Origin of the sequence: Streptomyces sp. SID3343 (assembly GCF_009865215.1) — a bacterium.
Lineage (GTDB): Bacteria > Actinomycetota > Actinomycetes > Streptomycetales > Streptomycetaceae > Embleya.
On sequence record NZ_WWJX01001371.1, the window covers coordinates 1 to 40,536 of the forward strand.

Sequence of the window (40,536 nt, forward strand, 5' to 3'; positions counted from 1 at the left end):
GGCGGCGACGAGGGTGGGCGTACGCCGTGAACGGGCCTGCCGGCGCGGGCTGTCGGCCGGGGCGGCGGAAGCGGTGGCGGCTTCGACGGTGAGGCGGGCGGATCGACGCGGTGCGCGGTGCGGCACGGGTCACCTTGTTCCCTCAATGGCGGTGTGGTGGCGATGTGACGCGCCGTCAGGACATCTGGTTCCCGCGCGTGCGCGCGGTCGGACCTCCGGGCCTGGTATGTGGTGACGGTCCCGGGCCGGCCGGCTGCCGCCCGTTCGCCTTGCCGGTAGGGCGTGATCGCCTCCACCCCGCTGCCCGAATCCCGCAGCCACCGCCGCGAACGTCACGGGTGGTGCGAGTGGGAACAAACCCGCCCGCCAACGGCGGAACCGCAACGCCCCGCCCATCGCCGTGTCCACCGGCACCGCGGATCCGCGGCACGCACACGGCCGCGGAAGTTCACGAACGCGCACCCGCCTGGACCGTCAGCCCCCGGGCCAACTCGGCGGCGTCCCGGTCGGACAACGGGTGATGCTCCAGCAGAAACCGGTACCACAGCACCCCGTAGGCCTGGTCCACCAGCAGATCCAGGTCCGCGTCCGGCGCGAACTCGTCGCCATGGCGCGCGAACAGCTCGCGCAGCGCCTCGCGCCGGGCCGCCGTGAACGTGCGGACGAGGCCGGCCGCGTGCGGATCGCGGGCCGCCTCGCGAACCAGCGAGCGCAGTACGGCCGCGGTGGACGCCCTGCCCGTGCCGCGGAAGGTGGCGGTCAGGAAGGCGGCCAGGTCGTCGTACAGCGTCTCGCCCGCAGGGGCCGACACGACGTCGCCCGCCAAACCGGTGAGGGCGTCGAGAAGTACCGCGCCCTTGGAGGGCCACCACCGGTAGATGGTCTGCTTCCCGACGCCGGCCGCGCGCGCGATCGTGTCGATGGTCACCGGTGCGCCGCCCGAGTCGCCGAGCAGGACGAGCACTGCATCGAGAATCGCGGTACGAGCGTCCTCGTTGCGGCGGCGGCCGGTGTGCGGGCGGCGAGGAGCGGTGGAGTCGGTCATGGGTTCACTCTAGCGGCTTGACGAGACTCGCAGTCTCGGTAATGCTTGTCGAGACCTAAAGTCTCGGCAAGTCGAAAGTCAGGCACCCATGGCCCAGTCCAGCGCGTCGTCGACCGATACCCGATCCACCACCACCGCCGGCACCGGCACCGGCACCACCGCTGCCCGCCCCCGTTCCCGCTCGCTCGACGGCCGGCACGTCGTGGTGATGGGCGGCAGCTCCGGGATCGGCGAGGCGACGGCGAGCGTGCTCGCGGCAGACGGTGCGGAGGTCGTCGTCACCGGCCGCGACCAGGCCCGGCTGGACGCCGCGGTGGGACGGATCGGCGGCACAACCACCGGTCGCCGCGTCGACGGCGCCGACCCCGCCCGGGTGGCCGAGTTCTTCGCGGCCTCGACCCGACCGATCGACCACCTCGTCCTCGCGCTCAGCGGTGCGTCCGGCAGCGGGCCGATCGCCGGTCTCGACCTCGAACAGCTCGCCGCCGGGTTCGACGGCAAGTTCTGGCCGTTCCTGCGCATCCTCCAAGCCGCGCTTCCCCACCTCGCGCCCGACGCCTCGGTGACGTTCGTGACCGCCGCCTCCGCTCGCGCGGCGTTTCCCGGTACGGCCGGACTCGCCGCGATCAACGGCGCGTTGGAGGCGATGGTCCCGCCGTTGGCCGTCGAACTGGCCCCGATCCGGGTCAACGCCGTCTCGCCCGGCGTGGTCGACACCCCGTGGTGGAACAACGTGCCGGCGGAGCAGCGCACCGAACTCTTCGCCGGCATCAGCGCCACGACCCCGGTCGGCCGGGTGGGCCGCGCGGAGGACGTGGCCGACGTGATCCGGCTCCTGGTCGGCAACGGCTTCATGAGCGGCACGGTCGTCGAGTGCACCGGCGGCGCGAACCTGGCGACGGGGCGCTGAGCGGAGGCGGTACGAACCCGGCGACGGGCGCCGGACGGAGGCGGCGCGAACCCGGCGACGGGGCGCTGGACGAAGACGGCGCGAACCCGGCGACCGGGCGGCGAGCAGGTCCGTGCGGCCGACTCCGACCGGGTGACCTTCGTCGACGACCGTGCCGCCGCCGGTGTTCGGGCCCTACGAGCCTTCGGACGCGACGACCGGCCACGGCAGTTCCAGCGGCTGCCGGCGCCACCACCAGCCGCGCGTCCGCAGCGCTTCGCCGGGCAGCGCGAGGGCGGCGCTCAGCGCGTTCCCGGCGTCGTCGCACGTCAGGGCGGTGAAGGCCCCGTCGATCTCGCGCACCGCGTCGGCCGCCGACGCGTCCGCGAGGTGTTCCAAGATGTCGCGTGCCCGTAGGTCGTCCGCGTAGAAGTCGGCCGGATACCACGCGAACGGCGGCCATCCGGCGCCCATCCGCACCGTCATCGACTCCCACGCGCGCAGCGCCGACCGCTGCGTGGCCACCGCGAGCCCGGCCGCGGCGACGCATGCGCTGCTCACCGGTGTCGCCATCTCGTGGTCGCGAATCAGCTCCGGCAGCGGCCCGACCGACACGAAGCGCAGTTCCGGGACCGGGAATTGGAGCCGGTCGATGGTGAAACCGGGAGTGGCCAGGTCGTCCACCGGCGTCTCGTCGTACACCCGAGCCCGCACCGACGTGCCCGCCGGCGTGGCCGCCCAGTACGCGCTGGGTCGGACCGTACCCGCGGAGAACAGCACCACGACCTTCAGTCGAGCGGCCAACGCGAGTGCCACGTCGTGTTCCGACGTCGGCGCGAGGCCGGCGGCGCCGCGGGCCCGGATGTCGAGGACGGCCGTGATGTCGCCGCGTGCGGCCGTGTACGAGCAGAAGACGTCGGCGGACCCGTCGCGTCTCGCCGTCGCGGACGAGGCATCGCCGCCGACGATGTCCACGCGTTCCGTCCGCACCCCGAACACGTCGGCGAGCGGGGGGCCGAGCCGGGCCGGTTCGAACGGTCCGGCCAGCAGCAGGTCGTAACTGGTTCCGCTGGTCACGGTCGATCGTTCTCCTCGTTGGTGCGCTCGGCCCGGTCGCTCGCGGTGGGATCGCCGACGAACTCGGGATCGCCGCCGATCCGCCGCCTGCGGCGACGACGTGCCGCGGGTGTGACGGCGGAAGTTCGTCCGGTGGCCCGGTCGAACCCGGGTGGGTTCGCGCGTGTCCACCCTCGCGAACCATCAGGACTACACGCCGACGACCGACGACGGCAACCGCCAACGGGGTAAAGGACTTTCGATGCGCGAACCTGCATCAATCACAGCAAATCGGTATGTTCATCGGCTATTACGTGAGCTTGGCATTCGACGTCAATCATGCGATATCTTCCCGACGTCCACGGGGGATGCCAAAACCGTGCGTGTCGCACATGGGTTCGCCGATCCCACCCGCCGGTGTCGAGGGATAAACCGATGTCACTTTCGCCGATCGTGATGCCCGCGGCCCCGCCGCGCGGCGCGAGCGCCCGATGGGTGGGCCGGGCGCCCGCCCCGGTGCGGCCCTATCTCGAACTCATGCGTCTGGACCGCCCCGTCGGTGCCTGGCTGATGATCCTGCCCGGCTGGGTGAGCGCGACGCTCGCTTCGGACTTCCCGCCCGACCTGCGGCTGGCGTTCGTCCTGTTCGTCACCGGCGTGCTCACTCGCAGTGCCGGCTGCACGATCAACGACATCGTCGACCGTCGCTTCGATGCCCAAGTGCCACGGACCGAGGGCCGGCCGCTCGCCGCCGGCCGCATTCCCGTCCACCGTGCCTGGCTCTTCTTCGCCGGGCAACTCGCCGCGACCCTTCTCGTCCCGCTCACCCTCGGCGTCGAGTTCTTCGGGTGGATGGCGCTCGGCTGGATCCTCATCCTGGCCTATCCGTTGATGAAGCGGATCACCGACTGGCCACACGTGTGGTTGGGGCCGACCATGACGTGGTTCGTGCCCGTCACGTGGATCGGCGTCACCGGAACGCTCGACGCCACGGGGCTGCTCCTGTACACGGGCCTGGGCTCGTGGGCGATCGCCTACGACATCGTCTACGCCCACCAGGACCGCGAGGCCGACGCGCTGATCGGCGTCCGGTCGGCGGCGGTTCGACTCGGGCGCCGATCGGTGCCGGTGATCGTCGGACTGTACGCGGTCACCTTCGGTTGCCTGCTCGTGGTCGGCGCGACGGCGGGACTTGGACCGCTCTACTGGCCGGCGATCGCCGTCGCCGGGGCACAACTGCGTTGGCAGGTGCGCACGTTGGACATCGACGACCCCGCCGCGTGTCAGCGCGTGTTCCTGTCGAACGTGCCGTTCGCGGCGCTCGTCCTGCTCGCCGCCGTCGCCGGCAAGGCACTCTGATGACGCTGCGCGTCGCCGTCGTCGGCGGCGGCATCGCCGGCCTGGCCTTCGCCGCCGCCGCACAGCGCCTCGGACTCGACGCGAGCGTTCGCGTGTACGAGAAGGACGGCCCGCCGCGCGAGAGCGAAGCCGGACTCCAACTCGGACCCAACGCGACACGCATTCTGCAACGCCTGGGCGCCGGACCGGCGTTGCGCGCGGTGTCCGCGCGACCGGACACGTTGGACTTCGTGCACGGCAGGGACGGCTCGCCGCTGCTGACGGTACCCGTCCGACCGGCCTACGCCGAACGCTTCCGGGCCGAGCACCACACCCTTCTCCGGGCCGACCTGCGCCACACGCTCACAGGTCTGCTGTCCGCCGACACCGTGCACCGCGAGCGGCGTTGCGCCTCGGTGACGGAAGAACTCGGCGGCGCTCGCCTACGGTTCACCGACGGCACGAGCGAGCGAGCGGACGTCGTGGTCGGCGCGGACGGCATGCGCTCGATCGTCCGGGCCCGAGACCGACCCGAACCTCCGCTGGTGCACTCGGGGATGGCCGCGTGCCGAGCCGTCGTCCCGATCGAGGCGCTCGATCGCCGACCCCAGGCATCGGTGCGGATCTGGGTCGGCGTCGGGAGGCACTTCCTGTGCTATCCCGTGGCCTCGGGACGCCGGCTCAACGTCGTGGCGATCGTGCCCGACGACCACGCGTACACCCACACCGACACCGACACCCGTGCCCAAGCCCACGCCGACCGAACGCCGGGCGCGACACCGGTCGTCGCCGAGGACTTGGCCCGCGAGTTCGCCGACTGGGACCCCGCCGTGGCCGCACTCGTGCGCGCGGCCCCCGCGATCCATCGAGTGCCGTTGCTGGATCGGGAGCCGTTCGCGGAATGGAGCACGGCCCACACCACGCTGATCGGCGACGCGGCCCACCCGATGCTCCCGCACCAGGCCCAGGGCGCCTGCCAGGCGATCGAGGACGCCGTAACGCTCGCCACGATGCTGCGCGCCGCCGACCGGCGGGGAGTGCCCGAGGCGCTACGCCGCTACGCCGCCCTGCGGGCGCCGTACACCGCGCGAGTCCAACGCGGATCCCGCGAACACGGCGCGTTGATGCACTCGGCCGACGGTGTGGCCCTGCTCGCCCGCTCGCGACCCGAGGACGTGCTCGACCTCGTCGCGGACACCTACGGCCACGACGCCGAACAACAGGCCCTGGCGGCGTCCGCCGGCTGACCCGGCCCCCGCGCCGACCCGCCCTCTCGGCGTCTCCCCGCTCCGGAAAGGTATTCACCCACCCATGTCCACCGGCGTCTTCGAACCGCCTGCCGCGGGCAGGTCCGCGAACGGCTCCGCATCGCCCGCCGCACCCGTGCCGACCGCTGCCGCCGAACCGACCACCGCACCCACCTCCGCCGACCTCGTGGGCCCACCCACCCCGCCGATGACGCCCGACCACCTGATGCGGTTGGGCCTCGGCTTCACCGCCGCGAAGGTACTGCTCGGCGCGGTCGAGGTGGGCGTGTTCACCGAACTGTCCGCCCGCGGCCCCCTGGACGCGGGCGCGTTGGGTTCCGCCCTGGGGTTGCACGCGCGCTCGGCCCGCGACTTCTTCGACACCCTCGTAGCCCTCGACCTGCTCGACCGAGCCGACGGGCGCTACGTCAACACCCCGACCACCGAGTACTTCCTCGACCGGGACAAGCCGACCTACATCGGCGACGCGCTGACCATGCTCGACGCGCGCCTGTACGGGTTCTGGGCCAACCTCACCGAGGCCCTGCGCACAGGCAGTCCGCAGAACGAGGCCGCGGCGGGCGGCGATCCGTACGCGGGCATCTACGCCGACCCCGCTCGGCGCGCCCTGTTCCAACGCGCGATGGGCCAGTTGTCCCGGCCGAGCATCGAGGCGCTCGCGGACCGCTTCGGGTGGGAGGGGTACGGCAGTGTCGCCGACATCGGAGCGGGGGACGGCGCCCTCGTGTGCCATCTGGCGAAGCGTCACCCGCATCTGACCGGCGCCGCGTTCGACCTGCCCGAGGCCGCGGCGGCCGTGGACGCCTACGTCCGCGCCGCAGGTCTGCGGGACCGAATCCGGTTTTGGCCGGGCGACTTCCACGACCCGGCGCAGGCGTTGCCGAGTGCCGACGTACTCGTCCTGGGGCACGTTCTGCACGACTGGGACCTCGCCGCCAAACGTGCGTTGCTCGCCAAGGCGTGGGCGGCGCTGCCGGTCGGCGGCGCGCTCGTGGCTTTCGAAGCGTTCCCGGACGACGAACGCCGGGCGAACCCGATCGCGCTGCTGCTGGGCCTGAACGTCCTGATCGAGACGCCCGCCGGGGCGGCGTGCACCATCGCCCAGTGCCGCGAACTCGTGGCCGAGGCGGGCTTTCGACACATCCGCGCCGAACCGCTGGCCGGCCCCGAGTCGATGGTGATCGGCGTCAAGTGACTGCGCGGGGCCGCTCGGCGAACCGCGCCGACGCCGAGCGCGCGCACCGCGACGCCGAATCCGCCGACCCGGCCGCCGGGGATGTCCGTACGCGTTCGCCGGGCGTGTCGGATCACCGGCTCGGAAAATGATTGTGAAACAACTCACGGTAGCCAGACGACTACTGTTCCTGCGACCATGCCACGAACGAGCTGCGGCGAGTCGCGCGAGGAGGTATCGCCACATCCACACCCATCGCCACTCGACGGCCGTCGGGCCGATCGAGATCTTGGCCGGCAATCCCGCCGAACCCGTCACGGCATAGGCTCCGCAGACGCACACTTCGGTGACGCGCAGCCGCTGTGGACGGCCGTGACAGGAGATCTCGCTTGAGTACTGCCCAAGCTCGATTCGTGCACGATGTGCCCATGACGCTCGACATGCCCACGGTGTGCGACGCGACGGCCGCGCACGTCGGGTCCGGCCCACGCCAAGTCGACGTCCCCCCGGAGGTGTTCGCGCCGCACCGCGTGGCCGCGGTACGGGCGACCGGGCTGCTCGACACCGCGCCGGAGGACGGGTTCGACGACCTGGCCCGGCTCGCCGTCGTGGTCGGGGGCGGGCAGCGGGCGTTCATCACCCTTGTCGACGACCACCGTTCGTTCTGGAAGAGCGCGGTCGGCCCCGGCGGACCGGCGGCCGATTGCATACGCCAGAACGCCGTGCCCGATTGCCCGTGCCAGATACTCGTCGCCACCGACCGCCCGTTGATCGTGGACGACGCGCTCGCCCCCGAGTCGCCGATCCGGCGACTGAAGGCGGTCGACGCGCTCGGCATCGGGGCGTGGGTGGGCTTTCCGATCCACGGCCCGGGCGGCGAGGTGCTCGGCGGCCTGAGCGTCATCGACGAACGCCCGCACACGTGGACCGCGGACGAGGTCCAGGGCCTCGCGACGCTGTCCCGGTCGGTGAGTACCGAGATCGGGCTGCGCCAAGCGCTCAGCCAGGCCACCGCGCGCGTGCGCACGCTCCAGGACTCGCTGCTGCCACCGGGGTTGCCCGCCGTGCCGGGCATCGAGGCCGCCGCCGCCTACCTCCCCGCCGGCGGCGCGGACGTACTCGGCGACTTCTACGACCTGTTCCGCCTGCGCGGCGAGCACTGGGCCGCCGTGCTGGGCGACGTGTGCGGCAAGGGCGTGGAGGCGGCCACGGTGACCGCGCTCGCGCGCTACACGCTGCGCGCCGAGGCGGCCCGATCACTGTCGCCGGCCGCCGTGTTGAAGCGCCTGCATCTCGCCCTGCTGGACCGCCAGGACAGCGAGGAGCAACGGTTCCTCACCGCCATCCACGCCACCTTCCGCCCCACCGCGACCGGCCTGGCCGGTCGCCTGTGTACGGCCGGGCACCCGCCCGCGCTGATCCGCCGCGCGGACGGGCGTACCCAAGAGGTCGGCGTGGCCGGGACGTTGCTCGGTGCGATCGCCGATGTGCGGTTGACCGAGGCCCGGTTCCGGCTCAACGCCGGTGACACGCTGCTGATGTACACCGACGGCATCATCGAGGCGCACAGCCACACCCCCGGCCGCGGCCCACGCGGACCGCTGTTCGGTGAGCGGCGCCTGCACGAGGTGCTCGCGGCGTGCCACGGCCTCGACGCCCAGGCCACCATCGACCGGGTGGCCGCGGCCACCCTCGCCCACACCGGCGGCCCCGCCGGCGACGACACCGCCCTACTCGCGCTCCGCGTCCCACCCCGGGCCGCAACGGTCACCCCAACTCCGCTGTCCTGAACGGGCCTTCGCGGACTCACCACATGAATCGCCGGAGCGACGCGAACCCGAGACCCCGGCGATCACGCAAGCGTCCGACAACCACCGATCCACCTCGCCGGTCGCCCGCTGCCTTCTAAGCTGACGCGGACGCAGCTCACGTACGACCACTTCCACGGGGGAACCGAATGCCCGAGCCAAGCAAGAACAAGATCACCAGCGCACTCCACCCCACGGACGATCCCCCACCGCCACAGCCTCCCGACCTGGGGCCGGACTGGGAGACGTGGCTGTTCCCACAAACACGGCAGATGGACGCCAGGCGCGAGAAAGTCGTTGTGGAGGCTGACAAGTTACGCAGGTCCGGCCGAGCAATGCACGATACGGCCGGCGAACTCGACCGGGAGGCACGGCCGGCGATCGCCGCCATTGACCTATTGGCCTCGTCCACCGGAGGCTGGGAATTCGGTAAGGCACTCGTGCACCTTCGGGATCGTTGGACCGGGCGAGTCGCCGCGATGACCGGCGACATGCACAACCAGGCAGCAAAGCTCGACCAGACGGCGGCGTTCTGGGAACAGGTCGAGGAGCAGACTTCGGGCCGGTTCCGGCTGCCGACGGATCCCGTGCCACCGCATGTGGAGGAACCGCAATGGTGACCACCGATCAGCTCCGCGAACTCCGGACCGAGGCATTGCTCGCTTTGGCGGACAACTGGGATCGCCTGCAACGGGCTCTCGACGGAGATCGGGATCGGGCTCGCCAAGAGGTGCTTGCCCCACTGGACAGCGCCAGTTGGGAGGGGCGGGACGCCAAACGGGCGATCGCCGCCCTCCAAGGCAACATCGAACAGCTCGAAGCCGCCCGAATCGAGGCCGGCGCCGTCGCTTCGGTGATTCGCGACGCGGCACAGGACTTACGCGTGGCCCAGGATGTTCTCGTGCGCGCCGAGGAAGAGGCCCGGGCGAACGGAATCCGCGTCATGCCGGACGGCGCGCTGTCTTGGGAGGCGAGCACCGACGTCGTGCACGAGGTGGTGCAGCGCGTCGCGCAAGACGTGGGGCCGCGAATCGCCGAGGCCCTGCGCTCGGCCGCAGACGCGGACAGTCGGGCTGCTTGGGCATTACGGGCCGACGTGGACTTCGCCGGCGAGAAGGTTTTCAACTCCCATGCCACGGGCGCGGGTCCGGCCGCCGACGCGATGCGCGCCGAACAACTCCTCGCCGACGTGGGCACGTTGAACACCGCCCAACTGGCGGAACTGGCCAACTTGCTCCACGCCAACTCGGGTGACCCAGCGTTCACCGAGCCGTTGATGACAGCGGTCGGACCCGAGGGTTTGTTGGCGGGCACCAAGGAGATCGCCGAGACCGCACAGAAGTCGAAACCGGGCGACCCCGCACTCGCAAGCCTGAAGCTATTGCAGGTGGACCTCGGCAAATCCCTGGCGAACGCGAGCCCGAAGCTGGTGGCGAACCCGCAGTGGATGGCCGCACTGCGCGAAGCGAGCCGCGAGCAGATCCCGGTTGCGCAGACCAGTGGATACGTCAACCACGCGAACGTATACGGCTTCCAGATGCTGGGCGTCCTGCTCAACAACGGCACATACGACCCGGCCTTCCTGAAGAGTGTCGCCGAGGACACGCTCGCTTTCGAGCAAAAGAACGGAAAGCCACCGGTCTGGTCCTACACACTCGTGCCGCCGCCCGCTTTCCCACTCAATCTGACAGGCTCACCGGGCGAGGGCTTCGACCCGATGACCGGGATCATGAGCGCGCTCTCGCGTGACCCCGCTACCGCGAACGATTTCTTCTCGTCACACGGCGACAGCCCCGAACGTCAACAACTCGGATTGCCGAACGACTCCGCCCGCGAGCGCTTGGACTACCTGCTCAACGGACGCGAGACATGGGCGGACGCCCGACCGCCGTCGGCTGCGGCACCGAGCGCGTACCTCGACGCGGCGGGTGGCGCACTACAGGTTGCGACCACCGGAGCGACTCCGGGAACGCAGGTTCCGCCTCATACTGAGAAAAATGCCGATTTGATGAACGAGGTCGTTTCGCTGTATGGCTCCGGCAGCCATCGCGCGGACATTCCGCCGGAGTTGCAAGACAGCATCGCCAACTCTCTGACCTCGTACATATCCGATGTGCACAGCACACTCGGTCGCCTGGCCGGTACCGATCCGCTTGCGCCGTTTCCGGGGACGGAAAGCGGTGCGTCGGCAGCGTTCAACAAGCAGGACCTGGCGAATGTGATCTACGGCGTTTCCCATGATCCCAAGGCGGCTGCCCAACTCATGGTTGCCGAACAGGCATATTCGACCGCCGGCCTGGATCGTATGAGCTATCGGGATGATCCGCAGGGAACCGAAGTCGCCTGGCGTGCCACCGCACAAACCATGGGATTCTTCAATGCGGCACAAAATGCAGCGGCTTCGGACCTGTCCGTGGCGGCGGACGCGAGCTACAACCACGACGTGCTGTGGCAGAGCAAGGAGCTCTATCACGGGCCGGGATTTTTCCTGAACCTGCTCCCCGGCGGGTGGGGTGATCTTGCCCAACGCGGGATGAACATGGTCGCTGACTATTGGGGGGAGAGTCAGACGACAGATCATGGTGAAGAGGTGAGAAGTGCGGCGGCCGAACGTAATGGGATATTCGAGAACTACATGGGGAATGCGATGCGCACATGGGCCGAGCGGCAAAACGCCGACGAGCCGGTACCCCAAATCTCGAATGTTCAAAGGGAATCGATCGCCCAAGCGGTCAATACCCAAATCATCACGGGGCGGGACTCCTTGAAGTTCGAGCAGGGTTATCAGTGATCCGGGTTTCCCGGGGTCGTCGCGGTTGGGTTGCCGGGTGGGTGTTGCTTCTTGCGCTCGTGTCCTGTGCCGACCCTGCTCCCGAAAAGAAGGTTCATACGCCCAGAGTTTTCTGTCAGGGTGCGCTGCCGGAGGCGCTTGTCTCGGCCGTTATCGATGTGCCGGTGCAGTATGACGTGCCGGACGACCGAAACTTCTTGCAGCCTGAAAGTACGACGGCTGTGGGCTGCCTGCTGTCCTTCAGACACCCGGGTGCGTCCGATTCGGCCACCGATCTCATACTCAACTTGCATGCCGCCTTCCACCCGGGGCCTCCGCTCGTGGCGTCCGGGTGGGCCGACCGCATCGTCGATCCACCCCGTGAGATTTCACCGGCCTGGGTGGCGGATTTGAAAGAGGGTGGGCAGCTTACGTGGGTGCCCTTGGCGGCTTGTTCGGGCTTTACGCGCCAGCCGCTACCAGGGCCGGAGTCCAAGGTCACCGTGTTCATCTGGGCCAAGGGCGCCATTCCGCGGCCCGATCTGGATGCCGCTCTGGCGCGCTTGGTCACGTTTGCCGCGAATCGCTACCTCCAGGCTGCCGGTTGCCCACCCGCGGGGTTGTCGGGGGCTGCGAACCCGGCCACGTCCTCCGCGTCCGCGAGCCCGTCGGCGGGTTGAGCCGACGCCGAGGCCCCGCCGCTGCGCCTCCGGGGCGGAGGCGGCGGCGGGGATCGGTGTGCGGATTACGCCGCGTCGTCGGCGAAGGTGCCCGCGCGGGCGGCGCGTTCGGGGTCGCGCACGCGCAGGGTCGCGTAGCCGGCGATGCCCACGACCAGGGCTGCGACGAAGACGTACGGGAGCACGTTCAGCGGCGATTCGGGGACCGGCCACAGGTTGCGGTAGAAGACGTAGACCATCGCGCCCGCGCCGATCAGGCCGAGCGCCCACGTGACGGCGAGGGCCCGGGCGCCCGTCTTGCGGACGAACAGCGGCGCGGCCAGGCAGACCAGCACGTAGGAGAGCATGTAGCCGAAGACGCCGATCGTGTCGATGTACGTCGTCGCGTCGAGCCCTTCGGTGCCGGCCGCGATGACCGCGACGGTCGGGACCACCACGAACGGGGTGATCACCAGGATCGCCGCCGACGGCGTCTTGTGCGTCGGGTGTGCCCGGCCCAGACGGGCCGGGACCACGCCCTCGCGGGCCATCCCGAACAGCAGCCGCGCCGCGACCGTCACACACGCCATCACCACCGCCAGGAACGATGCCGCGAAGCCCGCGTGGAGGAAGAACTTCAGGAAGCCCAGGCCCGAAAGCTCGGCCAACTCGTCCATCGGGTCGGCGCTGGCGACCAGTTGGTCCGGACCGCCGAAACCGACCACCTGCGCGTAGGTGGCGAACATGTACAGCAGGCCGGCGAGCAGCGCGCTGCCCATCACCGCGCGCGGGATCGCCTTGTACGGGTCGGTCGCCTCCGCGCCGAGCGAGGCCGCGCCCTCGAACCCGACGAAGCCCAGGATGCCCAGCACCACCGCGAACACCACGCCGTCCAACGTGCTCCCGCTGAGGGTGAGTTGGTCGGCGTCGAACAGCGAGTGGTCGCTCTTGAGGAACACCGCGAGCAGGACGACCACGATCAAGGCGATCGAGACGACCTCCAGGGCTGCGGCGACGCGCGCGGCCACCCGTACGCTCGCGATCGTCAACCGCACCGCGATCGCGGCCAGGAGCACGTCGAGCAGCACCTGACCGGCGATGCCCGTGAACGCGCCCACGCCGATGCCGTCGAGGGCGCGGCCGGTGTAGTAGCCGGCGCCCGCGAGCGAGCCCGACCCGATGCACACCGCGCCGATCAGCAGCGCCCACCCGGTCACGAACGCGCCGGAGGGGCCCAGCGACAGCCGGGTGAACGCGTACAGCGAGCCGGTGCCGGCGCGGCGGCGGGCGAACACACAGATGCAGTACGCGATCGCCAACACCCCGGCCATGGCGAGGAAGAACGAGAACCACGCGCCGTTGCCGGCGGACGCGGCCATGCTCGCGGGAGCGAACGCGATGACCGCGCTGGGCGCGACGTTCGCGACGCTCTGCGCGCCGACCTCGAACGTGGTCACGCTGCGGCGGGCGAGTCCGTCGTCGGGTGCGGTGGTGGAGGGCACAGGTGCTGCCTTTCCGGACTTACCGGCCGAATTGTCTGGGCTGAGAGTAGTCATCGGGTCATCCCTCGCGCTTCGCCGGGTCGTACGTGCCGGCCTCGCCGGCCGCGGGCCGGTAGCCGGTGATCAGGAGCTGACGCAGCGCGTGGCCCCCGTCGAGGTCGGCCAGGGCGGCGCCGGCCTCCTCCAAGGGGCGGCGCGCGGAGATCATCGACTCGACGTCCAGGAAGCCGCCGACCACGAGGTCCACCAGGGTCGGAATGTCGCGCTGCGCGACCACGGAGCCGTAGTTGGAGCCGAGGATGCGCTGATCGGCCTCGGCGAGCGCGAGCGGGTCGAAGCGCGCGGTGCTGCCGGTCGGCGGCAGGCCGACGATGACCGCCGCGCCGCCCTGGCCCAGGGCCGCGATGGCCTGCTCGGTGGTGGCGATCTTGCCGATCGCGTCGAAGACGTAGTCCAGGCCCTCGGGGACGAGCGCGCGCAGGGCGGCGACCGGGTCGGTCGCGCTCGCGTCGACGACGTCGGTGGCGCCCAGTTCGAGCGCGAGGTCGAGCTTGTCCGCGACCACGTCCACGGCGACGATCCGCGACGCGCCGGAGAGCTTGGCGCCCTGGACGCAGGACAGGCCCACCCCGCCGCACCCGATCACCGCGACGGTCGCGCCGGCCTCGACGCCGGCGGTGTTGCGGACGGCGCCCACGCCGGTGGCGATTGCGCAGCCGACCAGGGCGAGCGCGTCGAGCGGGGCGTCCTTGCGCACCTTGATCGCGCCGGAGACCGGGACGACCACGTGGTCCGCGAAGGACGACACGCCGAGGTAGTGGTGCAGGCGCTCACCGTCGGGGGTGCTCAGCCGGCTGGTGCCGTCGTACAGGACGCCCAGCGGCGCGACGACGTCGGCGACCAGTCGGCACGCGGCGGGGCGGCCGGCGAGGCAGTAGCGGCACTCGCCGCACGCGGGCACCCAGGACAGCACGACGTGGTCCCCGACGGCCAGGCCCGAATCGGCGGTGTCGGGGCCGAGCGCGGTCACCACGCCGGAGCCCTCGTGGCCCATCACCACGGGCATCGGCACGTCCCACTCGCCGCGGACCACGTGCAGGTCCGAGTGGCACACGCCGGCCGCGACCACGGCGACCTCGACCTCGCCGGGACCGGGCGGGGCCAGGTCGACCTCGGTGACGGTGAGCGGCGCGCCGGGGGAGTGGAGCACCACGCCTCGGATACGGCGGGCGGATGGTGCGGAAGGGGTGGTGCTCATGGCGACTCCAGGCCGGGACTCAGCGGTGGCGGTCAGCGTTGTGTGGGTGTTCGGGTCGGACCGCTTCGGAAGGTTGTTCCAGGGCGTGCGTTTTGTGGAGCTAAACTTTCGTCAAGGTTTTACAGCACTAAACCCCTCGCGTAAAGACCCTCGATGTGGTGCGGCCACCCCGTCCGAGCCCGGTACCGTGGCGCGCGTGCCAGCACGTACCGGAGACGAAGAACCCAGTCCGCCGCCACGTACCGACGGCGAGGAACCCGGCCCGCCGCGCACCGGAGGCGGGAAAACCGGCCCGCCGCCGCGCACCGACGGCGAGGAGTCCGACCCGTCGCCCGCCGCCCACGACACCTCCAGCCGGATGTCGCGGATCGGACCGAGGCTGCGCGAGCTGCGCCAGGCCCAGGGGCTGACCCTGACGCAGGTGGCCGGCACGGCCCGGGTGACCAAGGGCTTCCTGAGCCTGGCCGAGCGCGGCAAGACCTCGGTGTCGGTGCCGACCCTGCTGCGCATCTGCGACGCGGTCGGCACGAGCATCGCGGCCCTGTTCGACTATCCCGACCAGGACGTGGTGCGCAGCGGGATCGGCGCTCCCCTGGAAATGGGCGGCATAGGGATCGAGGAATTCCTGCTGACGCCGGCCGAGGAGAAACACGTTCAGGTGATGCGTACCGTGCTGAGCCCGGGTGGCGGTTCGGGTGGCGTGTACGCGCTCGAAGCCGAGACGGTATTCGCCTACCTGGTGCGCGGCAGTCTCGAACTGACCGTCGACGGCACGGTTCGGCACCTGGGAGCAGGGGACTCGACCACGTTCTCGGCGCGTCTGGAGCACGGGTGGATCAATCCGGGCGAGCGCGAGGCCGAGGTGCTGTGGTCGATCGCGCCCGCGCTTCCGCGCCACGTCACGAAGCTGCGGCCGAGGCCCTGATCGGGTCCCGCGTCAAGGTCGGCTCCACAGTCGGCCCGTTGCTTCCTATGCTGGCCGCGTGACCGACCCCAATGACCTCGATGTCCGACCGGCATTCTCGCCGTCCGCAGCCGCCACCGCCCGGGGGGTGATGGCGCTCACCTGCGAGCGTGTGGCTGCGACATTGGCTTCGTACGAACTGCGTGTGCTGCCGGCCACCGTCGCCCAGTGGGAAGCCGGCAGTGAACGCCCGAACGAAGCCGAACTGCTCGCGCTGGCCAAGTCCTTGGTCGTCCCCGTCGCCCAACTGATGGGTGGGCGACCGGAGAACCTCCAGGACCACCGGATCGCCGCCGGCCTGACCCGCCCCGCAATCTGCAAGATCATTCGGATGAAGGAGATCGGCTATACCCGACTCGAACGCGCGAACAAATGGCGCGCCGACGAGGAACGCACCGGCTTTTTGGTCCGCGCCCTCGGCCTGTCGATGCGTGATCTCGTCGAAGTCTCCGGCGCGGCCGAGGAGTTGGAGACGCTGCTCGCCGAGGCCGTGGTGGGCCGCTGGAAATCGCAGCTCCCCGACATCACCCGGGTGACCGGCCTGCGCCGCAAGCGCGTCGGCGACGTGGTGGAGGCCCTCAGCACGGTCTTCCCGGAGGGCATGGACGTCGCCGACGTCCCCCGCGCGGCCGTCGTGGAACGCTTCTGGGGCCTGCTGGGCGACCCGGTCGCCGACCCGGGCGCCCCGGGCCCGTGGCTGCTCTCGGGTCGCTTCGCCTGACCGACGCTCACATCGACCGAACTCGCCGAAACGATCCTGGAGTCGGAGGGGGTTGGGGCCGTGTTGTGCCTTCGACTCCACGATCGTTTCGGCGAAGTCCCGGGACCCGAGCGCCATGGGCTGATCCCGGGCCGCCCGGGGTCGATCGACATCGGAGCCGTCCCGCGGCGCCGAAAACCCTGAGGCGACGTCGGCTCCGTGCTGCGCCGAGCCCGTTGCCGTTGCGGCATCGTCAGGCTCGGCTCCAGGCCGGGCGCTTCGTCCGAGGCGTCGTTCGAGGCCCCGTCAGGTCCCGTCCCGCGTCGGGTGGGGCACGTCGTCCGCGGCCGTCGGGCTCTCGCCGCCGTCCGCGTCGGGTGGGTATCCGCCCGACAGCAGCGGGCGTTCGAACACCGTGCGGAGCACGATCGTGGTGCCGGTCCCGCGAATCACCGGAATCGCCCGGATGCGGTCGAGCGTGTCGGCGAGGGCGGCCGTCGATGCCACCCGGACCTTGATCCAATAGCAGTCCTCGCCCGCGACCTCGTGCGCCTCCAATACGCACGGCTCGCGCCGGATGGCCGCCTCGACCTGTTCGCGCGCCGGCAGACCGGTGTCGAAGCGCAGCGCGATGAACGCGGCCGTGCCGGCGTCGACCGCCTCGGGCGCGAAGTCGGCGTGGTAGCCGGTGATCACGCCGTCGCGCTCCAAGCGCTGGAGCCGGTCGCGGACCGCGGGTTCCGACAGGTCGACCGATCTCGCGAGCGAGCGCACGGTTCGCCGGCCGTCGCCGCTCAGTGCGCGCAGCAACGCCCGGTCGATGTCGTCGAGCTGCCGGGTCATCGATTTCCCCTTGTCCTCGTGAACCGCGCGGACCTAATCTAAAAAGGCCGACAGTGCATCCTACTTAACTTACCGAGGTCAGGGGATCGACTTGTCTCCGCTAAAGAGGGATCGACTGCTGCCGTGGGCCGCGCTCGTAACCGTCTGGATCCTGTGGGGCTCGACGTATCTGGGCATCCGGTACGCGATCGAGACGATCCCGCCGCTGCTGTCGGCGGGGGCCAGGTTCCTGACCGCGGGCCTGCTGATGTTCGCGTTCGTCGGCCCGCGGCACGCGCGTGGCGCGCAGCGGCCGACCTGGCGACAACTGCGCTCCGCGACGATCATCGGCGGCCTGCTCCTGGTCGGCGGCAACGGCCTGGTGAGCCTCGGCGAACAACACCTCGACTCGGGTCTCGCCGCGCTGATCGTGGCGACCGTCCCGGTCTGGATGGTGCTGATCAACGCACTCGTGACGCGAACCCGGATCTCGGGCTCGGTGCTCCTCGCCCTGGTCCTGGGCACGGTCGGCATCGGCGTCCTGGTCGGCGGCCCCGGCGGCGACGTGCACGTGGGCGCGGTCGTGATGATCCTGATCGCGTGCGTGCTGTGGGCGGCCGGCTCGGTGTACGCGCGGACCGCGCCGCTGCCCAGGCATCCGTTGGTGGTGGCCTCCCTGGAGATGATCACGGCGGGCATCGTCCTGATCGTGGTCGCGGGCCTGCGCGGGGAGTTCGGCCGGGTGGTCGTCGGCGACATCTCGGGAGCGTCCTGGTTCGGCATGGCGTGGCTGGTGTTCGCGGGCTCGATCGTGGCGTTCAGCGCGTACATGTACGTCAACAGCGCACTGCCCAACGACACGGTGGCGACGTACGCGTACGTCAACCCGGTGATCGCGGTGCTGCTCGGCGCGGTGATCGCGCGGGAGTCGGTGGGCCCCAACGTCTACCTGGGCGGCGCGATAATCGTCGTCTCGGTGGCGATCATCGTCGGCGGGCGCTTTCGCAAGGGCCGTTCGCCGCACACACCGTCGAGCACCGCATCGAGCACCGCATCGAGCACCGCGTCGACCACTTCGCCCGCAGCCGGCTCGGCGACGCCGGCGCCCGCTCGGGAGCAGGTGCCCGGCACCGAACCCGCGACACAGCGGCCGGCCCGACCGGCCCGCTACTGATCCCAGCCCTCCTCGGCGTCCACGATCCGGTCGGCGGGAGGGACGGCCGGGGCGCACGGGCGTTCGCTGCGGCTGAGCCTCGCGTTCTGCGGGTCGGGGCCCGACGTGTTGATCGCCACCGGGTAGGGCTTGCCGTAGGCGGCGACGTACACGGTCCTGATCACGTCGAACTCGTCGGTCCGGCGCAGCGGGACGACGACCCTGCCCTCGACCCGGGTCCGCTCGCCCTTGACGTAGCCGTCCGTGCGGGCGCCGAAGACGGCCCCCGCGGAGTCGACCGGATCCGTCGGGTCGTAGGTGTACCTCGCGTATCGGTCGGCGAACCGCTCGACCGCCTCGGCGACTTCGTCCTCGCTGCCCTCGTTCACCCGGCCGAGGGTGCGCCAGAAGTCGGCATCGCCCCGAAGGTAGGTCTGCTCGCCGACGACGAGCATGTCGGCTTTGCGGCCGCTCATTTCGATGCTGCCCTGGTAGTCGTGGCCACCGCGCACGCACAGGTCGTAGTCGGTGCGATACCCGTCCGTCACCTGGTTGCCGACGATGCGATAGCCGGGCGAGTCCTCGACGAGCGCACGGGCCTCGCGGACGAGGGCTCGCGCGTCCTTGTCACTGTTCGACGCCGTGACGTCGGCGGCGCCGGCACACGAGGTCAGCGTGGCGAGGACGAGGGCGGCACCCGAAGTGACGGCGGCCTTGGGCGATTTGTACACGAGGTTCCTTGCGCGGGGGTCCGGAGGCGACGCGTAAGTATCGCGTCGTCCGGACCCGGCGCTCGGGCCGGCCGAGGTGTTCGAGGGCGGGTCCGCGCGGTTCGGCTCCGGGCGATCCGGGGCCGGCGGTGCGAGGGGGCGATCAGGGCTTGACGCCCACGCCGCCGTAACCCCAGACCCGCTCCAGGGTGTCGAGTTCGTGGTCGGGTTCGCCGTCCGGGTTCCACGGCGTTCGCAGGCCGGGCTCGACGATGTCGAAACCGTCGAAGAAGGCCAGGATCTCGTCGTAGGTGCGCATGGACATCTCCGCCGACGCCTTCTTCCAACCGTCGGCGCCGGCGCGTCCCGCTCCCGGGTCGGTGTCGTAGGACGCGTGCGAGAGAATGAGCATGCTGCCCGAGGGGATCGCGTCGCGCAGCTTCGCGACGATCGCGGCCGGGTTCTCCTCGTCCTTGATGAAGTGCAGGATCGCCACGAGCATCACCGCGACCGGTTCGGTGAAGTCGATCACCTTCAGGACTTCGGGCGAAGTGAGAATGTCGTCCGGCGCGCGCAGATCGGCCTGGGTGAAGGTGATGTGGCCGGGACCGGAGTCGGTCATCAGCGCGCGACCGTGTACGAGCACGATCGGGTCGTTGTCGACGTAGGCGATGCGCGCCTCGGGCGCGATCTCGTGCGCGGCCTCGTGCGTGTTGCCGGCGGTGGGGATGCCCGTACCGATGTCCAGGAATTGCCGGATGCCTCGGCGTGCGGCGTAGCGGACGCTGCGCTGGAGGAGCAGCCGGTTCAGGCGCAACGTGGTCGGCAGGTCGGGGATCGACAAAAGGATGTGCTCGGCCGCGGCGCGGTCCACCGCGAAGTTGTTCTTGCCGCCCAGGAAATAGTCGTAGATGCGCGCGGTGTGCGGAATGCTGGTGTCGATGTGCGCCGGAACGCTCGGTTCCGCATCCACTTCGTCGAGCCGTGGCAGACGCCAGGTCTCCTCTTCGCCGGTGCCCGCGTCGTCTTTGCCCGTATTGCCGTTCGGTATGGACGTCACGTTCTCAAGCCTCCGCACAACCGATGCCATAGGTCAGCCGAGACTACTGGGTGAAGCCGCCCAACGGGTTGCCATGGCGACCACGTCCGGGCGGCAAGTCCCCGCACTTCCATGGTCGTTGACGAACCGGCCCGAAACCGTGCGCGGCCGTCAGGCGTGGTCGAAGCGCCAACGGGTCTGGCTGTACTCGCCCTTGCCGAAACCGAAGACCGTGGTCGGCGCGACGACGAAGACCTCGGCCCGCTGACCCTCGCTCTGCCCCTTGAAGGCCCCGTCGACCACGTCGAAGTGCCACTGGGCGCCGTACTTGGCCTCGAACGCCTCCGCGAGACGACGTAGCCGTGCGTCGTCACGCACCCGCACCGCGTCACCCTCCAGAACGAGATCGAAGCCCTCGTGCAGGGAGTTGGTTCCGGTGGTGAGTACGCACTGCTGATTGCCCGCCAGGTTGCGCGCCTTGCGTTCGTCCGCACCGGTACAGAAATGCAGAGCGTCGTCGAGCCACACGGCCAACAACGGGGTGACGTGCGGGCGCCCGTCGGGCCGGACGGTGGACAGCCAGAACACCTCGGCCGCCGTCAGCCACGCGACGGCCTGCGCCCACGGCGTGGCCGTCGCCTTCGCGTGGCTGTATCGGGCGTCCAACTCGGTGCTCGGTTCGCGGTTCGACATGGTCGAGTCCTCCTGATCGTGGGCGAGGTGAGACCTCCGGTGGCCTGGAAGCCTCACAAGGAAGACCCGCCGAACGACCGAAACTCATCGAATGCCACGAATCCCGTCCGCCGCGCCTGTTCGATGCCGAACCTCGCCTCCGGGGTGATGCCGGAGGACCCACCGGACGCCGCGCGAGGCTCGACCGGTGGGTCCTCGGTGTTCTCGGGTGCGCCTCGATCAGCGGGTGAGGGCGAGGGCGAAGGGGACGGCCGCGGCGATACCGGTGACGGTGCGGACGTGGTTCGCGCGGGTCCACTCGGTGAGATACGTGGCCCAAAGGCGTTGTCCCTCGGGGGAGTCGGGGTCGGCGGCGGCCAAGGCGTCGTTGCGGGGCACGTGGTACGCCGCCGTGGTGCCGATCGTTCCGACGAGGTACAGGAGCGCCCCGAGCAGCAGGTACACGGCGTACGCCTCGCTCCACGAGACGATCGCGAAGATCCCGAGACCCAGGCACAGCAAGGCGGTTCCGAACAGTGGGGCCATGAACGGAGCGGTCACGGCCGTGACGTTGATCGAGTTCATGGCCGCGGCCCCCTGAGCCGCCGGGAGCCGGCCCAGACCCTTCATGACGAACGACGAGAAACCGTGGAACACGCCGCCCATGGCCGCGCTGCCGACGGCCGCGGTGAGGGTGAGGGCGTACAGGGGGCCGTTCATGATCAGACCTTCCAGATGCCGCGGGCGGCGGCTTCGTTCGCGTAGTCGGAGAAGTCGCGGGGAGCGCGGCCCAGGGCCCGCTGAACACCGTCGGACACGTGCGCGTTACGCCCGTCGAGCACCTCGCCGAACAGGAAGGCGAGAAGATCGATGACCTCCGCCGGGACACCGTACTCGGTGAGCACGGCCGTGTATGCCTCCAACGGGACCTGTACGAAGGTGATGTCACGGCCCGAGGCCCGGGCGATCTCGGCGATCGCATCGGCGAAGGTCAGGAGTCGCGGCCCGGTGACCTCGTACACCTGGCCGGCGTGGCCGTCCTCGGTGAGCGCGGCGACCGCGACATCGGCGATGTCGTCCACGTCGATGAACGGCTCGCCCACGGCACCGACGGGCAGCGCGACTTCACCGGAGAGAACCGGCCCGAGGAACTCCCCCTCGTCGAAGTTCTGCGCGAAGAAGGAGGCCCGGACGACGGTCCAGAAGGTGCCGGCGGCGCGGACCCTGGCCTCGGCGTCCTGAGCCTCGGGCTCACCCCGGCCGGACAGCAGGACCAGGTGCCGAACACCTGCCGCCGCGGCGAGTTCGGCGAACGCGCCGACCTCCTCGGCGCCACCGGGGGCGGCGATGTCGGGCTGGTAGGAGATGTACACGCTGTCGATGCCGTCGAGCGCCGGCTGCCAGGTGGCGCGATCGGTCCAGTCGAAGGGAACGGCCGCCGTACGGGACCCGATCCGAACCGAACGCCCCAACGCGGTGAGTCGTTCGGCAACCCGGCGGCCGGTCTTGCCCGTTCCCCCGAGGACGAGCGTCGGGGTGTCGGTGGTGGCGCTCGCGGTGTTGTTCTCGTTCGTTGTCATGCCTCTATTCAAGCGGCGTCGAGTGAGACTGAACATCGCTGAGAAGCGCAATTACATGTTCGATCGTCTCGCATATCGCATCGCAGCCGCCCCGGGAGTGTGCGTGGCTGCTCCTGTGCCCGGACGCGTCGACCGTCGCTGCCGCGGGCCGCGCGTCGGGTTGCGTGCTTCGAGCGCCGCGTAGGACGGACCGTACGTACGTCGACCACATCGCCGCGAACCACAAAGACGGCGACGGCGAAGGGAGTTGCCGAGACGAGCGACGGCGAGCGGGAGTTCGGGTCTACCCGCGTCCTGCGGGGCAGGGACGGAAGCGGCGACACGGCGGCCCCGACCGGCGGGCCGCGGTGGGGTGTTATCCGGATTGTGACCATCCGGATAACGCTGCGCCGGGGACTTCGCGGCGGGTAAGTTGACCCCCCACCTGACAGCACGTCAGGTCGGCTGCCGGAGTGGGGACTCGGGGCGGGGTCGAGTGGCGGCGTGGGGCGACGTCGGAGCGGCGGGGTGTGCCGGCTCCGCAGGGAGACGAGTTGCGAGACGAGTTGCGAGACGAATATTTGCGCGACGGCTCGTGGGCCGAGTCGCAAGACGACGTGCGGCGCACCCGGCGGAGCGAACCGCCGCCCGCTGCGCGGGCCGAGCCGGCGAGTGGTGAACGGCTCGCCCTGGCGCCCGGGTCGCGGGTCGGGTCGCGCGGCAATCGGAGCAGGTCCCGCAAGACCTCGGACCGACGGTTCACCCGGCCGGTGCTGGTCGCGGTGCCGATCGTGCTGGTGATCGGCGCGGGGCTGGCCTACTGGGTGAACCGGGAGGTTTCGAGCTCGTCCGACGGTGGGCGCGCCTACCCGAAGTGCCCGGTCTCGTCGGGGCTGTCGACGGTCGAGCGCGAGTACGGCGTCTCGCTGCCGAAGGAGGGCGAGCAGGTGCGGTACTGCGGCGACAGGATCGGGACGCCCGGCGGCGCGGTGTTCGAGTTCACCGCGTCGACCGCCGCGGTCGGCGCCTACCTGACCTCGATCGGGATCAACCCGACCGAGATGAGGTCCACTCCGTTCGTGTACCGGTTCAGGACCGACGACTGGCCGTTGAGTACCGGCCAGGCATACCTGACCGCAACGACACCGTGGCAGCAGTTCAAGGCGTGCCCGACCACGCTGCGGGTGATCCTCGCCGAGCCGGTCGACGAGCGCCAGACCGCCTACCTGCAGGTGACCTGCGCCAACTGAGCGGCCCGCGCCGCACGGCGCCGCCTCCCGGCCCGGCCTCCCGAGCCGGATGCGACCTCGACGGCGGGCGCAGTTGCTCCGGGAGTGCGTACGGCGTGGTGCGCTCGTCGGCGCTCGGCGCGTCGAGCGCACCACGCGTGGTCTGCGTTTCCTCACGGGCGCGGTGGGTCCTGGAGTGGCGGGTCGTGGCGCGGCGGGTCATGGCGTGGCCCTCTTCGGCGGCGACGACGTTCGACCCGGCGGCCGGCCGTCGGCGTGGCGTTGGTCGGCCTCAAGCGGGTACCCGCGAGAGCCGAGCCGGTCGCGGTCTCCCTCCCGGAGGACCGGCCCTCGTCCCCGAACCCCGCAGCACGCCTCCCGACCACAGGAAAGGCTCACCCCCATGCTTCCCACCACCAGCCGTGCCTGGCACCTCCTCGCCCGCCCCAAGGGGTGGCCCAAGCCCGAGGACGTCGAGCTGCGCGAGGTCGAGATCCCCGAGCTCGCCCCGGGCCGGCTCCTGGTCCGCAACCTGTTCCTGTCCGTCGACCCCGCGATGCGCGGCCGGATGAACGACGCCAAGTCGTACGTCCCGCCGTTCAAGCTGAACGAACCGATGGAGGGCGGCGCGGTCGGCCGTGTGCTGGCCTCGACGGCGGACGGGTTCGCCGAGGGCGACTACGTGCTGCACTGGCTGGGGTGGCGCGAGTACACCGTCGTGGACGCCGAGGGCGTGACCAAGGTCGACCCGAACGCCGCGGCGCTGTCCGCCTATCTGGGCGTCCTGGGGATGACCGGTCTGACCGCGTGGTCGGGCCTGCTCGACGTCGCGTCCTTCAAGGCCGGCGAGGCCGTGTTCGTGTCCGGCGCGGCAGGCGCGGTAGGCAGCCAGGTGGGCCAGATCGCCAAACTCAAGGGCGCGTCCCGGGTGATCGGCAGCGCCGGTTCGGCCGAGAAGGTCGAGTTGCTGGTCGAGGAGTACGGCTTCGACGCCGCGTTCGACTACAAGGAGGACACCCCCGTCGCCGATCAACTCGCCAAGGCCGCCCCCGACGGAATCGACGTCTACTTCGACAACGTCGGCGGCGAGCACCTGGAGGCCGCCATCGGTGCGCTGCACACGCACGGCCGGGTCGCCATGTGCGGCGCGATCGCGCAGTACAACGCCACCGAGTCGACGCCCGCGCCGCGCAACCTCGCGCTGTCCATCGGCAAGCGACTGCGCCTTCAGGGCTTCATCGTGATCGACCACTACGACCGGCGCGACGCGTTCTTCGCCGAGGTCGGCGGCTGGCTCAAGGACGGGAAGCTGAAGTATCGCGAGACGGTGGTCGAGGGCATCGAGAACACGTTCGACGCCTTCCTGGGCATGCTGCGCGGCGAGAACACCGGGAAGATGGTCGTCGCCCTCCCGGAGTGACCCGGTACCGGGCACCGGCCGGCAGTACACACCGAAGGGCCCACGCGACCGGGGGATCGCGTGGGCCCAATCGGATCACCCCGACCGAACCGACCGACTCGCTTGGTCCACCCGACCCGGCGCGAGTCGACCCGACCCGACTCGACCCGACCGAGCGAATCGACCCGGTCGGACCCGGGTCGACCGGATCCGATCCGGCCCGAGCCGACCTACCAGGCAGCCGGCGCGTAGTCCTTCAGGAAGCAGCCGTACAGATCCTCGCCCGCCTCGCCGCGCACGATCGGGTCGTACACCCGGGCCGCCCCGTCGACCAGGTCCAACGGCGCGTGGAAGCCCTCGTCGGCGAGCCGCATCTTCTGCGGGTGCGGACGCTCGTCGGTGATCCACCCGGTGTCCACGGCCGTCATCAGGATGCCGTCGGCGAGCATCTCCTCGGCGCTGGTCCGAGTCAGCATGTTCAGCGCGGCCTTGGCCATGTTGGTGTGCGGGTGGCCGGGGCCCTTGTAGCCGCGGGCGAACTGGCCCTCCATCGCCGACACGTTGACCACGTACTTGCGTCGTGCCCGCGCGGCCGCCATCGCCGGCCGCAGCCGGCTGACGAGCACGAACGGCGCGGTGACGTTGCACAGTTGCACTTCGAGCAGCTCTACCGGGTCCACCTCGTGCACGCGCTGGGTCCAGCTGTTGATCGGGTCGAGGTCCGGGACCAGGCCGCCCGCGTCGATCGCGGTACCCGACTCGATCCGGGCCGGCGAGGCCGAGCCGCTGGTGAGCGCGAGCGTGGTGAGCGCCTGCGGGGTGAGCGCCTGGTCGTCGGTACGGGACTGGCCCGGCAGCAGTACGTGGCCGCTGCCGCCGATGTGGCCGAACGACACCATCTCGGGCAACTCGCCCGCCGGCAGCGGCGCGTCCTCGGCTGCGGCCAGCGCCGCGTACGCCTGCGGGGTGCGCCGCACCGTCTGCGCGGCGTTGTTGATCAGGATGTCCAGCGGACCCGCCTCGGCGACCGAGTCGGCGAGCGCGACCACCTGGGCCGGGTCGCGCAGGTCTATCCCGGCGATCTTGAGGCGGTGCAGCCAGTCGGCGCTGTCCGGCATCGCGGCGAAGCGGCGGATCGCGTCGTTGGGAAAGCGCGTGGTGATCGTGGTGTGCGCGCCGTCGCGCAGCAGCCGCAGCGCGATGTACATGCCGATCTTCGCGCGCCCGCCGGTGAGCAGCGCCCGCCGTCCCGTCAGGTCGGTGCGCTGGTCGCGCCTGGCCCGGTTCTCGGCGGCGCACGGCGGACACAGCTGGTGGTAGAAGGCGTCCACCTCGGTGTAGCGGGTCTTGCAGACGTAGCACGCGCGCGCCTTCTTCAGCACTCCCGCGATCTCGCTCGTGGTCACCGTGGTCAGCGCGATGCCGAGCGTCTCGTCGTCGATCCGCCCGGGTGCCCCGGTCGCGGTCGCCGCCGTCACGGCCTCGTCGTTGGCGATGATCCTGTCCCGGCGCTCCTTGCGGCGACGCTCCTTGACGCTCTTGTAGATCGCGGCGGTGGCCCGCCGGACGAGCACGGCGTCGGGGTGTTCGACGTCCAGCCCCTCGACCTCGGCGAGCACACTCAGGCACAACTCCATCCGCGCGGGATCGATCCCCTCCGCGATGCCCGTGTCCGCCTGAATCCCACTACTCGCTGTCATCGCCGCTGCCGTTTCCTGGATCGCTTCTCGCACCAAAACCCCGGCGAAACTCTACGTTGTGCCGAGACCTGGGCCAATTCACCAAGCGCCGGGCCGAGTACGGGTGCCCGCCCCTCGACGGTCGGCACCCGGCCCCGGCCTCCGGCTCCTCGGCCCCGCTCCCGCGCCCCGCTCAGTCCCGGGACCAGCCGTACGTGCGCTCGACCGCGATCCTGATCACCACGCGCCGTTCCTCGACCATGACGTCGCGGTACTCCGCCCAGTCCGGGTGCTCGCCCGCGATCAGCCGGAAGACCTCGACCAGTTCCTCGGTGATCGCGTCGTCGCGGGCGAGGGCGGGCGCGCTCACCTCGGCGAGACCCTCCGCGATCAGGTAGGCCGCGTATTCGGGGGCGGTGACCAGGAAGCTCGCTCGGGGGTCGCGGCGCAGGTTGCGGGTCTTGGCGCGGTCGTCGGTGGCGGAGATCCGGATCCGTCGCAGGTCGGGTTCCCACAGATAGGAGACGGGGGACAACTGGGGCCGACCGTCGCGCTTGAGGGTGGTGAGTACGCCGCGACGGTCCGTGCCGAGGAGTTTCGTGTCCATATCCGTATCCATGTCGAGTCGCTCGCTTTCGTCGGGGTGGCCGAACAGATCTACTTGACGTGTCATGTAGACCTTCGACCGAAGTACATGACATGTCAAGCACCTGCTAGATTGGCGACATGGATCAGCCGCCCTGGCTCGACGAGCGGGAGCAGCGCGCATGGCGCGCGTATCGCCGACTGCGGCTGCTCGCCGACAGCCGGATCGCCCGTGACCTGACCGTGGACTCGGGCCTCTCGGAGCCCGACTACGACGTGTTGTCCGAACTGTCCGAGGCGGCCGGTCACCGGCGCCGGCTCGGTGAGCTGGCGGACCGCATGCTGTGGTCGCAGAGCCGGATGTCCCACCACATCAAGCGGATGCAACAGCGCGGCCTGGTCCGCCGCGAGGACTGCGCGGGCGACGGGCGCGGAGCCGACATCGTGCTCACCGACGACGGCCTGCGGGCGATCGAGGAGGCCGCGTCCCTCCACGTGGCATCCGTACGGCGCAACCTGATCGACCTGTTGACGAAGGATCAGGTTCAGGCGCTCGCGGAAATCGGCGAGACGGTGGTCCGGCGGTCGGCCGAGGCCGACGCCGGAGACGGGACCCGACCGCGCGGGTGACGGGGACGGGTGACGGGCGGCAGGAACCGCACCGACGAAAACGCTGCCCACGACCGAGGTCGTGGGCAGCGCGAGAGGTGTGGCGTGCGCTCGGACCGCGGTGACCTCGACCTCGATGTTGCCGCGGGTGGCCCACGGGACATTCGAAGGGGCGAGTCCCGTCGACGCACACGCTGTCGCCGGCGGGCGGCGAATCGTGCGTCAGGCGCTCTGCGCGTAGCCCTTGGCGACGTGTTCCAGCCACCACTGCGGCGCCGCGTTCATGAGCGTGCCGAAGTCCCAATAGTCGTGCCAGCGCACGATCTTGCCGTCCCGGAACTCGTGGATCGACACGAACGGCAGGACCACCTGCTCACCGGATTCCCAGTGCCACTCCTCGGCGTGTTCGGTGACCACGATGTCGCCGTCGCCCACCGTGCTCTTGTGGTGGTGGATGTAGCCCGTGAGCTCCTCCAGGCCGAGCCGAAGCCGCGCCTCGATCGCCGCAGGACCGGTCGCACCGGGCCCGGGCGCGGCGACGTCCGTGTAGTGGCCGTCCTCGGCGAAACGGGCGGCGACCTTGGCGAAGTCGCGGGCGTACAGGTCCTGCCAGAACTGCTCGATCAGCCGCTTGTTCGCGGCGGCGTCACTCGTTGCGTCACTCCGCACGTCACTCATGGCGGCACCCTACGCACACGGACCAGGAAACTAAACAGAGGCAAGCATTTTCGTCCCGATGCGGTGGCGCCCGAACGGCCGTACGTCAGGTCCGCCACACGCCGGCTGCCGCCGGATGGGCCGTCGGATGCCCCAGCAGCGCCCAGAAGCGGTCGAAGACCTCCTGCGCGTCGACGCCCGAGCCCCGCCGCTCCGGCGGGTCCGATCGCGGCACCCACGACAGTGACAACGTCGCGCGCGAGGCGAACTCGTCGTTGAGTACCTCCAGGACGGACGACACCCGGTTGCGCCGCAGCGCGAGCAGCGCGCCGACCTTGCCGACCCGAGCCTGCCACCGCCCCAGGGCCGCGTCGCGCAGCAATTCGCGCAGCACCGGGGCGGCGCCGGCCACCTCGGTGAGCCCGCGCAGATCCAAGCCGAGTTCGTAGACGAGCAGCGCGCTCGCCCGCTCGTCACCGCGCCAGCGGTTCTCCGCCTCGGCGCGCAGATAGTTCGGCTCCGGCAGCCCCAGCCGCCTGGCGAGCTCGGACGCGGAGAGCCGCGCCCCGAGCCGATACTCGCGCAACGTCTCGGGGCGGCCCATCAGTTCGGCCGGCGAACACCACAACGCCTCGGCCAACGCGAGCAGTTCGTCCTCCCCGGGCCGCGCCGTCCCGGCCTCCCACGCGGCGACGTCGGTCGGCGGCACCCGAACCCGGAAGGCCACCATCGCGGCGGCGACCCGAGCGAACGTCAGACCCAGCGCACGCCGCTGTCGCCCAGCCGCCTCGGGATCGAACGGGGGATAAGCCTCGATGCCTCTCAGTGACCGCACGCGCAAAGGGTAGGGTCCCGCGCGCCATGATCGGAGCGGTGTGATCGACCCGGGCCGGCGGCCGAACATCCCCCGGGTTTCGGAGGATCGTCCGACAACCCGGCCGGGGTCGCCACCCGCGATCTCGACCCGGCCGGCCCACCACTCGCCTCACGGCTCGGCCCCGCACCCGCCCGAGATCGGCTCGCGCAACATCACCGTGAGCAGCGGCGCGTCCGGCCAGGCCGGGCGCAGGTCGCTCAACACCCGATAGCCCCAGCGTCGGTACAGCGCGAGCACCTTCGGATGGGTCGGGTCGACGAGGAGGGTCACCCGCTCTTCCGCGCGGCCGGCCACGAGCGCCTCGTGGATGGTGTGGGCGGCGTCGGTGCCGCGCCACGGCGCGCGGACCATCAACTCGTTGAGCGCGAACGTGCGCCGGCCCGTCTCCGCGATCTCGGCCGCCGGCACCGGGTCGGTCAGGCCCAGCCACCAGCGCGCCCCCACCGGCAGCGGATAACCGAACGCGTAGCCCACCACCGTCCCGTGCTCGACGCCGATCGCGCACGCGAAGCCCGGCGCCGCGGCGTAGCCGTCCAAGCGACGCGCGAAGGCCGCCACCGAGCCGAACGGCCCGTCCAGGTCGCGCGCGTACACCTCGGCGTACACCTCCAGCAGGATCGGCCGTACGTCGCCGAGGTCGGCGGCCGAATGGTGGGTGAGGTCGATGTTCGCCACGTGCGCTCCGATCGCGATCGTGCTTCGCCCACTACCGCACAGGAGATGCCCGCGGCGATCCGCTCGCAAGCCCGAGCCCCGGGCCGTTACCGAGTCCTGACGCGACGTCAAGAAGCTTTGGATCTCCCGCACATGCTCGACTCCGCAGGCGCCCTCGTGTTCTTCTGCACCCATGACGGACCCACTCCACGAACGCGACCTCGCCCGGCCCGCCCTCGACCTCGTGGCCAAGGCCGCCGGGCCCTACCTGGAGGCGCTGCCCGATCTGCCCGTGCGCGATGCGGCCGCCGACGTGCTCTTGGACCGCCTCGGCGGGCCGCTGCCCGAGCGAGGCTGCGGCACGCTGGCCGGCATCGAGGAACTGATCGAGGTCGGCACCCGCGCGGCGACGCACTCGTCCGGTCCCCGCTTCTTCCACTTCGTCGTCGGTGGCTCGACGCCCGCGGCGCAGGCGGCCGACTGGGTCACGTCGCTGCTCGACCAGGCGGCCGGCCTGTGGGCCGCGTCCGCGCTCGCGACCGAGGCCGAGACGATCGTGCTCGGCTGGCTCAAGGACCTGTTCGCACTGCCCGACTCGTACGGCGCGGTGCTGACCCCGAGCGCGACATTCGCCAACCTCACCGCGCTCGCGTGCGCGCGCCATTGGTGGGCCGAGCGGCACGGCGTGGACGTCACCGTCGACGGCCTCGCCGGACTGCCCCGGATGCCCGTCCTGGCCGGCGGCTACGTCCACCCCAGCAACCGCAAGGCGCTCCAGATCCTCGGCCTGGGCAGGGACACCCTCACGGTGTGCGCCCGCGACGACGCCGGCCGCGTCGACATCGACGCGATGGAACGCGCGCTGATCGAGATCGACGGCCCCGCCGTGATCATCGCCAGTGCCGGCGAGGTCAACACCGGAGACTTCGACCCGATCGACGCCCTCGCCGACCTCGCCGAGCGCTACGGGGCCTGGCTGCATGTGGACGGCGCGTTCGGCCTGTTCGCCGGCGTATCGCCGCGGCTCGCACACCTGGTGAGCGGCGTCGAACGGGCGAACTCGGTTGCGGCCGACGGCCACAAGTGGCTCAACGTCCCCTACGAGAGCGGCTTCGTGTTCGTCCGCGACCCGACGATCCTGGGTCGCGCGTTCGGTGCGTGGAACGCGCCATACCTGCCGGGCGCCGGCGACACGCACCTCAACTACGGCGCACTCGGCCCGGAGTCCTCGCGCCGCGCCCGCGCGCTGCCGATCTGGGCGACGCTGCGCGCGTACGGCCGGTCGGGCTACCGTGCGATGGTCGAGCGGCACAACGACCTCGCGCTGCGCCTCGGCGCCATCGCCGAGGCCGACCCCCTGCTCGAACTGCTCGCCCCCGTGCGCCTGTGCGTCGTGTGCTTTCGCTACCGCCCGGAAGGGATGGCCGACGCGGAGGTGGACGAACTGAACCGGCGACTGGGCGAACAACTCCAGGAGGACGGCCGGGTATATCCGGGCACCACCGTCTACCGCGGCCGAACGGCACTGCGGCCGGCGCTGGTGAACTGGCGGACCACCGAACGCGACGTGGACCTGCTGGTCGACGTCGTCCGCGAGATCGGCGCGCGCGTCGCGGACGACATCCGCGCGGGTCGGTAGCGAAGCCGGCGGCAAAAACCTCGACCGCAAAAGGGATCAAATACCGGTAAGCGGTATAAAATGGTACCCGAAACTCGATTGAGTGAAGCCCAATTTCCGGGGCAGACGTTCGAGCGGAGGTGGTTCAAGATGATTCCGCTGCTTATCGTGCTTCTGCTCGCATTGATCCTGTTCGGTGCAGGGTTCGCCCTCAAGATCCTGTGGTGGCTCGCCGTCATAGTGCTCGTGGTCTGGGTCCTCGGATTCGTGTTCCGTGGTGCCGGCACGGGTGGTCGTCGTGGGCGTTGGTACCGCTGGTGACCTGACGCGCGATCGAACCACCGGAAGCGGGGCCCGCCGAAACGGCGGGCCCCGCAGCCGCGTTCGGATCCGGACACAGGAGCCGAGAAGCGATCGGGCACCCGGCCGGGCGTCCGAGCCGGGGCCGGCCGGGGGAAACGATCCGACAGGGCGCTCGGGGGCTCGGTCCGGCGGGCGGCAGGGAGTACGTTGGTGGTACCGAGGGCACCTCGTATGCCGCCACCCACGGCGGTGTCGTCTGCGGCGATCCCAACCCCGCGCATCAGATCGACCAGAGGATCAAACCCATGTACTCACAGCACTCGATCGCCGGCCATCGCCGGAGTTCCCGACCCGAGACGACCGTGGAGATGACCTACGGTCTCGCCTGCACGATGTGCGGCCGCGACTTGCGCCCGACCGAGGAAAAACCCGGCCACGACGCGGTTCCGGTGGGTCGGGTCGACGACCGGCAGACCTTCGCGTGCCGTGGAGTGTGTGCCCGACTCGGCAGCGGCTCGGCCGACGGTCTCGCCGAGGAGCCGGTACCGCTGGCCGACCGGCTGGCGGCCTTCGCCCAGGTATAGCCGGGCATCACGGATCCCTACCGATCGACGCCGGTCAGGCGCTCGTCCGCTTGCGGGCGGGCTTGCCCTCGGCAGTCTTCTTCGCCGCCGTACTCTTCCCGGCCGAGCTCTTCTTCGCCGCCGACTTCTTGGCCGCCGTCTTCGACGCGGTCTTCTTCCCGCTTCCCGCTCCGGCCTCTCCCGTCTCGCCCCTCGCCGAGCTTTTCCCGGCTCCGGGCTTCTTCGCGGCCTTGACACTCGCGGTCAGGGCCGCCATCAGGTCCACCACGTTGTCGGGCGCCTTCGAGTCGTCGCCCTCGTCCGACTCGGCGGGGGCGCTGCCGTCGAGGCGGGCGGCGACCAGCGAGTCGAGGGCCACCTTGTAGTCGTCGTGCAAGGTGTGGAAGTCGAAGTCCTCGCTCAGCGTGTCCATCAACGACGTCGCCATCTTCAGCTCCTGCGGCCGGATGTCGAACTTGCCCTCGGGGGCCAGGCCCTTGGGCGCTCGTACCTCGTCCGGCCACAGCATCGTCTGCAGGATCAAAATGTCGTCGTGCACGCGCAGCAGCGCCAGGCTCTCGCGGGTGCGCAGCGTGATCTTGGTGACCGCGGACTTGCCGGACTTGACCAGCGCCTCGCGCAGCAGCACATACGGCTTGGCCGCGCTCGGCGTCGCGGTCTGGAGGTAGTACGCCTTCGAGAGCATCAGCGGGTCGATCTCGTCGACGTCCACGAACGCCAGCACGTCGATGATCTTCTTGCTGGGCAGCGGCAACTCGGCCATGTCCTCGTCGGTGAGCACCGCCTGTCGACCGTCGGGGGACTCGTACGCCTTCGCGATCTCCTTGTACGGGACCTCGCGCTCCTCCAGCTCGCAGTACCGCTTGAGCCGGATCCGGCCGCCGTCCTTCTCGTGCACCTGGTGCAGGTGGACGCCGTGCTCCTCGGTCGCGGGAAACAGTTGGACCGGGATGCTCACCAGTCCGAACGTGATCGCGCCTTTCCAGCTGCTGCGCATCGGGGCCCACTTTCGAGGGGTTTTGCATCGATATGTGACGCGGGGGGACCTTCACGGTATGCCGGAGCGCATCAGCACGACAGTCGACGGACACCGCCTCGCCCTCACCCACCTGGACAAGGTGTGGTGGCCCGAGACCGGCTACACCAAGGGCCAGGCACTCGACTACTACGCCCGGGTCGCCCCCGTACTGCTGCCGCACGTCAGCGGTCGGCCCGTGTCCTTCATCCGGTTTCCGCACGGCGTGGGCGACACGCGCTTCTACAACAAGCACCTGCCGGCCGGTACGCCCGCCTGGGTGAGCACGATCGAGGTGGTCGGCAAGGGCGAGACCCGCCGCCAAGTCGACGTGAACTCGCTCGCGACGCTGATGTGGGCGGCCAACCTCTCCGCGATCGAGATGCACGTCCCCCAGTGGCGCACCGACCCCGAAGGCCACGACCGCCTCGTGCTCGACCTGGACCCCGGACCCGGCGCGGGACTGCGCGAATGCCGCGAGGTCGCGGTACTCGCACGCGACCTGCTCGCCCGGGACGGCCTGACGTGTGTGGTCAAGACGTCGGGCAGCAAGGGCCTGCACCTGTACGCGGCGATCGAGCCGGCCTCGAACAAGGCGGTGAGCGGCTACGCGAAGGCGCTCGCGGTACGCCTGGAAGCCGAACACCCCGCACTGGTCGTGCACCGGATGGCCAAGGAACTGCGCGCCGACCACGTGTTCGTGGACTGGAGCCAGAACTCCACCGCGAAGACCACCGCCGCCCCCTACACCCTGCGGGCGCAGCCCGAGCCGACCGTGTCGACGCCGGTGACCTGGGCCGAGATCGAATCCGACACCGAACTGAACTTCGGCCCGGACGACGTACTCACCCGCATCGAACGCGAGGGCGACCTACTGGCCGCCCTCCTGGACCCCGACACCACCGGCCGCCTACCCGACGACTGACCGCCCGGGGGCCGGCCGGACTCAAGCGAGATCCTCGCCCGCGAGGTCGGGGCGTAGGCGGTGCCAGGAGGGGTGGCGCAGTATTCCGGTACGGGTGCGCATCGCGTAGCGGACCTCGCCGACCAGGCGGGGGAGGGCCCAGCGGGCTGCCGGTTCGCGGGGCTCGGGGTCGAAGGGGCACTCGTCGATCGCGGCGACCGCGAGGAGTTCGCCGATTCGCTCGCGTTCGTGGTCGGAGAAGCCTGTGCCCACGGCGCCGACATAGCGCAGGCCGCCCTCGTGCGGGATGCCCATGAGCAGGGCGCCCGGGAGGCCGGCGAGGCGGCCGTTGCCCGGGAGCCAGCCGCCGATGACCACGTCGACGGTCTGTACGTGGCGGATCTTGACCCAGGTGGCCGATCGCTTCCCCGGCAGGTATGCCGAGTCGAGTCGCTTGCACACCAGGCCCTCCAACCCCGCCGCCCGGGTCGCCGCCAGTGCGGCCTCACCGTGCCCCACGATCGCGGTCGGTGTCGACCAGTGCGCGCTGTCCAGCGGCAGGCCCTCGAGGGCGGCGCGCCGCGCGGCGTACGGGTGGCCGATCAGCGCCTCGCCGCCCAGGAACGGGACGTCGAACAGCATCAGGTGAGCCGGCGTCGTGTGCCGCATCCGGGCAGCCTCGGCGGGGTGGTCGGCCAGGCCCATCCGCTGCTGGAGGCGCTCGAAGTCGCTGTGCCCGTGTTCGTCCAGGGCGACGATCTCGCCGTCCAGGACCGCGGAGACCCCGCCGAGGGCGGTGCGCAGCGCGCGCAGCTCCGGGTAGGCCGCGGTGATGTCCATCCCCGACCGCGAGCGCAGCACGATCGTGCCGTTGCCCGGGAGGTACGCCAGGCAGCGCTGGCCGTCGAGCTTGGTCTCGTACGCCCACTCGTCGTCGTGGTCCGGGGGCGGGAGCGTGCCCGCGGTCGCGAGCATGGGCGAGTACACGGGGAGCGCGGCCATGGGATGAACGTGGTCGCTCGCGCCGCGATGTATACGCCGCGACCGGCGTTGTCCCTCGTTCGGCCGGGCCGGGGGCCGGGGGCCGGTTCGGCAGGCCGCGCTTGTACGCCTGGGCCACCGCCGCCGCGCGGTTCGCTATCCGCGAGCCTCGTCCCGGACCACGCGGAAGGCGATGCCGGCGGCGGTCAGCCGCGAGATCAGGGCCTGGCCGAGCGCGGCGGCCGTGGTGGTCTGACCGGCGGTGAGCGGCAGGTCGTCGTGGGCCAGGGACAGCGCCGACTCGGCGAGCATCTTGGCTGTTTCGTCGTAGCCGGGATCGCCGCCGGCGACCTCCGTGACAACCCGTCGAGTCGGCGTCTCGGCGACGAACAGCACGCGAAACCACGCCTTCGCGCGGGCGGCGGGGGAGGGACCGGTGCCCGGTGGCCGCCGGGCGAGGAGGTGTTCGCGGGCCGGCGGAATCCGGGCCAGCGTGTACAGGGCACCCAGGCCCACGGCGCCGGCGAGCGCGACCGGCAGGTGCTTGACGGCCGCGTAGTGCCGGTAGGTGAAATCGGGGCCGTAGCGCTCCAGCGCGGCCGCCGAGCGCACGACGACCTGCGGGTCGATCGTGGGCAGCGGTACGGCCCACATCCGGGTCGTCCGGTCCAGGCGAGGCGGACCGCCGCCGATCCGCACCCGGCGACCGGTCGGCGCGGGCTCGATCGCCCGCCGGGCCCGATGCACCCGCTCGCCCTCGTGGGACCGGGAGAACGCGGTGAGCACCGAGTCGAACGTACCTCCCGAGGGCATGCCGCTCGCCCGGACGAAACCGTCGACTCGGATCGGCACGTCGCTCGGCAACAGCCCGACCGTGTACAGCACGCCGAGGTCGTGCGGGATCGAGTCGAACCCGCACGCGTGCACGAGACGTGCCCCGGTCTCGATCGCGCGCGCGTGCTGGTCCAGGTACACCCGGTCCACGAACTCCGGTTCACCGCACAGGTCCACGTAGTCCGTCCCCGCCTCCGCGCACGCCGCCACGAGCGGACCGCCGTAGCGGACGTAGGGGCCCACCGTGGTCGCCACCACCCGGGACGCGGCGGCGATCTCGCGCAGAGCGGCCGGGTCGTCGGCCTCCACGCACAGCAGCGCGAGCTTCGCGCACCCCGGGTCGATCGCCGCCAACCGCTCGCGCAACGCCCGCAGCTTGTCGAGGTTGCGGCCCGCGAGGGCCCAGCGCGTGTCGGCCGGCGCGTTGCGGGCCAGATAGGCGGCGGTCAGCTCGCCGGTGAACCCGGTCGCGCCGAACAGGACGATGTCATACAACCGGGTATCGGACGGCATGCCCCGAGGTTTCCGCAGTAGCCCCCGGCACCGCAAGATGCCGTACGGGTCACAACCGGCGCCCGCGTTCGGGGCGCGTCGCCGCTCCCGGCGCGCCCCGAGTCGTCACCGGCTCAGCAACGCCGCGATCGTCGACCCGGACGCCTCCCGGTCCCACGTCGAGTCGTTCCCGGCCAGCGCCGCGAACACCCGGTCCCAGGCTTCCTGTTCGACGCCCAGACGGGTCGTGGCCAGGGAGGCGATCTCCTCGGCGGCCTCGATCCCGGCGAGCCGAATCGCGTCCGGTACCTCGATGCGGTGCACGGCTTCGGCGACCCAGTTCAGGACCGTGCCCGCGCCGCGTGCCTCGTGTACGAGATCACGGCCGGTCAGCAGTTCGGCCTCGACGGCCCGGTCCACGAACCGGTACCAGTCCACGTCGCCGAGCGCGGCGTGGCCGTGCGCGACGGCCGCGCGCGCGTGCGCCGCGCTGCGCAAGCCCGCCTCCCGGGCGATCGTGGGGTGCAACCGCCCCGGCTCCAAGGCGCGTGGCGGCGAGTCGGGGTGCGCGACCAGGCGATGCCATACCGCGGACGGGAACGGCTCGCGGGCGTGCTCGGCCAGGAACGCGTCCCAATCGTGGGGGTGGCCCGCGGTGAGCAGGACGTCGGCGTAGTAGCCGCCGGTGCACCGGCGCAGCTTGACCAGCAGCTTGTCGAAGGTGCGTTCGCGGTCGATGCGCTCGGTCAACGTCGTTTCCGGGTCGGCCTGTCGCAGCGCCTTGACCACCACCCGGGCGGCCGTCGCACCGAGCCGACCCTGTTCGACCAGATCGGTGATCCGGTCGGCCCCGCCGTACCGCAACAGGCCGCGGATCGCGATCAGTTGCTCGGTCAGCGACGCCTTCTTGTGCAGCAACCGCACGGCGTGCTCGATCACCTCGACGTCGGCCGCCTCGATCCGTGCGCGCAACTCCGGCAGCGTGTCGGCGGAGATCCGGACGTTGCGCAACAGATGTTCGCGCAGCACGGGATCCCACGCCAACAGGTCGCCGGGGCCCGACCCGGTCCGGCCCTGGGGGACTCGGGACAGGATCACCCGGCGATAGGGCGCATCGAGGACGCGGTCGCACACCTGGTAGAGGGTCGCGTTGAGTTCGGGGTCGTCCAGGCGCAGGATGCGGGTTCGGGTGTCGCGGCTGCGGTCGGCCCACGCGACGGCGTGCAGCGCGGACCGATCCGGCGCGGCGAACGCGTAGTCGATCAGCGCGTTCGACTCCTCCCCGGAGTGATATCCGACGAAATCCGCGAATGCCCACAGCGTCGAGAACGCGTCGGGGCCCAGCTCGGGCAGGAGCACCGCGAGCGCTTCGGGGCCCGCGAGCAGGAGCAATCGGCCTGCGGGCCACTGCCAACGGTACGGCTTGCTGCCGAAGCCCGCGGCCCGATCGAACCCGACCCGCTCGTGCGACGACACGGCGTCCCACGTGAGCGGCGCGGACGCGGCGGTTTCGGCAGCCTCGGTGGGTTCGGCAGTCTCGTGGGGTTCGTTGGGTTCGACGGGTTCGACGGGTTCGACCGGTTCGGTGATCCTGGACAAGAACGTGGGCAGCGGCTCGGATTGCGCGCCGGTGTACATCGCGGTCAACGCGCGCAGCCACAACTCCCGGTCGGTGCCCAGCCGTTGCGCGACCAGCGCTTCGGCGGCCGTGCGGATCCGGTCGCCGACGATCCGGTTGCGCCACGCGCTGGGCAACGGCAGCAGCGCCACCGTCGGCAGTGCGTCGAGCAGTTCGGTCGGGCCGAGGATGCCGTGGCGGTAGGCGGCCTCGGCCAGACCGTCGCCGCGGCCGTTCTCGCGGTGGTTGTCGCCCGTCCAACGCAGGAAGGAACTCGGCCGGGACGGAACAGGCCAGCGCTCGGACGGCGGGTATTCGTCCGGGCGTGGGGCGGGTGTGCCGGCCCGGACCGCCGCGAGCCGCTGCACCGTCACCTCCTCCAGGCTCGCGTTGTCGGCGAGCGCCGCGAGTACCTCCGGCTCGCCCCTGTCGATCAGGTCGTTGGCGACGACCTCGTCGAAGACCCGTCGCCCGAGCGCCACTCGCGGTTGTGTCGACGCGCTCGCGAAGCACGCCTCGTAGACCCAGCTCGGATACTCGTAGCCCGGGGCATTGCCGACCCACACGTCGACGAGCGACGCAAGCACCGCCGGGTCGGCGGGCACCGGTATCTCCACCGGCGCGCCGCTCGCCGATCCGGCGGACTCCGCCACCGCACGCACGAAGTCGGCCGCGGACAGCTTCGTACGCTCGTCGGGCAAGATCTCGGCGCGCTTGGTCGGCTTGGCGGTGGTCGGCGGCGCCTCGACCGGTTCCTCGGTCGCCGAAGCGGCCTCGCGCAGCGCCTGTTCGAGCGCGGCGGCGGCGTCGCGGGCGAGTTCCTCGGCGGCCGGAGGCGGTCCGGCGGCCTGCGCCGCGATGGTGATCAGCTCGGCGAGCGACGCCTCGAACGTGTCGATCAGGCCCAGCGCGATTGCGAACGCCTCGGCGTGGCCCGCGAGGTGAGTACGCGTCAGCTCGGCGAGCCGGATCCGCATCGGGGCGAGTACCGCGTCCTGGTCGAACCCGGTGGTGCCCGAGACCACGTCGCGCGCGGGATACGCGACGTCGACGAGCAGGGTCGGGTCGAGCACGCCGTGCGCGACCGCCTCGTTCGCCCACGACCCGGCTCGGCCGAAGCCCTCCGTGCGCAGCCATTCGGCCGGGTCGATGTCGACGGCGATGCGGTGGTGGCCCCGGAAGGAGTTGATCATCGCCAGCCGCAGCGACGTGCGGTCCTCGTCGGTGGCGTCCTCGTGCCGGAGCAGGTCGTCGATCGCCTCCGTCGCGAAGCGGGACTCCCGGTGGGCGCTCATCAGGAGCGGGAAGTCGTGCGCGTACGGCTCGTGCACGAGGTCGCGCACGGTGGTGCGGCTGGTCCGGGTCTGGAACAGCTTCGGCAGGGTCGCCGGATCCTCGTACGGTTCGCCGCTCGCGCGCAGGTCGGCCGGGCCCGTCCCGGACTTCAGCGCGGCCTCGATCCGGTTGCGGATCTGGGTCGCGGTGCCGGTACCGGACGCCGCCAGGAGCGCGCGCACGGCGTCGGGGCCGTTGCGCTCCCACACGCGCACGTACGCGTACTGCTGGGCGGTCTTGCGGCAGCCGAACCGCAGTGCGCACGCCACGAGTTCCGGATCGCCGCTGACCAACAGCGGGGCCAGCGTGCGGCGGTCGGCGTTGCGCAGCAGCTGTGAGTCGGAGTTCTGCAGCAGTTCCGCGCGCAGGTCCGCGTCGAGCGGTTCGCGCGCGGCGATCGTCCGGCGCAACGACGGGGTCGAGCGAACGTTGCGATAGGCGGCCGCGTCGACGGCCGGGAGTTGCTTGGCGACCAGCCGGGCGAGATCGCGGATGTCCAGGCCGGCGTTGCGCGCGACGGCCACCCACGCGCGCTCGTCGGTCGAGCCGATCGCGGCGTCGTGCACGGCGGCGGGCAGGCCGCCGCCGGAGAGCAGGTCGTGCACGAGCGCGTCCGGCAGGCCGGGGAGCAGGTCGCGCAGGTCGTCGGGGTCGGTCGCGGTGAGCAGGAAGCGGTACGGCTTGGTCAGCGTCGGCGGCGGGCCGCCGGGCTTGTCGGGGGTCGCGGTGACGGTGCCGTCGGCGATCGCGGTGAGCAGCGACGGGAGCGTGCCGCGG

The 40,536-nt window shown here is 70.9% G+C and carries 37 protein-coding genes; 18 read left to right on the top strand and 19 right to left on the bottom strand.

What is annotated here, in order from left to right:
- Positions 1–448: 448 nt before the first annotated feature.
- Positions 449–1,045, bottom strand: coding sequence for a TetR/AcrR family transcriptional regulator (locus tag GT354_RS43240; protein WP_161362453.1), 597 nt, complete (start codon positions 1,043–1,045; stop codon positions 449–451).
- 88 nt (positions 1,046–1,133) lie between these two features.
- On the opposite strand from GT354_RS43240, the gene GT354_RS43245 reads away from it, so the two are divergent.
- Entirely contained in the window at positions 1,134–1,955 is an 822-nt protein-coding gene (locus GT354_RS43245) for an SDR family oxidoreductase (RefSeq protein ID WP_202512933.1), read from the top strand.
- Positions 1,956–2,129: 174 nt separating this feature from the next.
- Here the strand turns inward: GT354_RS43245 and GT354_RS43250 are convergent, their stop codons facing one another.
- Positions 2,130–3,011, bottom strand: a complete 882-nt coding sequence (locus GT354_RS43250; protein ID WP_161362454.1) for a hypothetical protein — start codon at positions 3,009–3,011, stop codon at positions 2,130–2,132.
- Between the two features lie 414 nt (positions 3,012–3,425).
- Between GT354_RS43250 and GT354_RS43255 the strand changes: the two genes are divergently transcribed.
- From GT354_RS43255 to GT354_RS43285, 7 genes are all read left to right on the top strand, one after another.
- Positions 3,426–4,349 carry a 4-hydroxybenzoate octaprenyltransferase gene (locus GT354_RS43255; RefSeq protein ID WP_161362456.1) on the top strand — a complete coding sequence of 308 codons (924 nt, stop codon included), beginning with the start codon at positions 3,426–3,428 and terminating at the stop codon, positions 4,347–4,349.
- Entirely contained in the window at positions 4,349–5,575 is a 1,227-nt protein-coding gene (locus GT354_RS43260) for an FAD-dependent monooxygenase (protein ID WP_161362458.1), read from the top strand. Before GT354_RS43255 ends, GT354_RS43260 begins: the two co-directional genes overlap by 1 nt.
- A 64-nt stretch (positions 5,576–5,639) precedes the next feature.
- Positions 5,640–6,791, top strand: a complete 1,152-nt coding sequence (locus GT354_RS43265) for an acetylserotonin O-methyltransferase (protein WP_237536028.1) — start codon at positions 5,640–5,642, stop codon at positions 6,789–6,791.
- A 407-nt stretch (positions 6,792–7,198) separates the two neighbouring features.
- On the top strand, positions 7,199–8,560 hold the full coding sequence (locus GT354_RS43270) for a GAF domain-containing SpoIIE family protein phosphatase (RefSeq protein ID WP_237536029.1): 1,362 nt from the start codon (positions 7,199–7,201) through the stop codon (positions 8,558–8,560).
- 167 nt (positions 8,561–8,727) lie between these two features.
- Positions 8,728–9,198, top strand: a complete 471-nt coding sequence (locus GT354_RS43275) for a type VII secretion target (RefSeq protein WP_161362461.1) — start codon at positions 8,728–8,730, stop codon at positions 9,196–9,198.
- Positions 9,192–11,369 carry a DUF6571 family protein gene (locus GT354_RS43280; RefSeq protein ID WP_161362463.1) on the top strand — a complete coding sequence of 726 codons (2,178 nt, stop codon included), beginning with the start codon at positions 9,192–9,194 and terminating at the stop codon, positions 11,367–11,369. The genes GT354_RS43275 and GT354_RS43280 overlap by 7 nt, the downstream gene beginning before the upstream one ends.
- Before the next feature lie 41 nt (positions 11,370–11,410).
- Entirely contained in the window at positions 11,411–12,028 is a 618-nt protein-coding gene (locus tag GT354_RS43285; RefSeq protein WP_161362465.1) for a hypothetical protein, read from the top strand.
- A 65-nt stretch (positions 12,029–12,093) separates the two neighbouring features.
- On the opposite strand, the gene GT354_RS43290 is transcribed toward GT354_RS43285, so the two are convergent.
- On the bottom strand, positions 12,094–13,509 hold the full coding sequence (locus GT354_RS43290; protein ID WP_161362468.1) for an APC family permease: 1,416 nt from the start codon (positions 13,507–13,509) through the stop codon (positions 12,094–12,096).
- Between the two features lie 58 nt (positions 13,510–13,567).
- Positions 13,568–14,767 carry a zinc-binding dehydrogenase gene (locus tag GT354_RS43295; RefSeq protein ID WP_161362469.1) on the bottom strand — a complete coding sequence of 400 codons (1,200 nt, stop codon included), beginning with the start codon at positions 14,765–14,767 and terminating at the stop codon, positions 13,568–13,570.
- 196 nt (positions 14,768–14,963) lie between these two features.
- On the opposite strand from GT354_RS43295, the gene GT354_RS43300 reads away from it, so the two are divergent.
- Positions 14,964–15,692, top strand: a complete 729-nt coding sequence (locus tag GT354_RS43300) for a cupin domain-containing protein (protein WP_346012441.1) — start codon at positions 14,964–14,966, stop codon at positions 15,690–15,692.
- Between the two features lie 58 nt (positions 15,693–15,750).
- Entirely contained in the window at positions 15,751–16,452 is a 702-nt protein-coding gene (locus GT354_RS43305) for a hypothetical protein (RefSeq protein ID WP_161362471.1), read from the top strand.
- A gap of 285 nt (positions 16,453–16,737) precedes the next feature.
- Here GT354_RS43305 and GT354_RS43310 read toward each other — a convergent pair whose 3' ends face one another.
- Positions 16,738–17,274, bottom strand: coding sequence for an Lrp/AsnC family transcriptional regulator (locus GT354_RS43310; RefSeq protein ID WP_161362473.1), 537 nt, complete (start codon positions 17,272–17,274; stop codon positions 16,738–16,740).
- Between the two features lie 91 nt (positions 17,275–17,365).
- On the opposite strand from GT354_RS43310, the gene GT354_RS43315 reads away from it, so the two are divergent.
- Positions 17,366–18,427: an EamA family transporter gene (locus GT354_RS43315; RefSeq protein WP_161362475.1), complete on the top strand. Its 1,062-nt coding sequence runs from the start codon at positions 17,366–17,368 to the stop codon at positions 18,425–18,427.
- Here GT354_RS43315 and GT354_RS43320 read toward each other — a convergent pair.
- The 5 genes from GT354_RS43320 to GT354_RS43340 all read right to left on the bottom strand — a co-directional run bounded on the left by GT354_RS43320 (position 18,421) and on the right by GT354_RS43340 (position 22,407).
- Positions 18,421–19,137 (bottom strand): hypothetical protein, encoded by a 717-nt coding sequence (locus tag GT354_RS43320; protein WP_161362477.1) that lies wholly within the window; start codon positions 19,135–19,137, stop codon positions 18,421–18,423. The two genes, GT354_RS43315 and GT354_RS43320, sit on opposite strands and share 7 nt — an antisense overlap.
- Before the next feature lie 142 nt (positions 19,138–19,279).
- Entirely contained in the window at positions 19,280–20,176 is an 897-nt protein-coding gene (locus tag GT354_RS43325; protein ID WP_346012442.1) for an SAM-dependent methyltransferase, read from the bottom strand.
- 150 nt (positions 20,177–20,326) lie between these two features.
- Positions 20,327–20,848: a pyridoxamine 5'-phosphate oxidase family protein gene (locus GT354_RS43330; RefSeq protein WP_161362481.1), complete on the bottom strand. Its 522-nt coding sequence runs from the start codon at positions 20,846–20,848 to the stop codon at positions 20,327–20,329.
- Between the two features lie 219 nt (positions 20,849–21,067).
- On the bottom strand, positions 21,068–21,547 hold the full coding sequence (locus tag GT354_RS43335; RefSeq protein WP_161362483.1) for an anthrone oxygenase family protein: 480 nt from the start codon (positions 21,545–21,547) through the stop codon (positions 21,068–21,070).
- 2 nt (positions 21,548–21,549) lie between these two features.
- Positions 21,550–22,407, bottom strand: coding sequence for an NAD(P)H-binding protein (locus tag GT354_RS43340; protein ID WP_161362485.1), 858 nt, complete (start codon positions 22,405–22,407; stop codon positions 21,550–21,552).
- A 533-nt stretch (positions 22,408–22,940) separates the two neighbouring features.
- On the opposite strand from GT354_RS43340, the gene GT354_RS43345 reads away from it, so the two are divergent.
- Both GT354_RS43345 and GT354_RS43350 read left to right on the top strand, forming a co-directional pair.
- Positions 22,941–23,636: a hypothetical protein gene (locus tag GT354_RS43345; RefSeq protein ID WP_237536030.1), complete on the top strand. Its 696-nt coding sequence runs from the start codon at positions 22,941–22,943 to the stop codon at positions 23,634–23,636.
- Between the two features lie 382 nt (positions 23,637–24,018).
- Positions 24,019–25,035, top strand: coding sequence for an NADP-dependent oxidoreductase (locus GT354_RS43350; RefSeq protein WP_161362489.1), 1,017 nt, complete (start codon positions 24,019–24,021; stop codon positions 25,033–25,035).
- A 209-nt stretch (positions 25,036–25,244) separates the two neighbouring features.
- Here the strand turns inward: GT354_RS43350 and GT354_RS43355 are convergent, their stop codons facing one another.
- Together GT354_RS43355 and GT354_RS43360 are read right to left on the bottom strand one after the other, a co-directional pair.
- Positions 25,245–26,714: an SDR family NAD(P)-dependent oxidoreductase gene (locus GT354_RS43355; RefSeq protein WP_161362490.1), complete on the bottom strand. Its 1,470-nt coding sequence runs from the start codon at positions 26,712–26,714 to the stop codon at positions 25,245–25,247.
- A gap of 172 nt (positions 26,715–26,886) precedes the next feature.
- Positions 26,887–27,366 (bottom strand): PPOX class F420-dependent oxidoreductase, encoded by a 480-nt coding sequence (locus GT354_RS43360; protein WP_346012443.1) that lies wholly within the window; start codon positions 27,364–27,366, stop codon positions 26,887–26,889.
- 53 nt (positions 27,367–27,419) lie between these two features.
- Here GT354_RS43360 and GT354_RS43365 point away from each other — a divergent pair, with 53 nt between their 5' ends.
- On the top strand, positions 27,420–27,908 hold the full coding sequence (locus GT354_RS43365; RefSeq protein ID WP_161362494.1) for a MarR family winged helix-turn-helix transcriptional regulator: 489 nt from the start codon (positions 27,420–27,422) through the stop codon (positions 27,906–27,908).
- A gap of 201 nt (positions 27,909–28,109) precedes the next feature.
- On the opposite strand, the gene GT354_RS43370 is transcribed toward GT354_RS43365, so the two are convergent.
- The 3 genes from GT354_RS43370 to GT354_RS43380 form a co-directional block, all read right to left on the bottom strand.
- Positions 28,110–28,565: a nuclear transport factor 2 family protein gene (locus GT354_RS43370; RefSeq protein WP_161362495.1), complete on the bottom strand. Its 456-nt coding sequence runs from the start codon at positions 28,563–28,565 to the stop codon at positions 28,110–28,112.
- A gap of 85 nt (positions 28,566–28,650) precedes the next feature.
- The gene (locus tag GT354_RS43375) at positions 28,651–29,379 is read right to left on the bottom strand and encodes a helix-turn-helix transcriptional regulator (RefSeq protein ID WP_161362497.1); all 729 of its coding nucleotides are present in this window, start codon (positions 29,377–29,379) and stop codon (positions 28,651–28,653) included.
- Between the two features lie 150 nt (positions 29,380–29,529).
- Positions 29,530–30,096 (bottom strand): N-acetyltransferase, encoded by a 567-nt coding sequence (locus GT354_RS43380; protein WP_161362500.1) that lies wholly within the window; start codon positions 30,094–30,096, stop codon positions 29,530–29,532.
- Positions 30,097–30,268: 172 nt separating this feature from the next.
- On the opposite strand from GT354_RS43380, the gene GT354_RS43385 reads away from it, so the two are divergent.
- From GT354_RS43385 to GT354_RS43395, 3 genes are all read left to right on the top strand, one after another.
- Entirely contained in the window at positions 30,269–31,714 is a 1,446-nt protein-coding gene (locus GT354_RS43385) for a pyridoxal-dependent decarboxylase (protein ID WP_161362502.1), read from the top strand.
- Between the two features lie 129 nt (positions 31,715–31,843).
- Positions 31,844–32,014, top strand: a complete 171-nt coding sequence (locus GT354_RS43390; RefSeq protein WP_161362504.1) for a hydrophobic protein — start codon at positions 31,844–31,846, stop codon at positions 32,012–32,014.
- A gap of 287 nt (positions 32,015–32,301) precedes the next feature.
- Positions 32,302–32,580, top strand: coding sequence for a hypothetical protein (locus GT354_RS43395; RefSeq protein WP_161362506.1), 279 nt, complete (start codon positions 32,302–32,304; stop codon positions 32,578–32,580).
- Between the two features lie 34 nt (positions 32,581–32,614).
- Here the strand turns inward: GT354_RS43395 and GT354_RS43400 are convergent, their stop codons facing one another.
- A complete protein-coding gene (locus GT354_RS43400; protein WP_161362508.1) occupies positions 32,615–33,577 on the bottom strand; it encodes a Ku protein in 963 nt (320 codons plus the stop codon).
- Positions 33,578–33,635: 58 nt separating this feature from the next.
- Here GT354_RS43400 and ligD (GT354_RS43405) point away from each other — a divergent pair, with 58 nt between their 5' ends.
- Positions 33,636–34,520 carry a non-homologous end-joining DNA ligase gene (gene ligD / locus GT354_RS43405; RefSeq protein ID WP_161362510.1) on the top strand — a complete coding sequence of 295 codons (885 nt, stop codon included), beginning with the start codon at positions 33,636–33,638 and terminating at the stop codon, positions 34,518–34,520.
- Positions 34,521–34,541: 21 nt separating this feature from the next.
- On the opposite strand, the gene ligD (GT354_RS43410) is transcribed toward ligD (GT354_RS43405), so the two are convergent.
- The 3 genes from ligD (GT354_RS43410) to GT354_RS43420 form a co-directional block, all read right to left on the bottom strand.
- Positions 34,542–35,501 (bottom strand): non-homologous end-joining DNA ligase, encoded by a 960-nt coding sequence (gene ligD / locus GT354_RS43410; RefSeq protein ID WP_161362512.1) that lies wholly within the window; start codon positions 35,499–35,501, stop codon positions 34,542–34,544.
- A 135-nt stretch (positions 35,502–35,636) separates the two neighbouring features.
- Positions 35,637–36,827 (bottom strand): saccharopine dehydrogenase NADP-binding domain-containing protein, encoded by a 1,191-nt coding sequence (locus tag GT354_RS43415; protein WP_161362514.1) that lies wholly within the window; start codon positions 36,825–36,827, stop codon positions 35,637–35,639.
- Between the two features lie 105 nt (positions 36,828–36,932).
- The coding region (locus GT354_RS43420; protein ID WP_202512934.1) for a hypothetical protein at positions 36,933–40,536 on the bottom strand (3,604 nt) is incomplete at its 5' end.

What these genes read in the sequence shown, in the direction of transcription:
- GT354_RS43400 (WP_161362508.1), bottom strand. Translation starts at nt 33,577, where the DNA reads ATGCGCAGCAGCTGGAAAGGCGCGATCACGTTCGGACTGGTGAGCATC.
- GT354_RS43335 (WP_161362483.1), bottom strand. Translation starts at nt 21,547, where the DNA reads ATGAACGGCCCCCTGTACGCCCTCACCCTCACCGCGGCCGTCGGCAGC.
- ligD (WP_161362512.1), bottom strand. Translation starts at nt 35,501, where the DNA reads ATGGCCGCGCTCCCCGTGTACTCGCCCATGCTCGCGACCGCGGGCACG.
- GT354_RS43355 (WP_161362490.1), bottom strand. Translation starts at nt 26,714, where the DNA reads ATGACAGCGAGTAGTGGGATTCAGGCGGACACGGGCATCGCGGAGGGG.
- GT354_RS43240 (WP_161362453.1), bottom strand. Translation starts at nt 1,045, where the DNA reads ATGACCGACTCCACCGCTCCTCGCCGCCCGCACACCGGCCGCCGCCGC.
- GT354_RS43390 (WP_161362504.1), top strand. Translation starts at nt 31,844, where the DNA reads ATGATTCCGCTGCTTATCGTGCTTCTGCTCGCATTGATCCTGTTCGGT.
- GT354_RS43245 (WP_202512933.1), top strand. Translation starts at nt 1,134, where the DNA reads ATGGCCCAGTCCAGCGCGTCGTCGACCGATACCCGATCCACCACCACC.
- GT354_RS43280 (WP_161362463.1), top strand. Translation starts at nt 9,192, where the DNA reads ATGGTGACCACCGATCAGCTCCGCGAACTCCGGACCGAGGCATTGCTC.
- GT354_RS43395 (WP_161362506.1), top strand. Translation starts at nt 32,302, where the DNA reads ATGTACTCACAGCACTCGATCGCCGGCCATCGCCGGAGTTCCCGACCC.
- GT354_RS43255 (WP_161362456.1), top strand. Translation starts at nt 3,426, where the DNA reads ATGTCACTTTCGCCGATCGTGATGCCCGCGGCCCCGCCGCGCGGCGCG.
- GT354_RS43385 (WP_161362502.1), top strand. Translation starts at nt 30,269, where the DNA reads ATGACGGACCCACTCCACGAACGCGACCTCGCCCGGCCCGCCCTCGAC.
- GT354_RS43350 (WP_161362489.1), top strand. Translation starts at nt 24,019, where the DNA reads ATGCTTCCCACCACCAGCCGTGCCTGGCACCTCCTCGCCCGCCCCAAG.
- GT354_RS43270 (WP_237536029.1), top strand. Translation starts at nt 7,199, where the DNA reads ATGACGCTCGACATGCCCACGGTGTGCGACGCGACGGCCGCGCACGTC.
- GT354_RS43330 (WP_161362481.1), bottom strand. Translation starts at nt 20,848, where the DNA reads ATGTCGAACCGCGAACCGAGCACCGAGTTGGACGCCCGATACAGCCAC.
- GT354_RS43365 (WP_161362494.1), top strand. Translation starts at nt 27,420, where the DNA reads ATGGATCAGCCGCCCTGGCTCGACGAGCGGGAGCAGCGCGCATGGCGC.
- GT354_RS43295 (WP_161362469.1), bottom strand. Translation starts at nt 14,767, where the DNA reads ATGAGCACCACCCCTTCCGCACCATCCGCCCGCCGTATCCGAGGCGTG.
- ligD (WP_161362510.1), top strand. Translation starts at nt 33,636, where the DNA reads ATGCCGGAGCGCATCAGCACGACAGTCGACGGACACCGCCTCGCCCTC.
- GT354_RS43340 (WP_161362485.1), bottom strand. Translation starts at nt 22,407, where the DNA reads ATGACAACGAACGAGAACAACACCGCGAGCGCCACCACCGACACCCCG.
- GT354_RS43415 (WP_161362514.1), bottom strand. Translation starts at nt 36,827, where the DNA reads ATGCCGTCCGATACCCGGTTGTATGACATCGTCCTGTTCGGCGCGACC.
- GT354_RS43265 (WP_237536028.1), top strand. Translation starts at nt 5,640, where the DNA reads ATGTCCACCGGCGTCTTCGAACCGCCTGCCGCGGGCAGGTCCGCGAAC.
- GT354_RS43275 (WP_161362461.1), top strand. Translation starts at nt 8,728, where the DNA reads ATGCCCGAGCCAAGCAAGAACAAGATCACCAGCGCACTCCACCCCACG.
- GT354_RS43310 (WP_161362473.1), bottom strand. Translation starts at nt 17,274, where the DNA reads ATGACCCGGCAGCTCGACGACATCGACCGGGCGTTGCTGCGCGCACTG.
- GT354_RS43360 (WP_346012443.1), bottom strand. Translation starts at nt 27,366, where the DNA reads ATGACACGTCAAGTAGATCTGTTCGGCCACCCCGACGAAAGCGAGCGA.
- GT354_RS43370 (WP_161362495.1), bottom strand. Translation starts at nt 28,565, where the DNA reads ATGAGTGACGTGCGGAGTGACGCAACGAGTGACGCCGCCGCGAACAAG.
- GT354_RS43260 (WP_161362458.1), top strand. Translation starts at nt 4,349, where the DNA reads ATGACGCTGCGCGTCGCCGTCGTCGGCGGCGGCATCGCCGGCCTGGCC.